At 54.7% G+C, this 56,551-nt stretch carries 57 protein-coding genes and 1 pseudogene (2 of these 58 cut by a window edge); 30 read left to right on the plus strand and 28 right to left on the minus strand.

The features are described from left to right. Together B0E33_RS20300 and B0E33_RS20305 are read left to right on the plus strand one after the other, a co-directional pair. Positions 1–533: the final stretch of a tartrate dehydrogenase gene (locus tag B0E33_RS20300; protein ID WP_077292235.1), read on the plus strand. 538 nt of this gene lie to the left of the window's left edge; the window shows 533 of its 1,071 coding nt (coding positions 539–1,071); the start codon falls outside the window, past its left edge; the stop codon is at positions 531–533. Further along, on the plus strand, positions 520–1,812 hold the full coding sequence (locus B0E33_RS20305) for a glycerate kinase type-2 family protein (RefSeq protein WP_077292236.1): 1,293 nt from the start codon (positions 520–522) through the stop codon (positions 1,810–1,812). Before B0E33_RS20300 ends, B0E33_RS20305 begins: the two co-directional genes overlap by 14 nt. A gap of 177 nt (positions 1,813–1,989) precedes the next feature. On the opposite strand, the gene B0E33_RS20310 is transcribed toward B0E33_RS20305, so the two are convergent. The 4 genes from B0E33_RS20310 to B0E33_RS20325 all read right to left on the minus strand — a co-directional run bounded on the left by B0E33_RS20310 (position 1,990) and on the right by B0E33_RS20325 (position 6,127). Next, the gene (locus tag B0E33_RS20310; protein WP_077292237.1) at positions 1,990–3,294 is read right to left on the minus strand and encodes a TRAP transporter large permease; all 1,305 of its coding nucleotides are present in this window, start codon (positions 3,292–3,294) and stop codon (positions 1,990–1,992) included. Then, positions 3,291–3,797, minus strand: a complete 507-nt coding sequence (locus tag B0E33_RS20315) for a TRAP transporter small permease (RefSeq protein WP_077292238.1) — start codon at positions 3,795–3,797, stop codon at positions 3,291–3,293. The genes B0E33_RS20310 and B0E33_RS20315 overlap by 4 nt, the downstream gene beginning before the upstream one ends. 5 nt (positions 3,798–3,802) lie before the next feature. Continuing rightward, positions 3,803–4,792: a TRAP transporter substrate-binding protein gene (locus tag B0E33_RS20320; RefSeq protein ID WP_077292239.1), complete on the minus strand. Its 990-nt coding sequence runs from the start codon at positions 4,790–4,792 to the stop codon at positions 3,803–3,805. Positions 4,793–4,960: 168 nt separating this feature from the next. Beyond that, positions 4,961–6,127 carry a LysR family transcriptional regulator gene (locus B0E33_RS20325; RefSeq protein WP_206051385.1) on the minus strand — a complete coding sequence of 389 codons (1,167 nt, stop codon included), beginning with the start codon at positions 6,125–6,127 and terminating at the stop codon, positions 4,961–4,963. Between the two features lie 203 nt (positions 6,128–6,330). Between B0E33_RS20325 and B0E33_RS20330 the strand changes: the two genes are divergently transcribed. The 5 genes and pseudogenes from B0E33_RS20330 to B0E33_RS31575 form a co-directional block, all read left to right on the plus strand. Next, complete coding sequence (locus tag B0E33_RS20330) at positions 6,331–7,065, plus strand: PIG-L deacetylase family protein (protein WP_077292241.1); 735 nt, start codon at positions 6,331–6,333, stop codon at positions 7,063–7,065. 8 nt (positions 7,066–7,073) lie between these two features. Continuing rightward, complete coding sequence (locus B0E33_RS20335; RefSeq protein ID WP_077292242.1) at positions 7,074–8,027, plus strand: VOC family protein; 954 nt, start codon at positions 7,074–7,076, stop codon at positions 8,025–8,027. A 9-nt stretch (positions 8,028–8,036) separates the two neighbouring features. Beyond that, the gene (locus B0E33_RS20340; protein WP_077292243.1) at positions 8,037–8,708 is read left to right on the plus strand and encodes a 4-carboxy-4-hydroxy-2-oxoadipate aldolase/oxaloacetate decarboxylase; all 672 of its coding nucleotides are present in this window, start codon (positions 8,037–8,039) and stop codon (positions 8,706–8,708) included. Continuing rightward, positions 8,701–9,789 carry a 4-oxalomesaconate tautomerase gene (locus B0E33_RS20345; RefSeq protein ID WP_156912451.1) on the plus strand — a complete coding sequence of 363 codons (1,089 nt, stop codon included), beginning with the start codon at positions 8,701–8,703 and terminating at the stop codon, positions 9,787–9,789. Before B0E33_RS20340 ends, B0E33_RS20345 begins: the two co-directional genes overlap by 8 nt. A gap of 151 nt (positions 9,790–9,940) precedes the next feature. Next, positions 9,941–10,104 (plus strand): annotated as a pseudogene (locus B0E33_RS31575) (integrase); the annotation flags it as partial. 263 nt (positions 10,105–10,367) lie between these two features. Here B0E33_RS31575 and B0E33_RS20355 read toward each other — a convergent pair. The 3 genes from B0E33_RS20355 to B0E33_RS20365 are packed head-to-tail and all read right to left on the minus strand — an operon-like array spanning position 10,368 to position 14,145. Then, positions 10,368–11,357: a HupE/UreJ family protein gene (locus tag B0E33_RS20355; protein ID WP_197923233.1), complete on the minus strand. Its 990-nt coding sequence runs from the start codon at positions 11,355–11,357 to the stop codon at positions 10,368–10,370. After that, positions 11,354–12,223, minus strand: a complete 870-nt coding sequence (locus B0E33_RS20360; protein ID WP_077292244.1) for a peptidylprolyl isomerase — start codon at positions 12,221–12,223, stop codon at positions 11,354–11,356. The genes B0E33_RS20355 and B0E33_RS20360 overlap by 4 nt, the downstream gene beginning before the upstream one ends. 8 nt (positions 12,224–12,231) lie before the next feature. After that, the gene (locus tag B0E33_RS20365) at positions 12,232–14,145 is read right to left on the minus strand and encodes a DUF3604 domain-containing protein (protein WP_077292245.1); all 1,914 of its coding nucleotides are present in this window, start codon (positions 14,143–14,145) and stop codon (positions 12,232–12,234) included. 1,032 nt (positions 14,146–15,177) lie between these two features. On the opposite strand from B0E33_RS20365, the gene B0E33_RS20375 reads away from it, so the two are divergent. Beyond that, positions 15,178–15,396, plus strand: a complete 219-nt coding sequence (locus tag B0E33_RS20375) for a hypothetical protein (protein ID WP_077292247.1) — start codon at positions 15,178–15,180, stop codon at positions 15,394–15,396. A 965-nt stretch (positions 15,397–16,361) separates the two neighbouring features. On the opposite strand, the gene hflC is transcribed toward B0E33_RS20375, so the two are convergent. The 7 genes from hflC to B0E33_RS20420 all read right to left on the minus strand — a co-directional run bounded on the left by hflC (position 16,362) and on the right by B0E33_RS20420 (position 22,215). Beyond that, on the minus strand, positions 16,362–17,396 hold the full coding sequence (gene hflC / locus B0E33_RS20385) for a protease modulator HflC (protein WP_062487895.1): 1,035 nt from the start codon (positions 17,394–17,396) through the stop codon (positions 16,362–16,364). Next, positions 17,393–18,322: an FtsH protease activity modulator HflK gene (gene hflK, locus B0E33_RS20390; RefSeq protein ID WP_208997671.1), complete on the minus strand. Its 930-nt coding sequence runs from the start codon at positions 18,320–18,322 to the stop codon at positions 17,393–17,395. Before hflK ends, hflC begins: the two co-directional genes overlap by 4 nt. 611 nt (positions 18,323–18,933) lie before the next feature. Beyond that, complete coding sequence (locus B0E33_RS20400; RefSeq protein ID WP_208993486.1) at positions 18,934–19,191, minus strand: hypothetical protein; 258 nt, start codon at positions 19,189–19,191, stop codon at positions 18,934–18,936. Then, a complete protein-coding gene (locus B0E33_RS20405) occupies positions 19,191–19,490 on the minus strand; it encodes a hypothetical protein (RefSeq protein WP_062487898.1) in 300 nt (99 codons plus the stop codon). The genes B0E33_RS20400 and B0E33_RS20405 overlap by 1 nt, the downstream gene beginning before the upstream one ends. 138 nt (positions 19,491–19,628) lie before the next feature. Beyond that, on the minus strand, positions 19,629–20,498 hold the full coding sequence (locus B0E33_RS20410) for a transglutaminase-like domain-containing protein (protein ID WP_077292250.1): 870 nt from the start codon (positions 20,496–20,498) through the stop codon (positions 19,629–19,631). Next, positions 20,495–20,980, minus strand: coding sequence for a hypothetical protein (locus B0E33_RS20415; protein ID WP_077293495.1), 486 nt, complete (start codon positions 20,978–20,980; stop codon positions 20,495–20,497). Before B0E33_RS20415 ends, B0E33_RS20410 begins: the two co-directional genes overlap by 4 nt. A 500-nt stretch (positions 20,981–21,480) precedes the next feature. Further along, positions 21,481–22,215 carry a Crp/Fnr family transcriptional regulator gene (locus B0E33_RS20420; RefSeq protein ID WP_228148031.1) on the minus strand — a complete coding sequence of 245 codons (735 nt, stop codon included), beginning with the start codon at positions 22,213–22,215 and terminating at the stop codon, positions 21,481–21,483. A 152-nt stretch (positions 22,216–22,367) separates the two neighbouring features. On the opposite strand from B0E33_RS20420, the gene B0E33_RS20425 reads away from it, so the two are divergent. The 3 genes from B0E33_RS20425 to B0E33_RS20435 all read left to right on the plus strand — a co-directional run bounded on the left by B0E33_RS20425 (position 22,368) and on the right by B0E33_RS20435 (position 25,251). Then, complete coding sequence (locus B0E33_RS20425) at positions 22,368–22,613, plus strand: hypothetical protein (RefSeq protein ID WP_062487904.1); 246 nt, start codon at positions 22,368–22,370, stop codon at positions 22,611–22,613. 80 nt (positions 22,614–22,693) lie between these two features. After that, positions 22,694–24,037, plus strand: a complete 1,344-nt coding sequence (gene nhaA / locus B0E33_RS20430) for a Na+/H+ antiporter NhaA (protein ID WP_077292251.1) — start codon at positions 22,694–22,696, stop codon at positions 24,035–24,037. Between the two features lie 506 nt (positions 24,038–24,543). Next, positions 24,544–25,251 (plus strand): sensor histidine kinase, encoded by a 708-nt coding sequence (locus B0E33_RS20435; RefSeq protein WP_077292252.1) that lies wholly within the window; start codon positions 24,544–24,546, stop codon positions 25,249–25,251. Between the two features lie 120 nt (positions 25,252–25,371). On the opposite strand, the gene B0E33_RS20440 is transcribed toward B0E33_RS20435, so the two are convergent. From B0E33_RS20440 to B0E33_RS20460, 5 genes are all read right to left on the minus strand, one after another. Next, positions 25,372–26,244: a transglutaminase family protein gene (locus B0E33_RS20440; RefSeq protein ID WP_077292253.1), complete on the minus strand. Its 873-nt coding sequence runs from the start codon at positions 26,242–26,244 to the stop codon at positions 25,372–25,374. 135 nt (positions 26,245–26,379) lie between these two features. After that, positions 26,380–26,505 (minus strand): hypothetical protein, encoded by a 126-nt coding sequence (locus tag B0E33_RS31515; protein ID WP_265733500.1) that lies wholly within the window; start codon positions 26,503–26,505, stop codon positions 26,380–26,382. A gap of 798 nt (positions 26,506–27,303) precedes the next feature. Then, complete coding sequence (locus tag B0E33_RS31520; protein WP_265733501.1) at positions 27,304–27,435, minus strand: hypothetical protein; 132 nt, start codon at positions 27,433–27,435, stop codon at positions 27,304–27,306. 93 nt (positions 27,436–27,528) lie between these two features. Further along, entirely contained in the window at positions 27,529–27,825 is a 297-nt protein-coding gene (locus B0E33_RS20445) for a PRC-barrel domain-containing protein (RefSeq protein ID WP_077292254.1), read from the minus strand. 1,631 nt (positions 27,826–29,456) lie between these two features. After that, entirely contained in the window at positions 29,457–30,368 is a 912-nt protein-coding gene (locus B0E33_RS20460) for a transglutaminase-like domain-containing protein (RefSeq protein ID WP_208997672.1), read from the minus strand. 98 nt (positions 30,369–30,466) lie between these two features. On the opposite strand from B0E33_RS20460, the gene B0E33_RS20465 reads away from it, so the two are divergent. Beyond that, positions 30,467–31,363: a transglutaminase family protein gene (locus B0E33_RS20465; protein ID WP_062487913.1), complete on the plus strand. Its 897-nt coding sequence runs from the start codon at positions 30,467–30,469 to the stop codon at positions 31,361–31,363. Positions 31,364–32,000: 637 nt separating this feature from the next. On the opposite strand, the gene B0E33_RS20470 is transcribed toward B0E33_RS20465, so the two are convergent. Next, positions 32,001–32,237, minus strand: coding sequence for a hypothetical protein (locus B0E33_RS20470; protein WP_062487915.1), 237 nt, complete (start codon positions 32,235–32,237; stop codon positions 32,001–32,003). A gap of 152 nt (positions 32,238–32,389) precedes the next feature. Here B0E33_RS20470 and B0E33_RS20475 point away from each other — a divergent pair, with 152 nt between their 5' ends. From B0E33_RS20475 to B0E33_RS20500, 6 genes are all read left to right on the plus strand, one after another. After that, positions 32,390–33,124, plus strand: a complete 735-nt coding sequence (locus B0E33_RS20475; protein WP_077292257.1) for a Crp/Fnr family transcriptional regulator — start codon at positions 32,390–32,392, stop codon at positions 33,122–33,124. Positions 33,125–33,498: 374 nt separating this feature from the next. Then, entirely contained in the window at positions 33,499–33,759 is a 261-nt protein-coding gene (locus tag B0E33_RS20480) for a hypothetical protein (protein ID WP_077292258.1), read from the plus strand. A gap of 38 nt (positions 33,760–33,797) precedes the next feature. Further along, on the plus strand, positions 33,798–34,151 hold the full coding sequence (locus B0E33_RS20485) for a hypothetical protein (protein ID WP_077292259.1): 354 nt from the start codon (positions 33,798–33,800) through the stop codon (positions 34,149–34,151). Positions 34,152–34,166: 15 nt separating this feature from the next. Beyond that, entirely contained in the window at positions 34,167–34,376 is a 210-nt protein-coding gene (locus B0E33_RS20490; RefSeq protein WP_077292260.1) for a hypothetical protein, read from the plus strand. A gap of 304 nt (positions 34,377–34,680) precedes the next feature. Next, positions 34,681–35,136, plus strand: coding sequence for a type III PLP-dependent enzyme domain-containing protein (locus B0E33_RS20495; RefSeq protein ID WP_062487919.1), 456 nt, complete (start codon positions 34,681–34,683; stop codon positions 35,134–35,136). Beyond that, positions 35,127–35,393 (plus strand): DUF1488 family protein, encoded by a 267-nt coding sequence (locus B0E33_RS20500; protein ID WP_077292262.1) that lies wholly within the window; start codon positions 35,127–35,129, stop codon positions 35,391–35,393. Before B0E33_RS20495 ends, B0E33_RS20500 begins: the two co-directional genes overlap by 10 nt. 453 nt (positions 35,394–35,846) lie before the next feature. Here B0E33_RS20500 and B0E33_RS20505 read toward each other — a convergent pair whose 3' ends face one another. Then, positions 35,847–36,182, minus strand: a complete 336-nt coding sequence (locus tag B0E33_RS20505; RefSeq protein WP_208997673.1) for a hypothetical protein — start codon at positions 36,180–36,182, stop codon at positions 35,847–35,849. A gap of 351 nt (positions 36,183–36,533) precedes the next feature. Here B0E33_RS20505 and B0E33_RS20510 point away from each other — a divergent pair, with 351 nt between their 5' ends. The 3 genes from B0E33_RS20510 to B0E33_RS20520 all read left to right on the plus strand — a co-directional run bounded on the left by B0E33_RS20510 (position 36,534) and on the right by B0E33_RS20520 (position 37,519). Continuing rightward, positions 36,534–36,743, plus strand: coding sequence for a cold-shock protein (locus tag B0E33_RS20510; protein ID WP_062491466.1), 210 nt, complete (start codon positions 36,534–36,536; stop codon positions 36,741–36,743). A 134-nt stretch (positions 36,744–36,877) separates the two neighbouring features. Next, entirely contained in the window at positions 36,878–37,102 is a 225-nt protein-coding gene (locus B0E33_RS20515; RefSeq protein WP_062487923.1) for a hypothetical protein, read from the plus strand. Positions 37,103–37,138: 36 nt separating this feature from the next. Continuing rightward, positions 37,139–37,519 carry a DUF6481 family protein gene (locus B0E33_RS20520; protein ID WP_062487924.1) on the plus strand — a complete coding sequence of 127 codons (381 nt, stop codon included), beginning with the start codon at positions 37,139–37,141 and terminating at the stop codon, positions 37,517–37,519. A gap of 448 nt (positions 37,520–37,967) precedes the next feature. Here B0E33_RS20520 and B0E33_RS20525 read toward each other — a convergent pair whose 3' ends face one another. After that, positions 37,968–38,600 (minus strand): tyrosine-type recombinase/integrase, encoded by a 633-nt coding sequence (locus B0E33_RS20525; protein ID WP_077292263.1) that lies wholly within the window; start codon positions 38,598–38,600, stop codon positions 37,968–37,970. Between the two features lie 165 nt (positions 38,601–38,765). On the opposite strand from B0E33_RS20525, the gene B0E33_RS20530 reads away from it, so the two are divergent. Then, a complete protein-coding gene (locus tag B0E33_RS20530) occupies positions 38,766–39,812 on the plus strand; it encodes a restriction endonuclease (RefSeq protein ID WP_156912452.1) in 1,047 nt (348 codons plus the stop codon). Positions 39,813–40,102: 290 nt separating this feature from the next. Here the strand turns inward: B0E33_RS20530 and B0E33_RS20535 are convergent, their stop codons facing one another. From B0E33_RS20535 to B0E33_RS20550, 4 genes are all read right to left on the minus strand, one after another. Then, positions 40,103–40,741 carry a class I SAM-dependent methyltransferase gene (locus B0E33_RS20535; RefSeq protein WP_077292265.1) on the minus strand — a complete coding sequence of 213 codons (639 nt, stop codon included), beginning with the start codon at positions 40,739–40,741 and terminating at the stop codon, positions 40,103–40,105. Positions 40,742–40,809: 68 nt separating this feature from the next. Further along, positions 40,810–42,165 carry a DUF3560 domain-containing protein gene (locus B0E33_RS31310; protein WP_077292266.1) on the minus strand — a complete coding sequence of 452 codons (1,356 nt, stop codon included), beginning with the start codon at positions 42,163–42,165 and terminating at the stop codon, positions 40,810–40,812. A gap of 479 nt (positions 42,166–42,644) precedes the next feature. Next, entirely contained in the window at positions 42,645–44,534 is a 1,890-nt protein-coding gene (locus B0E33_RS20545; protein ID WP_167579573.1) for a ParB/RepB/Spo0J family partition protein, read from the minus strand. A 245-nt stretch (positions 44,535–44,779) separates the two neighbouring features. Beyond that, positions 44,780–45,778, minus strand: a complete 999-nt coding sequence (locus tag B0E33_RS20550) for a TerC/Alx family metal homeostasis membrane protein (RefSeq protein WP_077292268.1) — start codon at positions 45,776–45,778, stop codon at positions 44,780–44,782. 379 nt (positions 45,779–46,157) lie between these two features. Here B0E33_RS20550 and B0E33_RS20555 point away from each other — a divergent pair, with 379 nt between their 5' ends. Beyond that, positions 46,158–46,430, plus strand: a complete 273-nt coding sequence (locus B0E33_RS20555; RefSeq protein WP_156912453.1) for a hypothetical protein — start codon at positions 46,158–46,160, stop codon at positions 46,428–46,430. A 168-nt stretch (positions 46,431–46,598) separates the two neighbouring features. On the opposite strand, the gene B0E33_RS20560 is transcribed toward B0E33_RS20555, so the two are convergent. Then, positions 46,599–47,621: a nucleotidyltransferase family protein gene (locus B0E33_RS20560; protein ID WP_077292270.1), complete on the minus strand. Its 1,023-nt coding sequence runs from the start codon at positions 47,619–47,621 to the stop codon at positions 46,599–46,601. A gap of 1,814 nt (positions 47,622–49,435) precedes the next feature. Here B0E33_RS20560 and B0E33_RS31645 point away from each other — a divergent pair. The 7 genes from B0E33_RS31645 (at position 49,436) to B0E33_RS20595 (ending at position 54,905) form a co-directional block, all read left to right on the plus strand. Beyond that, positions 49,436–49,963 carry a 7-cyano-7-deazaguanine synthase gene (locus B0E33_RS31645; RefSeq protein ID WP_369126933.1) on the plus strand — a complete coding sequence of 176 codons (528 nt, stop codon included), beginning with the start codon at positions 49,436–49,438 and terminating at the stop codon, positions 49,961–49,963. Then, positions 49,957–50,928 (plus strand): hypothetical protein, encoded by a 972-nt coding sequence (locus tag B0E33_RS20570; protein ID WP_077292272.1) that lies wholly within the window; start codon positions 49,957–49,959, stop codon positions 50,926–50,928. Before B0E33_RS31645 ends, B0E33_RS20570 begins: the two co-directional genes overlap by 7 nt. A gap of 1 nt (position 50,929) precedes the next feature. Then, a complete protein-coding gene (locus B0E33_RS20575; RefSeq protein ID WP_077292273.1) occupies positions 50,930–51,871 on the plus strand; it encodes a CBASS oligonucleotide cyclase in 942 nt (313 codons plus the stop codon). Beyond that, positions 51,868–52,458, plus strand: coding sequence for a hypothetical protein (locus B0E33_RS20580; RefSeq protein WP_156912454.1), 591 nt, complete (start codon positions 51,868–51,870; stop codon positions 52,456–52,458). The genes B0E33_RS20575 and B0E33_RS20580 overlap by 4 nt, the downstream gene beginning before the upstream one ends. Next, positions 52,451–53,092: a hypothetical protein gene (locus tag B0E33_RS20585; RefSeq protein ID WP_077292275.1), complete on the plus strand. Its 642-nt coding sequence runs from the start codon at positions 52,451–52,453 to the stop codon at positions 53,090–53,092. Before B0E33_RS20580 ends, B0E33_RS20585 begins: the two co-directional genes overlap by 8 nt. Before the next feature lie 372 nt (positions 53,093–53,464). Further along, entirely contained in the window at positions 53,465–53,770 is a 306-nt protein-coding gene (locus B0E33_RS20590; protein ID WP_077292276.1) for a hypothetical protein, read from the plus strand. Positions 53,771–53,825: 55 nt separating this feature from the next. Next, positions 53,826–54,905, plus strand: a complete 1,080-nt coding sequence (locus B0E33_RS20595) for a GTP pyrophosphokinase (RefSeq protein WP_077292277.1) — start codon at positions 53,826–53,828, stop codon at positions 54,903–54,905. A gap of 653 nt (positions 54,906–55,558) precedes the next feature. Here the strand turns inward: B0E33_RS20595 and B0E33_RS20600 are convergent. Continuing rightward, positions 55,559–56,551: the 3' portion of an NAD-dependent succinate-semialdehyde dehydrogenase gene (locus B0E33_RS20600; protein ID WP_077292278.1), read on the minus strand. It continues 444 nt past the right edge of the window; the window shows 993 of its 1,437 coding nt (coding positions 445–1,437); its start codon lies beyond the right edge, outside the window — the gene reads right to left on this strand; it ends in the stop codon at positions 55,559–55,561.

Genomic DNA, 56,551 nt, shown 5'->3' on the forward strand with positions numbered 1-56,551 from the left:
AGCGTCCGCGCAAGAGTCTGACCTCGGCCACCAAGTCAAACGGCATCTCGATCACCATGCCCTATTGGGACGAGCGGGTTGTGGAGATGGCCAAGGCCTTTCCGGATGTCGGTGTCGACAAGTATCACATCGATATCCTAACGGCGCATTTCGTGCTGAACCCTGACAGGTTCGACGTGGTGGTTGCCTCCAACCTGTTCGGCGACATCCTCTCCGATCTTGGCCCGGCATGCACCGGAACCATCGGCATCGCTCCGTCCGGGAACATCAATCCGGAGCGGACATTCCCCTCGCTGTTCGAACCTGTCCACGGCTCGGCTCCCGATATCGCGGGCAAGGGAATTGCAAACCCGATCGGGCAGATCTGGGCCGGTGCCATGATGCTGGACCACCTGGGCCATAGCGAAGCCGCGTCTGACATTGTTGCTGCAATCGAACGGGTCTTGGCCGAACAGGTGCTCAGAACCCGCGATCTGGGCGGGACGGCGGATACGATAACCTGCGGCAAGGCGGTCGCCGATGCACTTTCCTGACAAGGGGGTGGCTAAACGTTCCGAAGGCCGCCGGCACCGCGCCGTCCTGAAGGAACTATTCGATGTTGCTGTCGCCGCTGCGGACCCGATGCGCGTCGTACCTTCCGTGTTGCCGCCGCGCCCGAAAGGGCGCGTCGTCGTCATTGGTGCCGGCAAGGCTTCCGCCAGGATGGGCGAGGCTGTCGAGGCGGTCTGGGGGGCTTGTGAAGGCCTGATCCTGACCCGCGACGGATACACCCGGGAGCTGGAGGGGATTGAAGTCGTTTGCGCCTCGCACCCGGTCCCGGACCGTCGCGGGCGAGCCGGAACGCGGCGTCTGCTTCAGCTTCTCGATACTTGCGAAGAGGATGATTTCGTCCTGGCTCTGATCTCGGGCGGAGGCTCCGCCCTTCTGACGTGTCCGGCTGGCGATATTACCCTCGAAGAAGAGCAGGAGCTGACCCGTTCGTTGCTCGCTTCGGGTGCGCCGATCTCGCAGATGAATACCCTGCGCAAGCACCTTTCCCGTGCCAAGGGAGGTCGTCTTGCTGCTGCAGCCTGGCCTGCCCGCATGCTGTCGCTGATCATCTCCGATGTTCCGGGAGACGATCCAGCAATGGTCGCCTCCGGCCCGACGGTTGCCGATGAAACGTCACCGGAAGACGCAAGGAAGATTGCCGCGCACTGGTCGATCGGGCTCACCGCGTCGATGCATGCCGTTCTTGCCAGTCCTGCGGGCACGTGGCCTTGGGCTGTGCCCGAATTGTCGCGGGTGGAAAATGTCATGATCGCCGCACCTGCCATGTCGCTCGACGCCGCAAGGCAACATGCGGCCCGGCTGGGCATTCGGGTCAGGGTGCTCGGAGATGCGATCGAAGGCGAGGCGCGTGATGTCGCAGCCGATCACGCGAAGACGGCACTCGAAGAACTTGCCGTCCTTGCGCCGGGCGAGACGTCCTTGCTGCTTTCGGGAGGCGAATGCACGGTCTCTAGGCGCGGCCGAGGAACCGGAGGACCGAACGCCGAATTCTGCCTCGCACTCGCCTGCGCGTTGGAAGGCGCGAAGGGCATCTCGGCCATTGCCTGCGATACGGACGGTGTCGACGGTGCAGCGGAGGTCGCCGGTGCGATAATCGACGAAACAACGCCAGCCCGTGCCCGGACACTGGGAGTGTCAATGCACGCAGCACTCGACCAGAATGACAGCCATTCCTTCTTTGCGGCGCTAGGCGACCAGGTTATTTCAGGCCCAACCCTGACGAACGTCAACGACTTCCGGGCAATTCTTGTTTCGCGATAACCTGCCGTCGCCAAATGTCGCCTTTGCCTTCTCACTTTGGTCGTTCGCATGCAGCAGAATGCCACCTAGTTGCGGACGCCTTCAACTTGATGCTCGGTTGCTTCTTGCAAGGAGTAGAAGTCTTTTCCCGCTATGTTCCGAGTTAAGTTACTGTTTTTCTGCCGATGTGCGGGTCGGTTATCCGAACATGCTGTTTGGTAAAAGCAATGCAATCTGCGGAAAGCAAATGATCAGCAACAGACAGAGGATCATCGCCAACAGGAAGGGAGCAACACCCTTGAAGATCGTTGCCATCGGCACATCCCGGGCGACGCTGCGAATGACGAAGACGTTGAGGCCCACTGGCGGCGTGATCATGCCCATCTCTATGACGATCACTGCGACAACGCCGAACCAGATCGGATCGAAGCCCTGCTGCAGCACGATGGGAAAGAAGATCGGCAGCGTGATCACCAGCATGGCGAGCCCGTCCAGGAACATGCCGAGCACCACGTAGCACATCAGGATCAGAAACAGCGTTCCATAGGGACCAAAGCCGAGCACGGTCAGGAGATCGGAGAAGGCGACCGGCAATTTGGTGACGGCGAGCAGTGGATTGAGCACATTGGCGCCGATGACGATCATGTAGAGCATCGCCGAGGTCTGTACGGTTTCCAGGACTGCGCCTGTGAATGTCTTGAGCGTGAGCGCCCCTGTGGCAAGGGCGATCAGGATTACGAGCCCGGCGCCGATGGCTGAGGCTTCTACGGGGGTGAAAACCCCGGCATAGATTCCACCAATGGAGAGCACCATGACAGCGATCAGCGGCAGCGCGGCACTGAGAATGCGCAAGCGGTCGGAAAAGGCCATCGGATCGCCTGGGCGGCCTGCCTCCGGCTTTCTCAGCACAGTCAGCCAGACGGCCGCCATGAATAGAGCAGTCATCAGGAGGCCCGGCAGAATGCCAGCCATGAAGAGGCGGCCGATCGATTCCTCCGTCAGGATGGCATAGAGCACGAAGCCTGTAGAGGGCGGGATGAGGAAACCGAGCGTGCCACCGGCAGCAATCGAACCGGTGGAGAGACCGTCTGCATAGCCAAGGCGGCGCATTTCCGGCAGGGCGACTTTACCGATAGTGACAGCGGTCGCAACGGAAGAGCCGCTGACTGCGGAAAAGGCTGCGCAGCCGAGCACGGAGGCCGAAGCGAGCCCTCCACGGAACCGGCCGACCCAGGCATAGGCGGCATCGTAAAGCCCGCGACTGAAGCCCGCCGCGGAAGCCACATTGCCGAGGAGGACGAACATCGGCACAACTATCAGCGAATAGTTGGTGACCGAGGAGTAGGTCTCTGTGACCAGAACGGCACCGGCGGTGCGAAACCCTCCCTGAAGGGCCATCCCGAAATAGCCGACAATCAGCATGGCAAACGCGACCGGCGTGCGGAATATCATCAGGCCGAAAAGGGCGACGAAGGCCAGGACACCAAGCGTCAGATCCGTCATTTCATTTCCTCACCCGTCATCAGAATGACGGCGATCTGGAGAACCAGCACGAAAACACAGAGGCCCATGCCTGCGACCATCATCCCGTAGAAGGGCCAGATCGGCAGGGAGAGCATGTTGGTGACATCCTCGAACTCGCGCGCATCAAGCAGTTTCAGCCAGGAGCGGTAGACCAGTACGGAGAGCACGAAGGTGCTGAAACATCTTGAGAAGAGGTCGCCGGAGAAACGGCCGGCACGTCCGATGGCACGATCGAAGACATCGGCACGCACATGCCCATTGCGATCTGTGCACCAGGGTAGCGCCAGCATGACGATGGCGACTGCAACCAGTTGCACGATCTCGTTGATGCCGAGGATCGGGCTCTGAGCCACGTAGCGCAGCAATACCGCCACGAAGACAAGACCGACCAGGAAGAGCAGGAACAGACCGGCGAGCGCAGCGAGGGCCAGAGTGGCCCGGTCGACAAGTGCCGGCCAGGCCTTTTTGGAAATGGGAGACATTGCCGCTACTGCGCCTGCAGTGCGGAGACGACATCACCGGCGGCAATACCGCTGGCAGTGGCTTCTTCGATAGCCTTGGCACGAGCCTCGTCGGCAAGCGCGTTGAAGGCAGCAGCCTCTTCGTCGGACAGGCGAATGACCTGCTTGCCATCCATCTCGGCAAAGGCGTCGATGCCCTTGTGAGCCGCGGCCAGCTGTACCGCGTTCGCGGTCACGGAAATCTCCTTGCCGATCTCCTCGATAGCCGCCTTCTGTTCATCGTTCAGGGAGGCGAAGCTGTCGCGGTTCATGACGATGAAGAAGGGGGAAATGGTCGTATCGAAGCCGACAGTGAGATACTTGGAGACTTCCCCAAGCTTGAAGGCCTTGGTGCCGGTCCCGTCAATGAGTGCTCCATCGATAACCCCCGTCTGCAGCGCATTGTAGATCTCCGGAACCGGCATCGAGACAGGCGTTGCACCCCAGGCCTCGACCAGCAGACCCGCGTTGCGTGAAGGCACACGGATCTTCAGACCCTTGACATCGTCTGGTGTGCGCACCGGCTTTTCGCGGGTGTAGAGCACGTTGTCGGCATTGGACCAGAGGCTGACGAGAACGGCGCGTTTGAATTCGGGCTTGAAGAGAGCGATGTTCTTCCAGATGACTTCCGTGCCGGTCTCTTCGTCGATGACGCCGGGAAGTTCGGTCAGCAGCGTCACCGGGAACTGGGAGGCGGTATAGCCAGGCAGGCCGACCGCAAAATCCGCTACACCGTCCACGGCGCGGGAGAATTGCTCAACCGGACCCGGACCGAGTTCACCACCAGCATAGATGTGAACGGTGATCTCGTTGTTGGTGGCGGCAGCCAGCTTCTCGGCAAAGGGCTCGAAGGCGCCTGCCTGGTAGGGGTTGGCCGGCGGCATGAAATTGGCGAATTTCAGCTCGCTCGCCTGGGCGGCGTTTGCAAAAAGGCCGAGTGCCAGCGCAGCCCCGGTAAGTGCCTTGGATATTTTCATGGACGGATCCTCCCGTTGAGCGTTGCCGGAACCGCAAGGGGTTCCGGATCGCTCTTTCCTTCTCACCGGAGAGGTTGGTGCACCATTTGAAAGCAATCCCGCCGCCATCAGTTTTTGCTATAGTTGAAAGATAATGCTGCTAGCTTCGATAGAATTTCGCCTTTGTTTTCAGTGGTCGTAGCGATGAAGCAGCGCCAGGAGCGCTTTCTGGCTGGCCGTCGGCTCCCAGCCCGTGCGAGTGGTGATGCCGATGGGACGGGAAGTGTCCGGCAGTCGAAACGGCAAGGCGACGATGCGGCCCGCCGCGATTTCGCGGCCTGCCTGGAGGCTGGAGACACAGGCAAGATGATCGCTCAACGCCAGCAACTCCCTGGCAAAGATCATCGAGCCGCTTTCCACGACACTTTCCGGCAACTGGCCGCCATTCTCCTTGAACAGGCGATCGAAGTGGCCGCGGGTCGGCGTGCCTCGGGCGGCAACGACCCAGGGCCAGGACCTGAGGTCGTCAACGATAAGGCCCCTTCTGCTGGCCAGCGGATGATCCTTGCGAGCCATCACCGTCAGACTGTCATTGAAGAGCGCGCTTTGTTCGACGTCTTCGATCGGCAGCGGATTGCGCAAGGCGCCGACGAGAAAGTCGACAGCACCGCGCCGCAATTCCCGGATCAGCTCATCATAGGGCCCGTCCAGGACTTGCAGCTCGATCCGCGGCCAGTCCTTTCGGAAGGCAGCCACCACCGATGGCAGGATATAAGCACGTGACAAGGGCATGGCGCCGATGACTATACGCCCGCTTTCCCGACCTTTCAGTTCCGACATTTCCATCGCGGCCTGGGCGAGCTCAGCGAACATCAGATCGGCTGCGCGGGCGAGGCTCTGTCCTGAACGGCTCGGCACGATTCCGTTCGATGTGCGCTCCAGAAGCGGTTTCAGAGCCTCCTTCTCAAGCTGACTGACAGCCCGGTGCACAGTCGGCTGGGCAATGCCGAGCCGCCGCGCGGCAAGGGTAAAGTTGGCGCAATCGCAAACGGCGACGAAGGCACGAAGCTGGGCTGCGGTGGCAGTTACCTGCAAACGGGGAGCTGTCGCCAGAAAACTGGCGTCGATGAGGCCAAGCGCCCGTTCAACCCGGCGTCCGAACACCTTGCCGACCTGGGAGACGAACACGCCATGAGCCGACCGCTGGAAGAGTGCCGTTTCCAACAGGTCCTCCAGCTTGTTGATGGCCTGAGTTACCGCCGGTTGCGACAGGCGGCATTCCTCCGCTGCCTTCGTGATGGATGAGTTGCGCGATGCGGACAGAAAAACGCGCAGATGACGGAGATTGAATTCCAACGTTTTCTCCTGTCGGCGTCTCGCGGGCATCTTTGTTACGCACTGTGTAAGCGCAACGATCCTGCCTCATAGACTGCCAGCAGAGAAGCTTTGACGGAAGACCTTATAGCCAAAACTTATGAGGCGTTGCGTCCCTTTGAATTGGCCTTCTGCGGGAAGAGACGGGAATATCCGGCCAAGTAACAATTACAGGGAAACCGGATATGCCAGCTTCCAAGACTGCACTTGTCATCAGCGCCCATGCAGCCGACTTCGTCTGGCGCTGTGGCGGCGCCATCGCGCTGCATGGCGAGCTCGGCTACGACGTCACCGTCCTCTGCCTGTCATTCGGCGAGCGCGGAGAAAGCGCAAAGCTCTGGAAGCAGGAAGGAATGACACTCGATCGCGTCAAGGGCGTGCGCCGCAAGGAGGCGGAAACCGCAGCCGAAAAACTCGGCGTGCATGATCTCGTCTGCCTTGATCTAGGTGATTACCCGCTCGAACTGACACGGGAAGACAAGGCCTGCGTTGTCGATGTCATCCGCAAGGTTCAACCGAGCTTCATGCTGAGCCACTCGCAATATGACCCCTACAACACCGATCACATGTACGCGACCCAGGTCGCACTTGAATGCCGGATGATCGCACAGGCCTGGGGCCACAACCCGGGTGAAAAAGTGCTCGGTGCGCCGCAGCTTTACCTCTTTGAACCGCACCAGACGGAGCAGATGGGCTGGAAGCCGGACACGTTCCTGGACATCACATCCGTCTGGGAAAAGAAGCGCGCGGCCATCGAAAGCATGGCTGGCCAGGAACATCTCTGGGACTATTACACCCGCGTCGCGGTCAACCGAGCCAACCATTTCAAACGCAATTCCGGCGGCCAGTCAGGTGGCCGGGACTGCAAATATGCGGAAGGCTTTCAGTCGATCTTTCCGCGCACCGTAGACGAACTCTGAGGTCTCCAATGCCGGATCATTGCCATGATGTCGCCCATCTGGGCCATGTCGAGATGTACACCGACCGCTACGAGGAAAGCCTAGCCTTCTTCACCGATGTCTACGGCCTGACGCTTTCCGGTGAGGACGAGACATCCGCTTACTTGAGGGCCTGGGACGACTACGAATTCCATTCGCTGAAGCTGACGCGTCACTCGACTACGGGCATCGGTCACGTGGCTTATCGTACTGCCTCACCGGAGGCGCTCAACCGGCGTGTCCGTGCTATCGAGGGCTCCGGTTACAAGGTGCACGGCTGGGTGTCCGGTGATCTTGGCCACGGCCGCGCTTTTCGCTTCGAGGACCCGTTTGGCCACGTATTCGAAATCTACTACGAAACCAAATGGTTCAAGCCACAACAGGATACCGAGAAGGCGGCACTCAAGAACACTGCCTCCGCCTTTACCGGCGCAGCGCCGCGACGGCTTGATCACCTCAACCTGCTGTCCGAAGACGTCAGCGAGTTCCGCCAGTTCATGGAAACCTGCCTTGGCAGCCGGGTGACGGAATATATCCAGCTCGACAATGGCCGGATCGGTGGCTGCTGGTTCACGGTCAACAACAAGACTTACGATCTTGCCTGCACGGAGGAACATGGCGGTGGCGCCGGGCGGCTGCATCACGTTACATATGCGACCGACCAACGCGAAGACATTCTGCGGGCCGCCGATATCTTCCTTCAGAACGGCGTTCATATCGAAACCGGGCCGCACAAACATGCGATCCAGGGCACCTTCTTCCTCTATGTCTGGGAACCGGCCGGCAATCGGGTCGAGCTTGCCAATGCTGGCGCTCGGCTGATCCTCGCACCCGACTGGGAACCGGTCTGCTGGACAGAGGCGGACCGTAAAAAAGGACAGGCTTGGGGTCTGAAGACCATCGAAACCTTTCACACCCACGGCACACCGCCGACCAGGAAATAGGATTTCGTCATGGGTATCGTCCGAACCAATATCCAACGTGCCGATGGCGCGGTGATCAAGGCTCTCGGTGCGGCAGGCGTTGCGACCGTGCACGAGGCCCAGGGACGCATCGGGTGTCTTGCCAGTTACATGCGCCCCATTTACCGGGGTGCCCGAATTGCAGGCTCTGCCGTTACCATTTCCGCGCCTCCGGGCGACAACTGGATGTTGCACGTCGCCATCGAACAGCTCGCCAAGGGTGACATCCTGGTGCTGGCTCCAACCAGTCCCTGCGATAACGGCTATTTCGGTGATCTCCTGGCAACCTCGGCCATGGCACGGGGCTGCCGAGGACTGGTGATCGATGCCGGCGTACGCGATGTTGCCGATCTGGCGGAGATGGGCTTTCCCGTCTGGTCTAAGTCGATCTCGGCGCAAGGAACGGTCAAGGAAACCCTAGGCTCAGTGAACGTGCCCATCGTTTGTGCCGGACAGGCAATCGATGCCGGCGATATCATCGTCGCCGATGAGGACGGCGTCTGTGTTGTGCGCCGAGAGGACTCGGAAATCGTTCTCGCCGCCGCCGAAAAGCGTCTTGCAGCCGAAGAAGCCAAGCGAAAACGGCTTGCGGCGGGGGAACTTGGGCTCGATATCTATGACATGCGACCACGGCTTGCAGAGAAGGGCCTGAAATATGTCTGAAGCTTTCGAAATCGACGGCATCCCCTGTCTCTGGATGCGTGGGGGCACTTCGAAGGGGGCCTTTTTTCTGGCGTCCGACCTGCCCTCCGACCCTCAGGAACGCGATGCACTTCTGCTTCGTATCATGGGTTCGCCCGACCCGGTCCAGATCGACGGCATAGGCGGTGCCGATCCGCTGACCTCGAAGGCGGCCATTGTCAGTGCGCCGACACGCGATGATGCGGATGTTGACTATCTGTTTCTACAGGTTTTCGTGGACCGGGCAGTCGTCACCGATGCGCAAGCTTGCGGAAACATACTGGCAGCCGTTGCCCCCTTCGCGATCGAACGTGGCTTGGTAAAGGCGAAAGACGGTGAGACGCCGGTCCGTATCCATATGGTGAATTCTGGCGAGACGGCGGTTGCCCGAGTGACAACGCCTGGCGGCCGCGTCAGCTATGCGGGGTCAACGTCGATTGCCGGTGTCCCCGGCCATCACGCACCGGTACCACTGTTCTTCCAGAACATTGCCGGCGCCATGTGCGGCGCTCTGCTGCCGACAGGAAACGAGACCGACACTATCGATGGGGTCGAAGTCACGCTGATCGACAACGGCATGCCCTGCGTAATCCTCCGCGCCTCCGATTTCGACCTGACGGGAACTGAAAGCCGTGAGGATATCGACGGCAACGAGGCGCTGAAGGCCCGCATCGAGGCAATCCGCCTGAAGGCCGGACCCTTGATGAACCTCGACGATGTCACTGACAAATCCGTGCCGAAAATGACTTTGGTCTCACCTCCGATGGGGGGAGGGACGATCTCGACCCGCAGCCTCATTCCGCACCGATGCCATGCCTCCATCGGAGTTTTTGGCGCTGTCACTGCTGCCACTGCCTGCATGCTTGCAACCGGCCCGGCCACGGACTGTGCCATGCTACCGAACGACGGCGTTTTCAAGGTTGAGCATCCGAGCGGTGCCGCGGAAGTGCTGATCGAACAGAATGCCTCCGGTGGCGTCACCGGAGCCGGCGTCATGCGAACCGCGAGAAAGCTCTTTGACGGTCGCGTGTTTCCTGCCTGCAAGGCTAAATCACTGGTGTGAAAGAAAAATAATGTTGAGCATCGGTTAAGTTTGAAGATGCAGAAAGACAGGCTTCACTGCACCGGGCGCGATCGCAGGGATTTCGCTATCGGTCCCCACGTTGAACTCAAGTGTTCTCCAGATGACCAACGGTGGTTAAGGGAGAATGGAGATGGGTACTGCACAATTTGATCCGCATGCTATGGGGCGCTCAGCTTGGAATGCCGGTCGAAAGGACGGCGTCACAAGTCGTTGAAACAACGCCAGATCTGGGCAATCCGCTTCTTTCTCGATCGGGAGGGATGCCTGAGAGATCGTGCATTGTTTGATCTTGCGACCGGCAACATGCGCGCAATCGCAAACCTTCGGCATGATCTTTAGATCTGCCGTTCATTGTGTGACTCATAAAAGTCCGTATGGGCGGGAAGCGGTCGTTCGCTGCGGCCGAAACGAACGATCAAAATGGGGCCGGGAACGGACCGGCGGCTTTGGCCACTTGGATTCGCGAAAGCTGTCGTTCGGCGTGACCGATTCCAGCCCGGAGCCGTTATTTGCAATCCGCTGCTCTGCAAACTTTCATCGGACTATGACGTTGCCGCTTAAAAAAAAGAAGCATCCAGCCGCTCAACAATCCAGAAAGCGGCGAGAGTTCCTATTCCATAGGCAGCGCCGATGGATGCGGACTGCGGCACGTTGACCAGTCTCCGTAACGCTCCCACCATCGCCAGGACCGCCGCGATGAAGGCAAGTTGCCCGAGCTCCACACCGACATTGAAGAAAAGCAGAGCGAGTGGTAGGTCGCGGTGGGGCAGTCCGATCTCCTCCAGCGCCCCGGCGAACCCGAAGCCATGCAACAGGCCGAAAGCGAAGGCGACGATCCACGGCCAGCGAACAGTAAGGCTGTCGCAGCCTCGCTGCAGGTGAACTGCCTCGACGGCCACCAGCAGAATGCTGAGTGCGATCAGGATCTCGACCGGAGGCGGAGGCAGCGAAACATAGCCGAATGTGGCCAGCGCCAGGGTGATGGAATGGGCGACCGTAAAGGCGGTGACCGTCTTTACAAGCATAGGCCAGCCGCGCACAACCAACATCAGGGCTGCAACGAAGGCCAGGTGATCCAAGCCTTCGAGAATGTGCTCCACGCCGAGCCATGTGTATGTCTGCATCACGGTCCAGGGCGAGGCTTTCTCGGGTAAGGTGACACTGTTCTCACGCGGTCGCAGCAGAAAACTGTTCTGCGTTCCGTCAATGAGTGTGACGTTGACCAGTGTGTCTATGGTGGTGCGGTCGAGATTTTCGATGCGCAGCGTGGTACCGGGTAGTCCGGTCGCACCGGTCAGGGAGTAGCGGAAAATCACGAAGCCATCGACTATGGTTTCTCCTGGCCTCTGGGTCAGGGTTAAGCGCGGGTCGAAGGCTGGGCGGATGTCCTGCACCATGCCACCGCGGGTCGGTACCTTCCACAGCATCTCGTAGCGCTCCGGTGCAATCTCATCGATCTGCAAGAAGGCCGGGCGAATTTCGTGGGCGGCCACCTGGCACGACGTCAAAAGGCAGAGAGCTAGAGCGGCAAAGAGGCGCAGGATCATGGCCGGACATACTCCTGCCGCACTGTGTCGGGTACACCCTCGGCCTCAATACGCACTTCGTAGCGGTCGAGAAGCTCGCGGAACATGGATTCCTGTGTATCTAGCACGGTGTAGTATTCATACTGCCGTGCGACGAACTCGCGGATCTCCTCGAAGGGGGCGAGCTTTTCAGGCTGGCTGTCCGTGATCATCACCAAGTGCAGGCCCAGCCCCGAGCGTACCGGTCCGGACCAGTTTCCGACTGGCAGTTCGGACAGTGATGCAGCGAACCCTCCGCCGAAGGCGTTTTCCACCACCTGTGCTGGCGTCAGGTCCCAGTCCAGCGGAACAGACAGTTTGTTCCGCCTGTTCTCTGGCACAGCGCCGCCCTTGCGCAGCGAGGCAAGTGTAGCCTCCAGCACCGTCTCCTCCGCCTCGGCTGGCAGATACAGAACCTGGCGGAAAGCAAAGGCCTGCGGCTGGGTGAAGAGGTCGGGTCGTTCGGCGTAGAAGGCACGTAGCTGGTCTTCGGTCGGCGGCCGCGTGAGCCTGCCGAGATCACTGGCCACGGCCTCCATCTTCTGGGCCAGTCGCGTACGTATTATCTGGTCGTCATGGTCGAGCCCCAGGCGCAGCGCCTCTCGGTAGAACACTTCCTGTCTCAGGTGCCGGTCAACAATTGCCGCCACGTCCTGTGGTGAAGGCTCACGCTTCCACTGTGCTTTCCAGAGCGTTTCCAGGTAGTCCATTTGCGTCTGGTCGAGGATAATCACCTCATCACCCGGCTCCGCTTTTTGCTGCGGGACCAACCACGACCATGCTGCAAACAGTAGCCCGCCGAGCACCACGAAATGGACGAGTGGCTCCCTTGCGATCAGTCTCAGCATTCGCCCACTCAGTTCACCTCATACCAGATCGGCGAGGCCCAGGCCCTTTCGACAATTTCACGCTTCACATCCTCGGGGTAGCTGACCCCTTCACGCAATTCGTCATAGAGTGTCCAGCGTGCCGTCGGTAATTGCAGGACGCGGGCGTAGTAAAAAGCCTCGATCTCCGGGTTCCAGTCCGGGTCGGTCCAGACCGCCATCAGTTCCGGATCCCCCTTCGCGGTATCAAACTCCCCGGTTTCCATGTTAATTGGCGCATTGATCGGAACGACGCTTCCATCTGCCCGTAACCGGTCGCCCGAAGCCACGACGTCGTAAACCTTGTCCTTCATCTCACCGTTCTCATACCAGCCCTTGATGATTTGGATGCGGTCGAGGTTTGGCCCGATCGGATCCTTCATCGCCCAGACCAGGAATTGAGGAGCCTCTCTTCCGGTATAGTCGCCCCCCATCGGCACTCCCTTTTCGTAACCGTCAGCGACCATCGCGTCATGGCTGTCGTAGTTCTCGGCAAAGCCTTGGCCGGCAAAGACGCGTACCTTCATGCGCGGCCCGGAGGTGGCGAAGGTCTCCTTGGCCATCATCGAATCCCAGATGGCGCTACGGGTGTTGGATTCCGCCCAGACTGCGGTCAGCGCACCGGGGTTCGAATCCGAAATCAACATCTCGCCTTCCAAAACCGACACTGCTCGCACATCAGCCGTCTTATCGGCGTAGCCGTGGCTTCCCACCGAGTAATTGTCCTCCTCGACATTGCTGGGAGTGCCGTTGTGGCTGTCGGTGCCGCCCACAAAGCCGTATTTAAACGGATTCACACCTATATCGGCGTTGTACTTGATGCCGCGCCCGAGCCCGTAACGGACGAAGTTCTCCTTCAGGAAACCGCGGCCGCTGAAGCGCTGGATCGAGACCGCGTTTTCGAAATCGGCGAACTCGTCACTGGGCCAGAAATTAGGCACCACTTCGGAATTGCCCTTGACCTGCATCATCTCGACCAGCGGCTCCATGCTGGCGCTGGTCGTGGCATAATCCGTGCCAATTGGCACGCCTGAAAGCGTCGCCTCGGCAAAATGAAGTCCCTTGGATTCATTCGAGTTGTGTGGAATGGCGAAGACCCGCTTGCCGTCATCGCGCTGCGTCTGCATCCAGGCCCAGAGTTCCTCGGGATCGTCGCCTTCATTGGCCGAAAATGGAAGGTCCGGCACGTTGGCATCTCGGAAGAAGACGTTGCGGTGCTGGTTCGATCCACCCGGTGCCGAAGTCCATTCATAGGCGTGGATCGTGGTGAAGACACCCGGTTCATAGTGCTTTTCGGTGGCTTCGAAATTCTTCTGCCAGGTTGACTTGATCGCCTCCTCGCCTTGGAAGAATTGCGGGTGAGGATCGCCGCCCCCGGCCAGTGGTACCAGAACATATTGATTATAGAGCTCAAGCGCCGTCTTCAAATCTGGCGCCTCACGGAAAGCCACCGCGACCTCGTTGTCATAACCCGGCGCACCTTCGTTCATCAAGCTGAAGGCTTCGCCCATGAACTCAGAGTGATCGGTGACTGCCACCCAGTCGAGAGGACGCTTGATCTTGTGCAAGCTGCCATTGACCATCATTTCTTCACCCTTGGCGAAACGATAGGCATCGTCTGGTGTCAGGCGATTTCCGGCGATGAAGGCATCCATCGACACGCCGGTATGGACGTGCTGTTCGCCATAATAGGCCTCCTTCAGCGGATTGACCGGTGCGTTCGCTTCCGATGTCTGGGCCATGGCGCTTTGTGCGGTCACCGTCGAGGCAAAGCCGATGCAGAGAATGCGGAAATAAGGCAAGTATTTCATGGCCGGACATCCTGACTTGGAGAGTGAGACGGTCGAACGGATCTGCGAGCGGCGGTCTACGGGAACAACTTCAGCGTCGTAAGAGAAGCCCATACAATCCCTTCCATGAAACACTCATTACGCAGCGGATTCAAGTGTTGGCCTCACTCGCGGCGCAACGAACGGCAGCTTTGCAGATCAGACCTATACCCACGGAACGGCCGGAGTGGGAACGCGAAGCCGCCATTAAACCAATAGGTGTTGATCGGCAACTCCTGGCCGAGAGGAGGCAGTCTGGTTTTGGCTGTCGATTGACGAAACTTGCCATTCGCCTAGCGCCGATCAGGCGGGGGTAGAGCAAGAGCTGTTTCCGTCGATACGCGAAACTCAAACGAAACATGAACATTTGTCGCTGACAGCCCGTACTACGGAGTTTCGGAACTGTTAATCGTCAACGCAGTAGCGAATACACATTTTGATACCCCGACCCAGTCCTTCTCGCCGATGGTCACGCTTACCCTTTCACGCTAGCTCAGGGGACCGTAACAAAGAGATTTCAGCTTTTTCCGCGCTGACCAACATGCATCAGTTTCGATCGACGCGATTCATGCAACAATCTCAAGCTTTCATCGAATGCTTGGCCCAGTGTCTCTCGCTGCTCATGGTTCTGTGGCCCTGACCGCTTAACAACATGGACAAGTGTCGAATGATAGCTTTTCCGAGATGAAGAAGATCGAGCCAGAGAAGGAGAAGGGTCATGATCAACGAATTTCACCTTCAAACTTGGCGCACCCGAAAGCCACCAACTTTTTCAGAACATCGTTTCGCGGTCGGACAATTTGTCAGAATGAGGAACGACCCGCCAATGGTTTCCACGAGTCGAGGCGGATCCTTCCACATTACCGCGTTGATGCCCCGCACCGGTGACATACCGCAATACCGGACCCGCAATGATCTGGAGTTGCACGAATGTATGGTCATCCGGGACGAGCTCGAACCCGTGGGAATTTCCGAAACAACCCAGGACAACGCGCTACTAATCACGAAAACGTCTGACCTTAGATAACGGTTTGCGCACTGCAAGGCAGAAAGCCCAGGACCCAGCCAGTTTTAGCGGTGCGTGAATGTCTACACAGGAGACTGACAATGTCGGAAATCAAGTTGACAAAAGTTGAAGTAAGGCCCGGCGGCCAACTTCTGTATTATGTCCGAGTAAACACGGCGTTGGGAAAGGTTGAATTGCCTATTGTCATCACTGAACAAGGATCTAATGCCTTGAACGAAACGAAAGTTCTTCAGTCTTCGCTCGCGCTTGCGGAAGAATTAGAAGTCACAATCAAGTTTCAACTCGAAACGCAACTATAATCAATTCACGAAATTTGCGGTCTCTGCCATGACGGAGTGGTGAAAAAGGGCTTGATCTCACTTGCAAATAAATACGGCAAATTAGAAGTGTTTGCATAATCTGACCCACCAGGCAGCCAGGAACCGACCTTTCAATGTGCCTGTGGGAACCGCCCGCCGCCTGGAATTGTCTAAGTTCGTTTTTGTCATTTGATCCAGAGCGTCATTCGAATTCATTCCCCGCATCAAGTCTCCACCGATCGTTGCAGGAACGCCACTAAAGACATGATAGATCGTCCAAGAGCCATCTGCTTCGATCCGTTTTCCATACTCACTATGCATTGAGTCTTGTCTGGGGGCACCGCCCTCATCGTCCCAGACTGCATGCGCCCGAACCATGAAATCAAAGGGATCCGGCAAACGGGTTCGCACCAGTTTCGGGCTTGCTGCGGGAGGTGCACCGTCAGGTACCGGCCAGCAACTGCCATATGGTGCGACACCAGGCACTGTGATGAGCGTTTCTTCGTCCTGAGAGGCTTTTTGATATCTCCGCAGAACGAATTTACGGGGAACAGGATGGGAGTCTCGCCTTTGTGAACGGGTGCGCCGGTTTCTGATTTCGTTCCGCATTTAATCGTTCTCTCAAATGGCGCCACCCTCAGGAGGGATCGTATCCGTTCACAAACAAGCACGCGGCAGCCGTGCACACGACTGGTGAAACTGGCACTGTCCGCTTTATAAATTCAAACACGTAGGATTTGGATGGTAGGCTGAAACCGGGTTTATGCCAGCGGCTAAAGTCTTTGGTTTGGGGCAGCCTCTGCAGATGCATATAACACTGTGATTGCGGTTTAACGGTGACTGATAGATGAGCTGGCGTGCGAATGTTCAGTATCTGTTTTCAGCAGCGAATTGCAGTTCCCGTTGGTCAGGATTTTGCGTATCGTTGGGTCTAGTGCAGCAGCTAGTATTCAGTTGCGATCGGTTCATCGAATGCGTGTGGTCGCCTGATTCAAGAATTCGACGTTGAGGTCTGGCGGATGGTCGCCCGAGTTTGATGCGCTGGAGTGCATCCCTTCAAGGAACTTGAAGAGATCGCTGTCTGTCGACAAGACAAGGGTCGTTCCAGTGGAGATCATGTCCTTGTAGGCCTGCATGGTGCGCGTGAACTCGTAGAATTCCACGGCTTGCGCGGTGGTGTTGTAAGCCCGGGCGTAAATTTCGGCAGCGGCGGCATCGGCCACTCCGCGGATTTCCTCCACCTCACGATAGGCCTCGGACTGAATCTTGTTCAGATCTCGCACACGATTGCCACGAATACGTGCGGCCTCGCCATTGCCTTCGGACAGGAAGCGTTCGGCGATTTGCCGCCGCTCCGAGACCATCCGGTCGTAGATCTTAGGGCGGACGCTTTCGTTGTAGTTGATGCGCTTGAACCGGATGTCGAGCAGTGCAATGCCGAAAACGCGGACCTTCTCGGCGGCAGCTTGGAAAATTTCCTGCTCCACAAGTGCCCGGCCCTTTTGAATGGGGACTAGGGATCCGATGTCCTGTGCCAGTTCCTCATCTGTGAGGAGAGAATCCCTTAAGGGGGTGCGCCCTCTTGTCGTCCGGATGATCTCGATCAGCTCGTGCTTGGCAACCGCGTTACGTGTTTCGCTGCCAAGGATGTCGTCGAGCCGCGATTGAGCGCTTCGCTCGTCACGCAGACGAAGAAAGTACTGCAAGGGATCCGTGATCTTCCAACGGGCAAACAGGTCGACGGAAATATACAGCTTGTCTTTTGTCGGCATATCCGAGGGATTGCCGTCCCACTCCAGAACCCGACGGTCGATCCTGTTGACCTCCTGGATGAATGGCAGTTTCAATTTGAGACCCGATGTCGTGACCGGCGCGCCAACGGGCTTGCCGAACTGGGTGATGATCGCCTGTTCGACTTCGCTGATCGTGTAGACGGCGGTGGAAGCGGACACAACCGCAACTGCGGCAATCCCCGAAAGAATGCCCCATACGACTTTCATGGCTTGATTTCCCTTTGGCGATCGAGATTGAGTAGCGGCAGGATGCTGCCGGTTGATCCGTCAACGATGATTTTCGACCCTATACCGGGCATCACATCCTGAAGGGTTTCGATGTAGATCCGCCGCCGGGTCACATCCGGTGCTTTCAGATATTCCGTCAGGAGCGCGGTGAAGCGGGCGGCGTCACCTTCGGCCTCGTTGATCCGTTTCAGCCGATAGCCGTCGGCTTCGCGGATACGCTGGTCCTTTTCGCCTTCGGCTAGCGGGATGATCTTGTTGTATTCCCGGCGGGCTTCGTTGATCAGGCGCTCCTTTTCCTGTTGGGCCTGATTGACCTCGTTGAACGAGGCCTGAACGGGTTCAGGTGGGTTGATATTCTTGAGCTGCACCTGATCGATGCTGATACCCATGGCGTATTTTGTGGCCAGGGCTTGCATCTTTAGCAGCGCTTCACTTTCGATTTCCTGCCGGCCAATCGTGATGACCTCGTCGACAGTGCGGTCACCGACGACCTCACGCATTACGGATTCCGAGACGTAGCGAAGCGTGGCGGCCGGTTCGCGCACCTCGAACAGAAATTTGACCGGATCGGAGATACGGTACTGAACGACCCATTCGACAAGGGCGGCGTTCAGATCACCGGTCACCATTTCGGTTTCACGGCGTCCGTCGGTCGGGCTCTGGTAGGGATCGTTGCCACCTGGTGTGGTGAAACCGAATTCCTGTTTCAGTTGGCGCTTTACCGGTACGATCGTGGCGGTGTCGATGCCCATCGGTAACTTGAAATGCAGTCCAGGTGGCACTTCAGCAACAAACTTGCCGAAACGCTGAATCACCGCGACGGAATCACTGGGCACAGTGTAGTAGGAAGACCAGATCCCTAATGCGGTGACGGCAATCGCGCCAGCGATGAGCAGTCCGCGCAACGATGGTGGGCCTTGCGGTAACATTCCGCCAAATTGCCGCCGCCCCTGTCGCAGAAAGGCATCTATGTCCGCTGACCGGTCTTCTGGACCTGTTCCCCACGGCCCTGAGTTGGGAGGACCAGTGTTATCAGAGTTCATAGCTATTCCTCTCCGGAAGAGCCATGAGCTTGGGCGGAGGCCTTCCCAGCTTGAGTTTGAGGGATATTCCGCATCTGGTTATCAGGCCAGATTGCAAAATGGTCCGGTTGTGAATACAGGCCGTCCGCAGAGATACCTCACGAGGGGCTGCTTTCAACTGGTCTTGTGCGTACCAACCGGCATGCCTTGGTTTTCCGCCGTATGGATAGAGAATGTACTCTCCCATCGATTTCGCATCTTTCGGCGGAAGAAGCCCTGATGTCTCAAGTCTTGTTTCACGTAGTACGCAACAGTGTCCGCTAATTCTGACTCGAGATAAGGAAGTGTCTCATCAGGCATGATTACTACCCCGGTTGCAGGCATTTGAACGAGTTTTCGTCAAGATAAGTCAGGCTCAAGTGCCGCAAGGCAGGCTTGGGCCAAATCCCGATCCGCGGTGTCGGATCCAGGTATCGTCGCCCATCCAGTTCCCATCAGGGCGTTTCTGCGCTGGTATGCTGAAGTTTCGCGAATTTCGCCAGCTTTGCCGCGCGCTCCGTGTCGGTGCGGGACAAGTCGACGCAAACCGGGACAAGCGCCGCAATCACTTTGTCATGTGAAAGCGCATTCGCCATCTTCGCCGCACTTCCGCCAGTCACCCAGCCGCCCCACGAAAACCCGAGCGTGCTAGCGGCAGCCGCGCCGATCACAACGCCGAGCGCGACAGGTTTTAGCCATTCGGGTGTATTCATTACAAGTTCTCCGGCGGACAAAGCGCCGCCTCGTTGTTTAGTCCGTCATCGTTGGCGGCCCGGTCTCGGTTAAGCACCGCTTCCAGGTCCTTTCCGGAGATTTCCCGCATCACAGTCTTGCCCTTGTCGGCAACGATCAGATACGTTGCCGTCTTTCGGTATCCGAGGAAATTCATATCCCGAAGAAGTTCTTCTTCGACAAGAATTTCATAATCTCCGGCAGGCAGTACTTCCGATTGCCCCTTCAAAGTGAACGGATGGAAGAACTTCACTGTCGACCTGGTGGAGCGGGTGTTCATGGTTATGTCCGCCGCGTCTGTTGATTGGCTTTCAAGCAAGTCTCCGAAGTTATCTTGGGCGAATAATTTTCTCTGAAGCTAGAATGTTTAAGCAACTATAGATAAACCCTAACGATCGTGTACTGATCGAAGTTAGTCTCAATCAGAAATCTTGGTCCAAACTTCGAATTTTCTTAAAATATTTTCGCCAAAGGTCTGTGTCAGGGGAACATCGGCTGCATCCCGCCCGCGACCAATCAGAAATCGTGCGATGCGGCGTTGATTGTTGCGCGGATCGAAGACCCACCATCGATTGGCCAGGAAGACTTCCATCCAGGCTGCGAAGTCACCTGGAGGATGCGGTTCCGGCTCGCCGATATCACTCAGATATCCCGTGCAATAGCGGGCCGGGATGTTCATGCAGCGGCAGAAACTGATCGCAAGGTGGGCGAAGTCACGGCAGACACCTCGTCCTTCAGCTAGTGTCTGGGTCGCTGTGCGGGTCGCTCTCGCATGCTCATAGCTGAAGACCACATGTTGGTGCACGTAGTCACAAATGGCCTGTACCCTGGCCCAGCCAGTCTTTGAATTTCCAAACAGCCGCCAAGCTTCTTCCGACAAGAGATCCGTGTCGCAATACCGGCTTCCTAAAAGAAACACAAACGTATCGGACGGGAGGTCTTCCACGGCATGCTGATAGGCATCAGAAAAAACCGGATCCTTATTGCCGCTGTCCAGGAAGATGCCATGCGTCGCCAATGTGAAGGTGCCCGGAGATGTCGTCAGCCTGGAACACCAATTCCCGAAGGAATCCCGATAGCTCTCGATCGGTACGCACGGAGACGTCGTCAAATAATCCAGTCGCTCGAGGTCACGATATCGTGCGCTATCGACATTAAGCATTGCAATTAGCGGAGTGGATTTCGGAAACTCGAACTCAAGACGGCATCCCAGACTGATCCGGAGATCTGCTTTTCTTTTCCGATCTAAATGCCCCAAACGGACAAGCGATGGACGGCCCTGTTTCATTTGAGTGAATACCTGGCCAGCGCCGCGGCTGTCTTGGCGTGTTCAAATTGATGATAGTTGCCTAAGAAGGCGCCATCTACCGTTACCTCCCATATTCCATTTTTTTCTCTGACCTGGACGCGGTCCGGTTTCCCCTCCGGCGGAAGCATGTCCATGGTAGCAAGCACCCGTTTTATCACCGGTCGCTTGGCAACCGTTTTAGATTTTGAAACGTTCGATGTTGTATCTGCGCATGATTCCTCAAGGTTCATTACCGCCCGTATGAATTCTTCAGCATAGTCGTCAACGTCTCTGTAGTCCTGTTCCCGGCGTGCCATCAACATGGTGTCGACAAAGCGTGTCTTGAGATGCTCGACAAACCGCGGCTCCGAATGGGACATGTATGCGATGAGAGATTGCAGAATTCTCTCATGCGCTAGAACCCTCCTCTCCAGATCTGTGGAATCTGGCTTGGGGCAATCTCTCTTTGATTGTGTTTCCATAGCCAAATTACTCCCTCGCAAAATGCGCATGGATCGTTCAAAGCCCGGGATCACACGCTTTGGCATGCAGACGGATACCGGTAGCCGGCATTTTCAAAGCCGGGTTCACTAGAAAGACTGTCCCGAGATGTTTTCTCTTGAAGAGCCGGCCATCGCAGGTCCCCTTGTGCAAGGGAAACGCCGCTTCGCTATTTTCTGTCTTTGTCGAAGCTTTGAAACGACTACCCAGGAATTGATCGAGACTCCGACCGTGTTGCTGATCTTACATGCTGCCCTGGGTGCGCATCCTGATCGAGGTTAGTCCTCGGTGTTATTTCGTTCCGTTGCAGTCAAGATCATGACCTACGAACATACTGTCTCGCGAACAGCTTCTATCTTGCGACCCTCAAGCATAAGTAGAATGTGGACAAGCGCGCCAGCGCTTGTAACTTCTTGTTCTTTCCGGTCGCATTTCGAAGAAACGAAGTTGTCTGAAAATCGCGTAGGCGCGAGCGAGGGGCCTATGTCAGCAATGGCCCGGTCTGGTCGAGATATTCGGGATCGAACTCTGCAATTTTGACCAGGCGGTCACGATCGTCGAATATCACCTTGCCGTTTCGAAACGTGACTAACCCGTTTTCACGCAGTTGCCGCAAAACGCGGTTGACGTGCACGGCGCTCAATCCAAGTGCATCGGCGAGGTGATACTGTGTCAGCGGACAGTCATAGCCGGTTTGGCTACCCATGCCGACCAGCGCCAGCCTGGAACCAAGTTCGAGCAGAAAATGGGCCATACGGACGTCGGCATCGCGGCGGCCCAGGTTTACGAGATGTTCGACGACCATCGCCTCGTCCCGGGACGCTGCCCACAGAATGGCAGTCGCCAGGCGGGTAGTTTGTGCGAAGGCTGCAAGCAGATCATCGGACGGAACTTCAGCTGCTTGAATATCGGTGACAGGTTCGAAGCTGTGGTCCGAGGTGCGCAATAAAACACTTCGCAATCCCAGGAAATCCCCCGGGATTTGGAAATCGATGATCTGCCGTGAACCGTCCGGCTGGAGCTTGTAGGAGCAAACCCAACCTTCGGAAAGAATATAGGCGGCCTGTTCCGACTGTCCCTGTTGAACGAGATCACGCCCTGCAACGAATGAGCGGCGGCGCCGGTGCAGATGATGCAATACTTCAAGTTCGTTCGTGGACAAGGCCACGAAGCTTGAAAGCTTGCGGGCAAGCGGACTTTTCTCGATAGGTTTCAAAGGCGTTTCTCCCAGGCAACAATCCATTATCCGAAATGTCTGGGCCAACACTGCTTTCGATCAGTCCAGCATACTGATTTTCTGTCAGTATGGTGAAGTTTATCGGACTGGCACCCGACTTTGGGCTCTAATTCTTGAAAGGGGTAGCCAAGATGCCTGATCAGAACGAATATTCCGGACTGGCGGCGCTCTCGATCTGCGAAGCGCTTTTGCTCGCATTGAACGACCATAAAATTCTTCCCGAGCACGAGATCGTGGGGGTATTGCGCGACGCCGCCACAACACACGAAAATGCAATCGGTCCCCAAACCGACATGGAAATGCACCGGGGGGTCGCGGACCTGATCAAACGGATCATTGCGGGAGGAAACTCGGTTCGGCGGCCACAGTCCGATTGATCCTTGTGGAAAGCAATTTTGGTTCTATTCCCTCAATCAGGGTTCAATCCACTCCGCAGTAAATCGGTGCCACATTTGCCATGACTGTCCAGAACAACACAAATCTGCCACACGAAATTGCCGACAGGTTCACTAAACCCGTCGCGAGGTTTCTCAAGATCGAATCCGCGGCTGGCGGACTGTTGCTCGTGGCTGTGTTGGTGGCTCTTTTGCTGGCCAATTCAAACTGGGCATCGACCTTCCTTGCATTCTGGGAGACACCGGTTGGTCTGAATTTCGGGCCGTTGGACTTCACCCGCTCGTTGCGGCACTGGATCAACGACGGGTTGATGACATTCTTTTTCTTCGTGATATCTCTCGAACTCAAGCGGGAACTTGTCCTGGGCGAATTGAGGAAACCGAGACAAGCGGCTCTGCCCCTAGCAGCAGCTCTCGGCGGGATGGTCGTTCCAGTCGCAATCTATTTGGTTTTAATCGCAGGACAGTCCGGGACGCATGGTTGGGGAACAGTCATGGCGACAGACACGGCGTTGGCGATCGGGTGTCTTGCGCTCTTCGGACAGCGAATTCCCACCGTACTTCGGTTGTTCTTGTTGTCGCTGGCGATTTTCGACGATGTGGGCGCAATATTGGTGGTGGCTGTCTTTTACGGTGAGCCGTTGAACTGGGCCGCCACCGGGCTTGCAATTCTCGGCCTTGGATTGGTCGCGGGATTTGCACGACTCGGAGTAAGGAGCATTCCAGTATATTTTTTGATTGGCGGCGCCATCTGGTTGTGCATCGACGCATCGGGTATCCATGCGACGATTGCCGGGGTTGTTCTCGGTTTGATGACACCGACACAAGTCTGGGTGAGCGATACACGTCTGCGTGCAATCCTCGGACGGGTGCTTGCTTATCCGGGAGGAGAGCACTGGAGCGGTGACACCCCGGACCGCCGTGATCTTCGCGAGGCCGGGCGGGCGGTTTCAGAGTCTCTTTCCCCGGTCGAGCGGCTCGAATTGACGCTGCATCCTTGGGTGGGGTTTGTCGTGATGCCGCTTTTCGCTTTCGCGAATGCGGGCGTAACGATCGAATTGAGCGACGTCAGTCAGAAGGTTTCCATCGCCATTGTCGCCGGACTTGTGTTTGGCAAGCCACTCGGTGTTCTCGCGTTCAGCTGGGGAGCCGTCCGTCTGGGCCTGGCAACCAGGCCCCCTCATTTGTCATGGCCATTCTTGACAGCCGGAGCCTTTCTTGCGGGCATCGGCTTCACTATGTCGCTGTTTATCGCGAACCTGGCTTTTGATCCTGATCTACTAGGAGCCGCAAAGCTTGGAATTCTTATGGGATCCGCAGTCTCAGCAGTAATTGGTTTGCTTGCGCTCTTGTGGCTGGTGACGCGCCCTGACCTCCGCCGAAGCGGAACAACCGGGGAAGTCTGAATAGTCGGCACGGTCGCGCATACGGTTGACTATGCAGCTCAGGGAATTCGGTTCTTTCTCAAGAAAGCCAACGGTGCGGTATCTGACGGAATAGCGTCGCGTGATAACCACTTGCAGCAGAACTGCTGTCTACGCTGACTGAAGCTACAGTGACAGCACTCTGCATTGCGACGTTGATGGAAACCACATGCCGTCATCCTGACCGTTCAATGAATGACTGGTATCCACGCAGCCGCTGGCGAGTGGCAGACAACAGGATTGGGTTCGGTTCAGTGAAGTCGCGCATCGGAAGCGATTCAACAATAGCTGTGCGGGCTCCCTGCGCGTCTTTGAGCCCACTGGCCTGATCTGTATCAGTGCCGTTTGAATACCTGAGAGCGTAAGGTCGGTGAAAGACGCACATTCACTGGTTGAAGAGCAGTGCGCAGGGTTCGGTGGACGCGTCCCGGCAAGGGTTCTGCAATTGCGCCCGGTCCTGTGAAAGAAAGGAACCAACGAGTCCCAAAATGCGAAAATTCAGAAACAAAGCCCGCTCCACCGGCTCCCTCGAGGCCGACCACCGGATCGCCAATCACCTGGCCTTGCTGTCCAGTTACGTACGCCTCAAGGGGATCGGTCTCACGAGACAGGAAGGCCCATTGGATGCCATGGAAGTTGCGTTGTTGTTGAACGCGATCCGTGCACATATCCAGGCCGTGTCGGACCTGCACCGGATACTTGCCGGCAGCGGTTCCGAAGACGAAGTTCAGTTGGGGGATCTTCTGGGCCTGATTTGCACAACCCTCAGGTCGGGCATTGCGGACGACGTCAATTTTACCGAAACCTACGCGCCTGACTGTGCCTTGAACTTCGACCATGTGCTCCCCGTTGCGCAGATCTTTACCGAGATTGTCACAAACGCTCTCAAGTATGGTCATCGCGCCGGTGCTGTCAGGCGGATCGGGATTGCCTGTCGAAAAGATTTCAGCGGATCGATCCTGATTACGGTTAGCGACAACGGACCAGGTCTTGGGAGTGCCGGCACCGGCAAGACCGACGGAGGATTGGGAACACGACTGGTAAAGGCGCTGTCTGCTCAAATCGGTAGCTCGATCGATTATTCATCAAATGAGAGCGGCGTGACCGCGAGACTGACGTTGGCAAGTGCCAGCGCCGTGTTCGACCGGACGCTGAACCCGGACAAGCCACGTACAAGCATCAACCGGAACAGCTAGGACCGGAGCGGATTTGGCTTGGCATGGGTTGAGCCGGTCCTCGTCGCGATATGTCCCGTGCTCTGTTCGACGTTTCCCGATACCACGGCGTCCAATGAATTCCCGGCCGGCATTCCAACTTCAATCATCGAGCACTGTGTGATGCACTTCGACTGACATTTCTGCCAGAGCGTTCCCGGGTCCCACAAAACTGCCAGCAACCGGGACGACCTGATGAATACCGCGAGCGACGGCAACGGAGATAAGATTTTTGGATCCGACGCTTTGGTTCGTGGGATCGAAAGCAACCCATCCCGCACCTTGTACAAAGACTTCCGCCCAAGCATGGGTGGAGCCTGTACTTTCGTGACCCAAGAGACGCTTATCGGGATCGAAGAGATAACCGGAGACGATACGGGCTCCGAAACCAAGGCTTCGAACGGCCTCCGCGAACAGGACCGCGATGTCACGACACGATCCGGATCCACGCGAAAGCGTGTCCCGCGGCATCTGCGTACCCTCCATTTCACGGCTTAGATAGGCAACGCTGGACGAGACACCGATCGCGATGTCCCTCAGCAAGGACAACGTATCGGTTGGACGCCCAAGGACGAAACCATCGGCCCATCTGGATAGTCGTCCGTCAAGGTCGGGATATTGCGGCGTTGCAAGCGCTCCTAGGTCGGTCACGTCGTCATCGGAATAGAAAAACGGGTAATTGATGGCCTCGGCAGCAATGGTGAATACCGGCCAGGCCGACGCGGTGAGTTCAACAGTTGCGCGACTTTCGACGAGCAATTGATCCGTCGGCGCGCTGAACCCGGCAGTCGCGACAGCATTGCCCGCGACATCATGGGCCCAGGTGATTTCTGCCTCTGGCGACACCATCAATTCATGCGAAATGAGTCGCAGGTCGCGCGCTTCACGCGGCCGCAACATCATCCGGTGAGGTCCAAGTAAGACCGGTTGCAGATAACGGTATACCGTTGCGTGATATGTGCTCAGCGTTGTCATCAGGGGCTCTCTGATATTTTTGAAGCAAGAAGGGCGCACGCTCACAGTGCTCAGCCGGCAAACTGATGTCGACACGACGTGAGCCAGAGAGGAGGGGGCGTTCTCTTTCCGCAGCCGCCTTATAACCCGGCTCTGTCACACGGCAGGCGTCTTTGGCTCGACATGACTGAGGCCAAGCACCAGATCGTGCGGTACACCATCGAGCGGCATGAAGGCCTCCGGCCCGGCGGTGGCGATCGCCTGCCCGTCAAGCCGCGCCATAGCATCTTCAGTATGGGCCACACAAATTCGCACAATGTATCCGCTACTTTCAGACGTGCCGAAAAGCCTGACCAGTCCTCTGGGATATTGGGTGCCACGCGCAGGCGATTGCCCTCACGGGTAATGCCGAGGATCCACTCAATCGCCGCCCGGTGCATCCAGGCGGTTGTCTGTATTGCAATAAAGGCCAAAACCAGACCGAAGCCCCATGGGCGTACCCCGAAACGCGCCATCTGCGAGCTTTGGCAGCGTTCGTTAGTAACTGGCCGGCAGATCGGTTCCGCTTTCGCCAATTTGCGCCACGACCTGATGATAGCTAACGAGAAACCACCGAGCAGCAGGTACGATCGTGTGACCGGCTGGAAATCAAGATTGCAGGCCTCGCGCGTGACCGGGAAGGCAATTGCATTTTCTTCCGGTCGGCGCTGCAATGGCAACACACGCGGTGGCTTACGGGTGACGTATTGTTGTGCTGCCAGACTGGTCGCATGCTGCTCCAGACGTTAGACCCCAAACAACAACTCCGCACGTACAGGATTGATATCGTTCCAAGGTACTTTGTTTGCCCGTCGAAGTGGCAACCAACCGCGACACCCGACGATCATCAGGAACCTCCGATGCCAAATTCGGCCGAATATCAAGCGGCGGTATGCAGGTGCTGAATGTGAGGCGACGCCACAGGATATCTGCGGGCACCATCAGAGCCGGTTCACAACCTATCGCCAATTCACGCGGGCAGTATTGGGAGCAGTGTTTAATTTCCGCTTGGATCGGCAACCGCCCTGCCACAAGTCCGGTTCAGGCTTTTTTGGCCTTCGGCGATGTCTCGATGCTCAAACTCTTGCTGAACGAAGGTAAGGGGACAGGCTTGGTCTTTTTCTGCTTTGGTTTTCTGTCTTCTCTACCGCGGCGGCTTTTGCCCTTTGCCATTTCTTTCTCCTGTTCTCGCGTCGGAAGACGATTTTCCGGCGTGTATCCGCGCTTCGGATAGTGTTCCGATCAGTTGCTTTGGTCTTTGACAGCTCAGCCTCGATGCTGCGGCAAGTTTTTCAATTCGACCTTGGTCATCTTGGTGTAAGCAAGGATCTTTCCGTTTTCATCGCGCATGAAGGCGATGCGTGACACATCAAGGGTAACTTGCTTGACCCCGATTCCGAAAAAACCGCCAACTTCAATGACTGCCTTTGCGTACTGTCCATTGCCGAGCACTTCGGAGACATTGCCGATCACCTTATTATCGGGTCCGTAGATATCGGCCCCCTTGACGTTAGCGGCAATGATCTCGCCGGCCTGAAGGGGCTTATGTGATGAATGGTCCATGGGACCTCCTGGGTATGGCTGGAGTGCGCGACAGGCGGCAGGCCCGATCAGAATTGCCAGACAGGCAAAAGTGACTTGTCAGCAGCTGTTTGGTGCCGGGTTTAACGGCGTCGCCCATCATTCAAGCTGTGTGACAACATAGTAGCAGTGGTGGCGATGCATGCTGATGTGGGTTAGCGTATCGTCACATTTTCGGCTAATCGGCAGCCAGATATTCGGTTGCGGGTCTCTGAACCGTATCGGCGGTGGTGATGCAAACTTTTGACCGCGCGTTTAAGTAGAGATCGACGAAAACCACCCCGGTTTACGGCTGGCCAACTGCAGCGGCTCGATTGTTGCCCTGAATACTTCCGGCAGGATATTCTAGCACGGTCGGGCGTCCTGAGTAGTTAACCAATGCATCGCTGAGTTCGGCCAATGTCGACAGCTCACAAGGCGCATGACCTAACGGCGACTTTAAGAATATCGCGAAATTGATCTAAGGGTCGTTTTTGGGGCGCACCCACGTCGATCCAAAGTTTGCGGATTTTGTCGGCTTCCAGGCCGCGACATTTCAGTCCGAACGACTGGAATGGGACGCCAAGCAGCCATTGAACCAACAGGTGTTGAACGGTAGTTCCGGGCCGACAGGAGACTGTCGGTTAAGAGGCCAAAATAGTGGGATAGCTGCGGTTCGCACGGTATCTGATTAACTGCGGCTTCCAGATTCATAGCGCCTGTCCTCGAAAGATTGGGATGGAGGCGCATTTCTGGGTGGCGGCAGTGCTGCCTTTGTCCTGCTCAGCGAATGGGTGCCATAGTCCTCCCGCCGCAGACTGATCGAGCCATGCTAACAGGCTTGCTCTGACGTCAGCAGATATCTCGAACTGGGGCGGCCCGTCTTCTTTCGAACCACCACTGTGCTTATACGGATCGCAGCTCCACCGACCGCCGTTCCGATCTTCAACGTTACTAGATCGAAACCTCGCAGTTTGCTGTCGATTGTAAGATCGAACAGCACCCGGTTGCGCGTCCGTCCTTCCCGATCGAGGAAAAAGCGGATCGCCCAGATCTGGCGTTGCCTGAGAGGCTTCTTAACTCCAACGATTCGACCAGCATTCCATACTCCTTAGGCCAATATTGGCCGTCCGGAAGATATGCGAGCATGGTGAGCCAATGGGATCGTCTGCAGGCTCTAGGGTTTTATTTTCAAAACCAGCGATGGTTTGAGCTTGAAATGTCTTAGCCACTTCAGAAAGAGCCCAGACATTTATTTATTACCGTCAGGCGAAATGTACCCGTCTTTGGGTGGCGCCAATATGGTTGATCGGATTCTCGATATTCGTATACCCAACAAAAATTTGCACTGCTCGAATGCTGCGTCTGCAATGAAAATGACCGACGATTTATCCGATGCAACGACCACTTGCCATATTCTTCTTGTGTCGACCTTATTGAGGAACCACGCCCACCAGCCAGTCTTGAAAACTGTCCTGTACGCATCGGCGTGGAGCAACATGGTCCTTGATCGAGCCTCCAGAAGGTTCCATCCAGGGGAGACGTCTATCGAGTGCGTCCGCTACAGATTCCGTTTTGACAGGAACGCCCACCTGTTTTGGTCGTCAATGTTGAAACGCTGATTACCGAAGAAGTCAGGTGTCGATCTGCCATGCGGTCAATCCCGGCTGACTTCCCAATCCACGTTGCAGGGGATGAGGCCTGGTTTCAAGGGATTGCAGCAAAGCGGCCTCGTCCTCATTGTCGGCCAGCTCCAGGCTCCAGACACGAAAGCCGGTAAGCTCATAGGCACCGAAAGACGTTATCATTGCGACGTCTGCCGCATCGTGCCCCCTGACCATCAGAACTCGTCCGGCTCTTGGCACATTGTAGCGAGCATCGAATGTGTACCATTTGCCGTCCAGATAAACTTCGAACCACGCGCAGAAATCATCGAAGCCCGTGTCGGCGACGCCTATGTCCCCCAGATAACCACTGACATAGCGAGCCGGAATTCCCATTGCCCGGCACAGGCTTATCGCCAGTTGGGCAAAATCCCGGCAAACGCCGGTTTTTTCCTTCAATACGTTCGCGGCTGTTTTATCCGGCCGGCCATATTCGTAGCCAAAGGAAACATGGCTGTGAACGAAATCACAGATCGCCTGAACCCTCGACCATCCCTCCTTCGTCTGCCCGAATTTCTTCCAGGCAAAATCCCCCATCAGGTCTGAGTCGCAGTAACGGCTTGCGAAAAGGTAGGTCAATGTTTCGTTGGGCAGGTCCTGCAGGGCGATTTGCGATGCGGCAAGTTGAACTTCATCCGGCTGACCGTCCACTTCGACGATGCAGTCGGACCAGAATGTGGAGATACCTGCAGGCGCGGTCAGGCGGGTAATGCGATTGCCATAGCCGTCGGTGTATTCCCGGATATCGGGAATGTCGATGTTCCGTACGCGATCGGAGCCGATCATTCTGCTGGCAAAATCGCTATGAACACTCAAGGCCAAAAGCATTGGTACAGGCGCCGGGCACGTGACGGTAATCTCAAACCCTATTCGGATGAGCATGTCGTTCTTCCTTGTGCGCGAGTGAAATAAGGTCCAGGCTGCAGCGCTTTCCGAGCCAGGAACAACCAACAACGGCATGCGGTGGCGACAAGGTTTAGATGACAACCGCTATTCGCATCCTTCACACTACACGATATCGCTATAGCCGGCCGGTAAAGTTTGGTGTTCACAGGCTTTTGCTGCGCCCCAGAGACGGCCATGATTTGCGACTGCTCTCGTCTGCAATTGCAATTTCTCCCGCACCCAAGCTGAGTTGGCACTTCGACACGTTTGGCAATTCGGTCGCTACCGCGGAGTTTTCCGAGGCCTCTAGCAGACTTGAATTCCGCAGTGAATTGCTGATCCGGCGGTTTTCCCACGATGATTTCGTTGCCTCTCCGGGGCGAAGTAGAAGCGCCTATCCATTCACGTACCCAACGGAAGATCTTATAGACCTCGCGCCGTTCATATCGCTTGAGAACCCGGAAGAGTGTCCGGTACTAGATGCGTGGCTGGCGGCTGAAATCGGTTCCGGTCCGGATGAGGTCCTCGACTTTTTGCGTTTGTTGTCAGAAACGGTCAACCACAATGTGACTTATGTTCGACGGGAACGTAGCGGCACGCAGAGTGCAGGAACAACTCTGAAGAAAGGAACCGGCAGTTGCCGCGATTTTGCTTTCCTATTTATGGAAGCGGCGCGCCGTTCTGGCTTCGCAGCCCGCTTTGTCACGGGTTATCTAAACGATGTCCTGGATGACGGACACGTGCACTCTGGCGGCGGGGCAACCCATGCATGGGCGGAGGTATATCTGCCTAGCGAAGGCTGGGTCGAGTTCGATCCCACCAATCGCATCATCGGTAGCCCAAACCTCATCCGGGTTGCCGTTACCCGGACACCTCGACAGGCAATCCCTATCAGCGGAACATACGACCCGCGTCCCGGAGCGGTCTTTTATGGAATGGATGTTGAGGTCAAGACGAGTATCGAGCCCTATGATCCAAGGAATTCCGACTAGTACACAGCTGATCAAGAAAAGCAGATCTTACGCTTAGTGAGACAGCCTGTTCCTCTCCTCGGCATCGACTAATCTACATCACAAGACCTGCAAATACATAGGAAGCACAAGCTGAAAGTTGCCGACGAATAGTCTTCTGACCGCAAAGCCAGCACCCAGGGCAATCATGGTTCATTAAAAATAACCCTCCACCGACACGTAAATGATCATCGCAAAGCTCAAAAATGCCAAACACGTCGTGGCGACGTCGGGTCCCAAGCGTTTTTGGAAAGTAGATCTGTTGAACGTCATTCTGCCCTCGATGTTGGGGCGAAGTATGATGGCTTCGGTCGGCAATGCCCTAAAAATTGCTGCCGCTGCTGTATTATATAGGAATATTTTTTGTATTTGCTAATTTTATTTTGAATGAAATTGAATTACATTATGGTTTTTCAATATTAAGTATTGCATTTTTTAATAAAAATACTGGCATAACATAACGATGTTGATTTTTATTTCATATAAAACCTTCTAAATTTTGGTAATTCAAGCTCAATGCATAACAATGCAATTGCATTCTCTAAATTCAAAAAGTGCTACATAGAGGGTGACATTCGTTGACGATAAGCATGGAAGGTCCCACAAAGTTTGCCCTCTGCTAGACGCTCCGAACCGAGTTTCCTCCGGCGATGATACGCCTTATCAAGCTCACAACCGCCTGGTGCGCTTTTCTTTCGGCTTCTGTACCCAGGGCATTCTCGTGAGCGGCTGCGGCATCATGCAGGACGCCTACAATCTCGTGTTCGGGGAGAAGTTTATGATCGCTCAAGGCAAGCAGAAGTGCTTCGCAGATCGAAAGAGCGGCCATTCCCGAATAGTCTGCGTGGTCAGACATTGCAGTTTTCCTTTGTCGGAATTGAATTCCAAAATAGGCTTGAGGCCTCATGAAATTACCATTGTCGCAGGAAGTGCCCTAAGCTGGACTGATCGAAAGCAGTCTCAGCACAGACCATTGCAAGAAATCACTACCGGTCCGGTAGGTGCCACTTGAACGACATCCAAGATAGTCCCTTTACCCGCAAGTTGGCCGGATACGTCACGTTGTCACCGGTTGAGCTCGAGGTTTTGGAACAATTGCATAAACGTCGCCGGTCTTTTGCAGCGGGGCGAGACCTCGTGCAGCAAGGTCAATCGGAGCAGGCAGCCTACATTCTTTCAGAGGGTTGGGTCTGCTCCTATAAGATTCAGCAGGATGGGACGCGCCAGATCATAGACTTCCAGATCCCAGGTGATTTTCTAGGCTTGCGCAGTGTGCTCTTGCGCACTTCCGACCATAGCTTTGAACCGGTAACCAACATCCAGGCTGTCGAGGTTCTGGCAGGCGATTTGTTTCAAGCATTCTCGCAAACGCCTCGCCTGGCAAACGCCATCCTGTGGGCTGCGTCGCGAGATGAGGCAATGGTGGTTGAGCATCTGGTGAATATCGGTCGTCGCGACGCAGGTGCACGCCTTGCGCATTTTCTGCTTGAACTCGGCGCCAGATTGGCTCTGGTCGGCATGGGGAGCAGGGCAGGTTTCGACTGTCCTTTGACGCAGTATCATCTTGCTGACGCACTGGGACTAAGCGCAATCCATGTCAATCGTGTCCTACGACAATTGCGCGAAGATAGATTGCTCACATTTAGAAACGGTCACGTGACGTTCGATAATCGGCTTCGTCTCGTCGAAATAGCAGAGTTCGACGAGGCATATCTCGACCACGAAGGTCCATTGTTAAAATAGCTACGAGATAAAACAAAACCGGCAGCTACTTGATCTCTTCCAATCTGTCGCGCGTTGCTTGTGATTTTGCTAAATCTCTCCTTTAGCCCAGCTTTCGGCTGACAATCGAGATCTGCCAAGCCGACGGGAACCTGACTGCAAACAGTTGGTTCACGCGCATAACAGACCGGCATGCAAAAATTGCCGAAAAAAGCAGCGCTAACAGCTAGCGGACACGAAGGCATAAAAGGTTTCAGGCTAACTTGGATCAGCGCGCGTCATCGAAGCGCCGTGTAAAGTTATCAGCAAGATCGGGTCTAAGGGTACATCCCCCCTGAAAAGACTACGATTTCGATTTTGCAACGCAGTTATCAAACAGATCGGCAGCAACCAAGATGAACATGCGATCGACAAGGTCGACGGTGACTTTCTGCCATCCTTTCACACTAAAGGGCCGTTCAGAAATTCTACCAGCCGGCGCCTACGAGGTGCTGGTCGAGGAGGAGGAACTGCAAGGAGTGAGCTTTCTGGCCTACAGAAAGACGGCAACTTATTTGATCGTCATGAGACGGGGCAAGACCGAGATGCGTGAAATCTCCGGCGAAGATTTGGCAGCCGTACTCAGTCTGGATCAACTTGCATTTCAAGACAATTAACGAAGCGAAGCGGACGTTTCTCCGCAGGAGGACCTGAAATGAATACTCCCGAATGGCTGAAACCTGTAACGCTTGGCGTATTGATCGGAGCCGTTGCAGTGAGCGCGGTAGGATTTTCCTGGGGTGGTTGGGTAACGGGTGGAAATGCAACAAAAATGGCGAACACGCAGTCACGAGACGAAGTGATTGCAGCGCTGGTACCGGTTTGCATCGACCTATCCCACACCGACACAGAACGTGTAGCAAAGCTGGAAAAGATCCGTGAAACCGCTGCGTACCAGCGCTGGAATGCACTCATGGAAACTGGGTGGGCGATAGTTCCTGGTTCGGACAGCTCAGACCGAGATTTGGCGAAAGCCTGCCTGGATGCACTCGAACTCGACAAGTCATGATCGGGAGAGCACATCATGTCAGAAAACAAACCTGGTTCGGCGTCCGCAGAGGATCTCCAACTTCACAATCATGCCGCAGTGGATACTGTTGCTTTCTATGTGAAGGAAGGCCCGACACTCAGGGACTTTTTTCGTCACAAACCGCGAAATAGCCGAAGGGAGACTTTTGCGATCCAGGCAGCGGAAAATGAAGGCATGCAGATCATGTTGGACGAACCGGAATAACAACGAAGCCCTGCGGCTTATCTTGGCTGAAATTGATCAAATAACTAGGGAGAAAGCGTTTCTCGGGGTCAGGCGGGCGATACGAACTTCTGATAATCCACCTTACAGAACGAGAGCATTTCGTCCCGGTCAGCTGGCGCGTATGCAATTCTCAGGAAAGAATTGCCATGGCACTGGAAAACAACGGCACTCCCGGTTCGGGCCTATGGGTGGGTTGAGATTTTCGTGCCAGGAGCAGGCTGGATTTCATTCAATCCCACCAACAGGGCTTTCGGGTCGCCTCGGAGAATCTATCCTGCTTGGCTTGGCCCCTCTCAATCGAAAGCCGATCGAAGGCCTCTATACAAATGCCATTTCTCTGGTTGCGGAAGTCATCGAGGCTAAGACAAAGCAATTCACGCTCTGTGGAGAGATCGTTCAGTCGGCATTCGGCACACCGCCGGCCGATGAACGTGACGGAAAAGCGTTGCGGACTATACTGGCCTTGGGTCGTCAGGACATCGACTCTTGTGGTTTGACTGCTGCGCCGGAAATTAAGGTTCTTGGGGCAAGCGGCGACCATCTGATACTGGACACCGGAAAGCATGGGGCGACCGTGGGTTCCGAGATAACCTTCAGGCTCAACTACAGTGCATTGCTGCGCGCCATGACGTCTCCATTCATCGTGAAGACCCACACCTTGCCCACAAAACACGGAGCATTTGCGACCTGGATAGTTCACACGCCACAGTCATCGGAGGAGCTGCACCAATGGCATTGACATTTCCCAATCATAGCCGAAGTTACGATCCAGGGAAGCAATCCATACGCTTCACAGGATACGATGGTGTATTCGAAATCTCGGTTTTCGTTGAGGTCGCTATTCTCCAGGCGATGACAAAAGAGCGGCTTTCCGAAGAGATACACTATCTGGCAGCATTCGATGGCCTGCGAGCTGCAATCGAGCGGCATACCAGCAAGACTTATTCGCGCAGACGCAGGGCCACGGTCGTGCTCACGAAAGCCGATATCAAGTAGGCGTCCCTTTGCCCGGGATCCGGCACAGGTCGTCAGACGCAACCGGAAATCTCGCACTACAACATTCCGCCAATTTCAGTGGGAAAGAGCCATACCCATCGAATGGTTCGAACAAACTCGGCTCACTCAACAGGAGAAGATTATATGGCCAAAGGGCAAAAACGCGGAAATCGCGAAATAAGGAAACCTAAGAAGGTGCAAACGAAAACAGAAACGCCACAACCAGCGACACCAGCCCTGACCAGGGGTGTTTCGGCAACTGTCGCAGGTAACAAGAAAAAGTGACTTTGGCGTGATCGAGGAAAGATGCTGGCCTGCAAAATACCGCTAAATTTTTCGTGCTTGAGCAAGCTGAAGCTCTTTGCTTACAGAGACGGGATGGCGAACAGAGTTAGAATTCCCGCGTCCGCTTCGCCTGCACACCGACGCATGTCAGTTCGGATGTGCGTCTTCTCAGGGGTAAAATGGGACCATGAACCGGAAAGACTCGGCCAGCTCCACTTTGCGCGTGGTAGTGATGTCTGGTTCGCCCTCGTCCATTTCCTCGAAAGCTGCGCCAATCGCCACACTAGTGTGGTCGCACGGGTACAGGTTGAAGAGCGTGCGCGGGCGCCAGCCTTTCATCGGATCGCGCGACTGGAGCGAGTTCAATCGCAGGCAGCCGATCCACTCCGCGTTGTTAGCAGACAGCTCTGAGGAGGGCAGCGGTCGCTCGTGAATTTTCGCGAGTACAACTGGACATTGCTTGATGCTGATATTGTTGAATCCGTGCAACACGGTGCCACTCAAGGGCAAAGTGTCCGCAAGCATAAATTCAATAAATCTCTTTCCCTCTTTATTTTCAAAAAAACATGATAAAATAACGCGACAATTATCATGTGGTTTTATTGCGCCGTATGGCTCACTTTTGCTTTTCGTAGTGAAACAGTCCATATTTTCAGCGTTAGAAGACCAAAACCAGTAGTTGACATTCTCATTTAAAACCCATAGAAATGCGGCATCGATATTTTCTTGCCGAGCTTTGGTTACAACGCGATTGGCACCGCGTTCTTAACGAACCCTCCCTTTAAAGCATCGTTATCACCACCTGCGAGCCCTTTGCTTGCCGGTTCCTCTCTCTATGCTATGAAAGGGTTCATCATGACCACTGGCACAGTAAAATGGTTCAATTCTACCAAAGGCTTCGGCTTTATCCAGCCTGACAACGGCGGCCCGGACGCATTCGTCCATATCACCGCTGTCGAGCGTGCTGGCATGCACGAAATCGTTGAAGGCCAGAAAATCGGCTACGACATGGAGCGCGACACCAAGTCGGGCAAGATGTCTGCCTGCAATCTGCAGGCCGCCTGATAGATCCGGAATCTGCTTTCCCTTGACCACGGATGTACTGGCACTGTCGAAAGCATGAGACCAAGCAAGGCCAGGCAAGTTGCCTGGCCTTTTTCGTAACTGCTCACTGGTGAGCGGCCTCTACGAGGAAAGCCATGTCCGAGAACTACAGCAAACTTCGCCAGCACGCCGAATCCGCTTTTGGTAAAGCCCAGTCGCAACTCTTCGAACGCCAACGTGCGATTGAAGACCTGAACTCGATCGTAATTGCCCGCAACGAAAAGACTCAGAGATTGCGGGAGGCCCGGCTCGCCAAGGAATTGCGAGACAGTCTGGCCTCAGGAACCAAGCCGGCTTCGAAACGGGCACGAAAGTCCTGAAGCCGCTATACGTATCCCGTCAAATGGAATTGAGATTTGAAAAGAATTACAAATAGCGAACACACCGACCGCCGCGGCGCTGCGAAGGACGCCAAGGCAGCCCTTGTTGAGGCCTTTCGTGCCGCCAAGGAGGCTGCCGAACCGACCCGCGAAGCCAAACAGGCGGAGCGGCGTATGATCGCCGAAGCTCGTGAACAGCGCCGAGCCGAGCGCGAGCAGGCGAAACTTGAAGAACAAAATCGCGTTGCCGCTGAAGCAGCAGCAAGAGATGCCGCCGTTGCTGCCGCAGCCAGAGCTGAAATCGATGCGCGCGAGCTGGCTGACAAAACCCGTATCGAGCGGGTCCTGCAGGACGACGCAGCTCGTAAAGCTGAACGTGACCGGCGCTACGCAAATCGAAAGGCACGTCAGGCCTGAAGTTGTCATGACGCATGGTCGTGCTGCTGCCTATTGAGAATGACCGCAACCTAGTCCTCAGCTAGTCCGGTCTCGACACAGGCCAGGGCGTCCGCCGTGTGCGCAAACGGAAGCACCTTGTCCACGACGGCCGGCTGACGCCTGCGTAAAGTTCAGTCGCCTGGGTGATTATCCGACCTATGTCAGACCATCTGGGCGGTCGCAGACCTCAGCCGAGAGAAAATATGGATCTGGATCCATTCAACAGTCGGCCGCTTCGACGTAGCGGGCGAACGCGTGCGATGGCTGAATTGGCGGCGCATTTCGCTCTTTTGTTCTCCACGCAACAAAAATCCGGTTTTCGAATCTGAGCGCGAGTCATTGTAAACCCGAATGGGGGCCGAAGCTGCCCTTGGACCAATTGGTGTTGAATGACCGCAACGGGCCGGTGCTACCACCGGCCCTTTCGTCAGATCTCTACGCCTTCAGAGATCGTTAGCGAGTCTTCGAGTTCTACGCCGAGGTATCGGACGGTGCTGTCCATCTTCGTGTGGCCGAGAAGAAGCTGAACCGCTCGCAGGTTGCCGGTCTTTTTATAGATTTGGGCGACCTTCGTCCGTCTCAGGGAATGCGTGCCATACGCGCTCGGTTCCAAGCCGATCGAGCGCACCCAGTCCTTCAAGAGACGAGCGTATTGCCGCGTCGATATATGCGGGCGGTCATGGAAACGGCCAGGCCAGAGGTACTCGTGACCGGTCATCACCGGATTGCTGATCCACTCCATGAGGGCCTTTCGGGTGCCATCGGTGATTTCGAACCGCACCGGCGATTTTGTCTTGCTCTGCAAAATCGAGGTTCGTTCCTTGACTGCGCCAGCCGAGAAGACGTCCGCGACTTTCAGTCGGACCAGATCGCAGCCGCGCAGTTTGCTATCGACTGCCATATTGAAAAGCGCCAGATCACGGACGGCGCCGGCCAGTTCGAGGCGAACGCGGATCGCCCAGACATGTTTTGGGAGCAGTGGCCTTTTCTGACCGATAATGCGACCGTGGTTCCATGCCTTCTTGGCGGGCACCACCATCGGCAGGTTGAAAGTAGACATAGCGGTTCCTCCGAACCACTCCTACCCACCGCAACACTCGCGACATTCGAGCAAGCTATGATATGTCCATTCCTGGTGAAGCGGACAACGGCTGCATGGAGCCCATTTTGCTAGTTAGATCAAGTGCGGCTAAAGTCCGGTTAAGGTAGCGAGTGGGTGGTGGGCATGACCCGTAGATTTCAGGGTAATCATCTGGAGAAACTCGGAGAGAAAAATACCCTTCCGGTTCCCGACGCTTTTCGACGAGTGATTGATAATAAACCTTTGGTGGTTCATCCGAGCTTTCGCAATTTGTCCGTGAGATTCTTACGCAAGGACGTAGTTAATCACGACCTCTTGGCGAAACTCATGGAAGAAACCGGGCTGAATAATTCGCGGCTTCAGCGTTTGCTATCTCGCCTGCCTGCGGAGGTTCTTCTCAACGAGAATTCGTTTACTTTTCCGCAGGCGTTTATGAAATTCTTGGCTGCATTTTTCAACATAGAGAACGAGGTGCATTTGACGGCACGTGGAGATTTTTTTGAAGCGACCGATAAGACCACGTCTCAATTGAGACACGAAGCCCTAAGCGAAATTTGCGCACAGAACTTACCCGACGATTTTGACCCCAGTGAGCTTGTCGGTAACTTCGGTGAAGTTAATAATGAGACTTTGGAAAGCCTATCAAATACTGATGTTTCTGACGCATACGAGACGCTGGATGCTTGTGTTGACCAGTACTCGATTGCAGCACTTGTAAATGACGAGAAGTCAGCAGAATTATGCAGGTCGGCTCAGAAAAAAATATTGGAAAGCGCTGCTTTAGATCCGACGTCTCTGTTCAAAATGTCTTCAAGAAACTTCGAGAAACTTGTCTATTCTGTCTTCTCAGAACTTGGCTGTGACTGCGAACTTACGGCGTCTTCATCAGATGGTGGCTTTGATGTATTTGTACGAGCGAAGGGAGTGTTAGGGACACAGGCTCAGATTTTCGAGTGCAAAAGGTTTGGTCCTGATAGACCAGTTGGAGTGGAAATTGTGAGAAGTTTGCTTGGAACCGTGACCAAGGATTTGTGCAATGGCGCTACCTTGGTGACTACATCTACCTTCACTTCTGGAGCAAATGCATTGCAATCATCTAATTCATATATTTTGAACTTGATGGACTATGGACAGTTGATGAAGTGTGTGTTTAAGGCTGTAGGCCCGTTGGATAAAGCAGTTCATAGCTGACCTTCGGCCAATGGCAACTTTGTCCGCTTAGTGGGCCTTGGCAGCGAGGCAGACAACGCAGCCGCAGCGAATGGCTGCTATGCGAAGCCGCAGTGCAACTTCTGCTTAACTGACGAACGGCAGCAGTGGGCCGAAATTGCCAACGAAGGCTGGATCAACGAATGTCAGTTAGACCCCGTACGCGCCACGTAAGCCGACAATCCGTTCCTGGCCCCGTTTCAACTTTTTAAGCATCGCGTTACAGTTGAAAGTTCAGTGCTGCAGATTGGCTCTATGGCTGCCAAAATACATCACCTGTTGCGTTCACGTCTGTTGCCTTCGTCAACATCTTGAATGAAACGGATAACTTTGGTCCGCACCCGACACGTCGAGAACGTATCTTCCGGTAAAGTTTCAAGCGTTTCAGCTTCATCATGATCGAATGTGACCGGAACCAAGGCGACAAGCGTAGCTGGCAAGCTGTCGCCGTTCTGCCCGAGGAGCGACATGGCGGCCTCGATATGTCTAAGAACCTTCGAAAATGGAGGGTTCATGACAATTCTCTGAAACTCAGCCCTGCCTTTGACCTCCTCGGCATAGGTCAGAAAACAGGTTTGAATGACCGGGACACCAAGCGTTTCCACGTGGGCGGCGAGCTTGTGGTGGCGCTCAATAGCGCAAATTTTCTCTGAAGGGTATCCGTTCGCCAGCAGTGTCGATACCAGTGCGCCAGTGCCTGCACTCGGTTCCAGGGTACAGAAATCTCCTGGCGGTCCCAGGTATTCGACCATGCGGTGGGCCACGCTGCAGGGTGTCACGTGGCACTCGCTTGCTTTGTCGATGACAAGAGGTTTTTTGATGTCCAGAGCCTTGGGAATGTCGCGGCTGGCCCGGTGCTGAACGGAGACAAAGAAGGGTTTGTTCGGGCGCGAATAGACGGATTTTTTCATTGCAAGCCTGTTGGAGAATTGGCGTCTAGTCAAAGCCGAGGGGGTAGGCCCCCTCGGCAGTCCTTTTGTCAAACGCTGTCGGCCCGTTCCTTGAAGCCATCCGGTGCCGGATGTTCCTTTGAGTCTGTCAGGAACACTGCCACCCATGGGCGCATGTAATAGGCTTCTGTGCTGGTCGGATCCTTACAGATCTTGAACCGGAACAAACCGCACGCGCTGGTTCGGGTGCCTCGCAGGTCCTGCCAGACCTTGGAATATTGGTCTTTGGTGAGTTCGATCTGGCGGAAGGCGTCCTTCCGACCGTAGATATTGCCTGTCGCCGCGACGATTTTCCGGTTCCCGGCCCTGAAATTGAGGATAGGCGGAAGTGTCGGTTTCTTATTCGGAACGACATAACCGACTGCTTGCATCAGGTCGCGCCAATCGTCCGCGCTAAGGTCGAGCGATTCCGCATTGGCAATATGCAGCGGCAAGGGTGCCGAGCTCGTTAGTTTGAAGCCGGTCTCGTTGACCTCGGCATTAGGCTTGTGCGCGCCGTGCTCGCGGGCAAAACCTTGCAGAATGACGGACGTTATCTCTCCTTCGTATCGCTCAACCGGTCCCAGCAAATCACGTTCGTATGCCAGCCGGTTCAAGATGTGATCGATCCAGCGGCGACGAGTCTCGCTGTCCAGGATCTTTTGAGCATTGCGCATTGAGGTTTCCCGCAGGTCCTGAGCAGTCATGGAGCCATCACGGAAGGCGCGTTGATGGTCCCAGTAACAGAGATCACCAGTTTTGAGACGCATGCCGGAGAGTTTGGCGATTGTTTCGTCGCTTGTGGCTTTCTCCCAAACCTTCACGCAAAGGGCGGCGTGATTAAGCGCGCGCTGATGGTCGCGCAATTCGGCCAGCAGGGTTTTGATGCGGTTGGCACGGACGCGAGGATTGTTTTTCATGTTGGCGAAACGTTCAACGCCCGCAGCCTTCCATTGCCAGTACTGAACCGATTTTGCGGCCCTGACCGACTTGTCCATGGCATTGTGCATGCGTTCCTGGGTTTTCCGTGCCTTGCGTTCGGAGTGATGCCCGACAAGAATTGGTTGGCCCATGTAGAATGCCTGGGAAAGATCGTCGGCGGCCCGCATGAAGGCGTTTGATTCACGGTCCCGTTTATCAGCAAGGGCATCGAGGCGTTCGGCCTTTGCCTCAGCCCGCTCCGCCAGCGTGGTCATCTCCGGTTCGATGTCATCAGCCAGTTCTATAAGGAAGTCTTCGCGTGCCGGGGTCCATTTGGGAGCAACAAACAACTCCTGTTTCGGTGCCCACTTGAACCCCATCTCTTTGACGTGTGCGTATGTTTCGGCGTCTAGCCTGCGATCTGCGTAAAGACGTAGCTTGTTGTCTTCCGGGCTATAGGTTGCGGTGTAGTTGTCTTGGCTCATGAGGTTGCTCCGTTTCCTTGAACTTGGCCGTTTGGCTCGTTTCATTTTCCGCGTCGCCGGAAACGGGGGCGGCAGGTCAAGGACCGGAAGCGGGGAGGGGTATCACCCGCGCGCACAAGGCGAAGCCGCGGAGCGTGGGGAAACCCGGCTAAAGGCCGCCTAGCGGTTCATCCTTGATCGGCCGGGGGCGGAGCCCCTTACAAGAGAAGTGACCGGTGTACAGCCGGACATTATGCGATAGGGGAGCGGGTCAGGTTCGGGAGAGGAACGCGATCGGGACGGTTTACCGGCGCGATCCTGTTTTTTGGAGGACCTGGACCGCTCCCCACCGGGGCAACGCCCCTCAGCTGACAATCTGCCCGGCCCGTCAGGGCCGGTTCATTCTCCCAGAAAACAAGAATGAAATTTGCGGGACTGTTTCCTTATGGAAGCGGCCAGCCACGCGGGGATTATCACAGGGCTGGCCGCACCGGGCAGCGTTACGCTGCCGCTTCGATAATTTCCTCAGGCACAGGAGTGCCGTCAAAGAATGTCATCAGACTTGGCACCCAGCCGGTCCCTGCTACCTTGTCGTAGGCATAGGCTGCGGCTTCCTTCTTCTTCATCTTGCGAACAGGAGCCGCTGTTTCCTCTCCGCAAGCCTCAACAAGGCTTTGGTGAATGATTTCGAGCTTCACTCGGGAGAAGTAGTTTTCGGCAGTCGGATGGAAGTGCTCGGTGACATCTGTGCCAAGGGCCAATCCGATCCGGTTGCCGTGATCGACGCCAGTTTTGTTGTAACCCTCGCCATACTCGATTGCATTGATGGTCTGGGCGACACAGAAGGCCTGCAACTCCAGCAGGGTCATTTGCGAGACGTTCAGACACCAGTTCCAGAGTTCAGCCGGATCAAGAGGCAGAACCGATTTCCAGCTTTCACGCTGGCGCTCAATCGCATCCAGAACCTTGCACCGTCCGGCGTCCTTGATCTGGCTTTCCAGGCACGCGCTGTCGAGGCTGATTTCAATCGTGCCGTTGTCCCGGGCCGCGCTGTGGTTATAGAGCGTCTTGATCGCCATGGAATGAACTGCAACGGCGAGTGCAACATCAGGGTTCTTTGCCAACTCCATGCGCAGCACGGAGGTCTTGCAGGCTGTCAATTCGGCAATCAATGCCTTGGAATGGGACGCGGTATCCAATTCCTTCTCTTCAGCCTTGTCGCTGGTGGCCGGCTTAGCCTTTGCATCTGCCGGGTCGATCAGCCCGCGCTCTACGCGCAGCTCACCATGATAGCCAATTGAAATGATGGTGCCGCAAGCCGCTTTCTGATCACCGGAAAACTCAGCGACGTATTTTGCCTGCAGGTTCTCAATTGCCTCGTCAGCAACCTCGAAGGCCTCCCGGTCTTCCTCGTTGCCTGTTTCGTTGTAGCGAGTGGCCGCATCGTCGCTTTCTGCCTGCAGTCGCCCAAGCTCTGTCTGATCTTCATTGGAAAACTGCTGCTGTTTCGGATACTCCCGGCCAAATGCTTGCATAGCCGTGTAATCAAGTTCTGCCTGATACCGAACCCATTTCCAGCCTTCTGCTGCGATTTCCTGAGTTGTTGCTTCGATCTTTTCCGCGACCAGCTTTTCAACCAAAGCAACGTCTTCGACATAACCGCCGTCACGCTCCGAAAAGAGATCGCAGATCACGATGCCGCCTGCGTTGCGCACGGCGTCCAGACCGCCGATGAATTGGATCCTCTTATCGGATGCGGGGATCTTGCCATCGGTCAAAGCCCGGCGAATGTCATAACCGTTGCGGTAATGCCGTGGCAGGGAGTTCCAAACCCTTTCCTGTGCCTCGTGATCGTCACTGACGGTGAACGCCTGAAGCTGGGACAGTTCCATTTCACCTTTCTCGAAAAGCTCAAACAGGACCTGAGAGACACGGGCGAGTTTCAGGCGCTTGGTGACGATCAACGCGGTAGTGCCAAAGCGCTTTGCGATTTCTTCCACCGTCGTTCCCTCATCGGCAAAAACTTTGAAGGCGCGGAACTGGTCTGCCGGGTCCATGGCTTCGCGCATGACATTCTCGGCAAGGCTGAGTTCGGTTGCTTCCTCCTCGGTTCTGACCTGGCAGGAGAGTTCATAGTCAATCGTCAGCACACCTTCCTTGATCAGATATTCCACGGCTCGATAGCGGCGGCCCCCGCCGGTCACCAGATAGTGGCCCCGTTTCACATCCGGGCGGACAATCAGGTTCTGCAACACGCCATTGACCGCAATGTTGGCTGCAAGTGATTGAATGCCGTTCTGATCTGCTTTCTTACGGACGTTCTTCGGGTCGAGCGCGAGCTTTTTGAAAGCGACTTTGATTTCGTTGGTGGTGGCTTTGGTCTTGGTCATTGGGTCTGCTCCTGTTTCCCGAAACTTCGCCGATATGGCTCGTTTCATTTTCCGCGTCGCCGGAAACGGGGGAGGACGGTCAGGGACCGGAAAGAGGAGGGGTATCCCCGTGCGCACAAGGCGCAGCCGCGGAGCATGGGGAAGCCGCTTTTCCGGCCGCGTTGCGGTTCATCCTTGACTGGTCGGGGGCGGAGCCCCTTCAAATAAGTCAATGACTGGCGCAGCCAGGCGGATGCCTTTGGGGCTTATTTAATCAATCTCGTGGGTCGCGGATTTGTAGCGCTCATTGGAGAACATTCCGGTGGTCGCTGTGAAAACAACGAGAGCAAAATCCCACCGGTGATTAGCAGCACCGTGATCACCAGCGATAAAGCTGGTGGAAATTTCTCCAGAGGGAATAATTCAGCGAGGAAAACCTTGCTGCCGATGAACACCAGAACCAGCGACAGCGCATATTTCAGATAGGTGAACCGAGCGATGAGAACCACAAGTACGAAATACAGCGCTCGAAGCCCAAGAACTGCAAAAATGTTGGGTGTGTAGACAATGTAAGGATCAGCCGTAATCGAGAAAATCGCCGGAATAGAGTCAATTGCAAAAATGAGGTCGGCGGTTTCGACCATGAAGAGCGTCAACAGCAATGGTGTTGCAAGAAGTCTCGATCCGGAGCGGATGAAAAACCGGTATCCGTGGAGACAGGACGAAAGTGGCAACCATCTACGTAACAGCCGCAGAACTGGGTTGTCGGCGACTTCAAATTGATGATCACCGTTCAAGAGCATCTTGACGCCAGTGAATATGAGAAACACTGCGAAGATGTACAAAACCCAATCGAAGTGGGAGATGATTACCGTACCTGCGCCAATCATCACACCGCGCAAGACAATTACCCCCACAATCCCCCAGATCAGGACCTTGTGCTGATAAGCTCTTGGTATCGCGAAGTAGCTGAAGATAAGGGCAATGACGAACACATTGTCCAATGACAGGGTCTTTTCGACGACATAGCCTGTCAGGTAGAGCATCGCGGCGTGAGCGCCGAGTATCTGCCAGATCCAAAGGCTGAACAGCAGTCCCAGGCTGATGTACAACGCGGAAAGAAGCAGGCTTTCTCTAAAACCAATCTCATGTGGACGGCGGTGTAGAACGCCCAAATCGAAAACGAGCAGACCTAGCATGAGTGCAAGGAATGTTCCCCACATCCATATCGGTTCCCCCATCACTTCCGTCAGCAACAGGTTCATGATTTTAGTTCCACCAGCGCCAATAACTGACACCGAGCACGGAAAAGGGCTGGATAGTCGTGCAGGGTGCGCTCAAATCGCGCTGAAAGGACGTGGGACGGATAATACGGCTTTGCAAGTGGCTAATTGAGAAAAACCTCTGCACTGGGCGCTAACCTACTTCCGTAAAAAACAAATAAACAGAGAAAAACTTGCTCTCCCAAATAAAGTCAAATGTTTGACCGCAGATGATGCTGAAACTATTTTTTTAGTCTAATGGAAGCGTGGCCTGGAGCGAATTATCTGAAAGCTCAGACGGTCAGTGACTGTTCGAATGCTGAACTTTAGCGAAGTAGGAAATCCTTCTCGCTAGATTTCAGATATCTCCTGGATGGTAATCATGTCCTCTCAAATTGAAGACAATGAAGGTGAGCAACCGAAACGGTTGATCACCTTTGGCACTATGTTTGGCTTTGTGTCTGCAGTCGTTCTGGTAGACACGCTACTCCTCACCTTCGCGTTCCTAATTCTATGGGCGTTGGCTGGGTATTTCAGGCTTTCGTTGGTCCCTTTTACCATTCTCAATGCGTTGATCTTGATACCGACAGCCTGGGCCTGTGCACGGGTTGGTATTCTGGCGTTCGAGGCCGAAACGGATCCGGCAAACAACTGAAGCTCCACCATACGCCATCGATCTGATGCTCGGGTCTTCTGATCCTACCTGCACAAGGAGGTGCCGTGCCAAATCCGTCAAAGAAACGTCGGCAATTCGTTCGTTGGCACAACTGCCTTCGGCCACGTGATTACCGGCGTTCCGGGATCGAACCTGCAAGTGTACGACTCATTGAATTGACTGAAGCAATTTGGCTGTGGTTGGCATTCGCTGCAGACTCGCGAAGATCCTCGTTCTCCACGCTGAACCGGATTCAATCGCCAGCTGGTACGCTTCGACCAGATCGTCGGGTCTGGTTTCGCTCAAGGCTTCGATCAGGAATGCCGCCTGCGCGCGGTCCTTGTGTGCTTTGAGCGCGTCAGGTCCGCCTTGTCTTCGGTCAGCGACAATCAGCTTGTGAACTGCAAAGCGTTCCGGCTTCGGGATTTGCACCAACACTCCAGATCTATACAGAAAGGGTACTCGAATTGGGTCGGCAATCAGGTAATTGAGAAAATGCAGACTTTGAGCGTTGACCCCTAGGGCTGGAAGATCGCGGATGCCTTCGTCTTCTTCAAATGAAGGCGTCAGGAATTCCACCAACGTCTGGCGATTTGACTGCCGCCAACGCCAGGTCTTGCCGCTCTCAAGCGTTGGCAATGGATCGAAGTGGAGTTCGGAAAACACCTCTTGCAACGGCGGTTCGACTGTATCAGCGAGAGCCAGGGACAAGCGCTCAAAACTCGCGATGTCGATATCGTCTGTTGTTGCCGATTGATCGAAACCAATCCGGACGCCAAGCTCTCCTTCATAACAGCGAAAGGCATGCGTGCCGACGATCGTACCTCCCAGCCGAAAGACACCGGCTTTCGCCATTGCCGAGACAACCTGACCGGATCCTACATCCGCGAACAGATACCCTTCGGCCCGCAGCACACGCATCAACCTGGCTCGCTCGAGATCTGCCTGCTTGGCGGCATCTGCGATTTCAGTTTGCCGATTCAATCGGTTGCGCAGCTCGGAGGTGTCTTCTCCGATGTAACGATCGACCGTTTTGTTCCCAAGTCGGTAGTGATCATACCAATAGGTTTTTGCGCCGACAGTTTTGGATCGAGGCACTCCTCGGAGGTCCGAAACAGCACGGTCAATCAAAGATCGTCGCAGGTCAGTCCAAGCTGCAATACCGATTGCGCTATGATAGCTCACGGACATATTTACCCCACATAATTTTTTCTGTGGGGTAAGTGTACCATCTTTGGTACCCCACAAAATATTTTTTGTGGGGTATTGTTCAGAAACTGTTTCAGAATGAAAAAGCAGCGTGCTCGATTGTCAGGCGAATATCTTAAGAGCACGCTGCAGTTCTAGTGCACATTATCAAAGGTGCTCAGAAATATTACCGTAACTTTTCGAAAGTATAAATTTGTCAAAATTACAAATTTTATTTCTAAATGTGAAAGATGGTCGTATTGGCCGCACTGTTGACGCGATTCAGCTAATAACGCATCAGCCTGCCGAAAGCTGATACGGCCAATACAGACACAAAGCGGAGTTTGTAGAGGTCTCCTTATGCGGACATCAAAGGACAAGTTTGGTGTTCGCTAGGCTCGGGCGGTCCTGACTACCACATAAGGACCGCCTGAGCTGCTAACAGGATCTGTTTTACGATCCGTCGACTTGGTTGTACATCTTTTATTCTGTCAATCTAGGCGAGTTTTCCACAGCGCTAAATTGTTGCTTAAAGCCTAGTTAAACCTCCCGCTGCGGCGGGTCTTGCGTTGAGCCGAAGGCGAATAAGTTAGCAAAATGAACGAGTTCGTGAATTTCTGCGTCCAGAAAGTGCCTCACTTTCTCTATCTTGCCCTCTTACTCATTTCCCAGAAAGTACGCAAAACTCCGCAGTTGTCCTAAAGAATATCCGAAGTTGTCGCCACATATCAAAATACGTTGGATATTGTACGAAGTTGTAGTCACTCATCCAAACAAGTCATTGAATTAAATGGGTTTTGACAACAGGCGTCGAGAATTCTCTAATTTTCTAGTGGTGCAGAGAGTTTTCGGGAGAAGCGTTTAATTCTGCGGCAATCAGTAAAAATGAAACATTAAGGACAATATTATTCCAGATTTATCAAAAAATATAAGAGTACACCATTTTGAAGACGTCGGAGAAATGAGGATTTTTAAGGGGCGCTCGCTGATTTTCCCGCGCTTTGCTGTACCATTTTTCGTATGGCGACAAGACTGGTTTGGAGCCGAGAGCCGACGGTCGGGTTTTGGAATTTTGCGTCCTTAGTCCGACATTCGTTAGGACAATTTCTGTAGTAACTTTCGGCCCAAAGCTGCCATTGGACCTGTGCTCAGTCAATAGCGGCAACGCGCCCCAATTCGGCCGTCCAGATCGTACGGGCCAATTATCAAAAGCTGCCATTCCCTGGACTCCGATCGAAACGCTGGAATTTGATCGAACGGTCCTTTTCCAAATAACGCTTCGAATGATGAGCGCGCAGCTAGCGGCAGAGGCTTCGAATTCTTCATAGGAAGCCCCGATAATGGCAGGATCTGGAAGATCATCTCAGTGAAGTCTGAGTTAGTATTTCAAAACCTGTTAAATATGTGATCCTAAAGTACAAGTAGTGAACGTAATTTCTGATTGACTGTCGCTACGAAAATTCGTTGGCTGCGCGATCTTAAGCAATTTCTACCTCTCAAAGCCAGTATGTCCTCAAGGGCAACGTCCGTACCCACAGGCGTACACAATCACAAAGGATGCTATCGCACTTCTGTCCATGGGCCGTCACAATTGACGACGAGCTACAGGCGTGCGGACACCGAAATGTCATCCTGTTTTTGCCGATGACTGGCTTCAGCTTAACCTTCAGTTCGGCATTCCAATAGATGCCTATCGCGGCAACTTCTGGCTACTTTATTGCCTTAATTCAAGATTTACGCGAAATTGTTATTCGAAGGTTAGATGCAATTGGGGAGGCGACATGGAATCAGGCAGGCAAGGCCAAGCCACAGTCCTGATGAGCGGAGGACTGGACTCATCGGCCTGTGCGCATTTCCTTTCTAAACAGGGTGTGCAAGTCCGAGGATTGTTTATCAATTATGGCCAGGCAGCGCTGCAAGCAGAAACAGCGGCTAGTAGGGCTATGGCAGACTTCTTATCCATTCCTATAGATGTATGCGAGGTGTCGAACGGTCAGTTATTTGGCGCAGGCGAACTGATTGGACGAAATGCTATGCTGATCTTTTCGGCTCTATTTCTTTCCCGCGGCTGCTCCGACTTACTCGCTCTAGGCCTACATGCCGGAACCCCGTATTACGACTGTTCGGACAGATTCATCAACTCAGCATCGCATCTGGTGAGCGAGATAACCGACAATAGAACGGTATTGGCGACCCCATTTCTCACCTGGACGAAGCAAGAGGTTGTTTCGTACTTTTGCGAAGCAGGACTTCCAACAGAGCTGTCCTACAGCTGTGAATTAGGCCTTAGTCCCGTTTGCGGTCGGTGCGCATCCTGTTTGGATAGGGAGGCGCTATTATGTTAGCGCGCAGACGTTCTCTTCGACTTAACGGGCAAGAGGTTGAACGCACCCCTTTGCTGGTGCCTTCGTTCTCCAGCAAAGGCTTTCCGGACGTATCCAAGATCATTGAATACAGCACCGAGATGATCGAAGGTTCTATGCTTGTCAGCGCCTACGATCTCCACTACGAAAAGATAAAGCCTCCTTTCGACTTCGCATCCTTATTGTTTCTCGACAGTGGCGGATATGAAGCGTCCAAGGATGCTGAGTTGTCGGACTATGGCGACAAAGAACACATCCCCCAAGAATGGTCGCAAGAAATGCACGAGGCTGTGCTTGCGGGTTGGGCGCCAAGTATTCCAAGCATAATTATCAGCTACGACCACCCAAAAGAAAAACTGCCGATCAGAGAGCAAATCCGGCGGGCAGAGAACATGGCACCGGGCCGAACAGACGTGATGCGGGAGATATTGCTGAAGCCTGAGACTGAAACCCAAACATTAATTAGGCTCGAATCCATAATAGAAAACATTCATGGTTTTGCCAATTTTTCGGCCATAGGGGTTACGGAGAAAGAGATTGGCAATTCGGTATTAACGCGAATGCAGAACATTGCCAGATTTCGCTTGGCGCTCGACAAGGCTGGCATCGAAGTCCCCCTGCACATATTTGGGAGCCTTGATACTGTAACGACACCACTTTATTTTCTCGCCGGCGCTGACATATTCGACGGGCTTACCTGGCTTAGATTTGCGTTTCATCAGGGGCAGACGCTCTACAAGCAAAACTATGGCGCATTGCATCTCGGTGTCAAAACACCAGCCCACGTCATCGACGGCCGCTGTTGGAATAGCAACTACTATTACATTACGGATCTCGAGTTGGAGATGCGGCGTTTTCTGAATGAAGGCGATTTCGCGTCCTTTAGGTACCATGGCGAACAATTCCGCGCGGCACTGGAAAGTGTGCGAGAAGCGGTAGGAGGGTAAAATGGCTGGCAGCGGCGGCGGCGGAGCGTTCGTACATCGAACTCCAGAAGAACTCCGCGACCTAGTGCGCAAGTCGGAAGAAAAAACAACCGTTGCGGCCTTTGAGGCTGAACTCTCACGAATGCTTGGTGAGTTACTTGGCGAATTCAACTCGCGCGACGCACCAACCGTCAGTGCTCGTCTACTGCAGATCAAGTCCGCAATGAAAGGAGCAATTTATGGGTCATTTGACCAATTATTCGGCGGTTCAGTGGCCAAGCACACCTACGTGGATGGTCTAAGCGATATCGACTCGCTACTCTTAATCAACGAATCCGATCTGGAAGGAAAAAGCCCTCAGTTGGCATTGGATCGAATGGCGAAAATCATTCAGGCGGATCTAAACGGAGAAGCCACCGTTGGGTACGGCCGCATGGCGGTAACCGTGACGTATCACGATGGCATGGTTATCCAGTTGCTACCTGCACTCAAGTCGCCAGATGGACAACTGCTTGTGCCTTCATCACGTCGCGAAGCATGGTCCAAGATCAACCCGACTGCTTTTCAAGAGGCTTTAACTCGACGCAATCAGGAATGTAGTGGCAAACTCGTGCCTGTTATCAAGCTTGCTAAAGCAATCAATGGGCAGTTACCTGAGGCGCAGCAACTTAGTGGATATCATATGGAGAGTCTCGGGATTGCAGCCTTCAAGAATTACAAGGAAGCAATGACGACATCTGCCATGTTACCCCATTTTTTTGAGAGAGCTCGTGAGCTCGTCATGTCACCCATTACCGATAGCACAGGTCAATCCGTCCACGTCGACGAGTATTTAGGCCCCACCAACAGCCAGCTTCGTGTAGCGGCGAGCCATGTTTTGAGCAGAATTGCTCGCCGTATGCGCAACGCGACAGCTGCGGGTTCAACATCTCAATGGCGCGCCATTTTCGGCATTGACTCATGAGTGCAGAAAACGGTTCTGTGCAGGAACTCAAGCGAATTAGGCGTGTCTCAGACATGCTTTGCACAGGCCATGCAGGATTAAGGGACAAATATGCTCGCTGGGCACTCGCACTGGATTTGGCAATCCTTGGCTCCTCCACGTGGCTGACAGGGCTTGCGTTCGTTGCACCTTCGATCAACCTTTCATTGACGCCATTCAATCTTGCACCAGAGCTCTGGACTGGACTGCTGTCTGTAACGACGCTGTTCTTGGCAATTGTTCAGCTGAAGAGCGACTGGAAAGCACGTTCGGACGCTCACCGACACACGTTTGATATCTATGCAGAAGTCAAACGAGAGGCAGGATATCTCCTTGCATCAGACGAATTCGATGAGCAGGGGTACCGACGGATTTTGGCACGATATGACATGGCTTCCGCCGTTGGCCTGGCTTTGCCAGAGAAGCTCTTTCTGCATCAGAAGCGCCAGCATCTGCTAAAAATCGCGATCAGTAAGCATCTCGATCACCGTCCCGGCGCTTCGATACTTTTAACACGCGTTCGATTTTGGATACAAGATAGCTTTGGAAAGAACGATCCGAATGTCTGATGTTACGGGTGCGCTGCAGATTTACGGCAATGCGATCAAATACATGCGTGAATCAGGTCTAGAATCTGAAATCGATTGGCAAAGAACTGCGTGTCCCGAAGTTCTGACTGAATCTGCCTTTCTTCGCGAAACCGCCTGGGTGATCCTATGCTCAGGGTTTCGTGAAGCAGTCGTTCGTCAAATCTTCGACTATGTCTCATTGTGCTTTTGCGACTGGGAATCAGCCGAGGCCATTGTTGAATCATCTACGGCGTGCGTGCTTTCAGCAAAATCCGCGTTCCGAAACGAGTCGAAACTCAATGCAGTTGTAAATGTTGCGAGAATTGTTGAACGCTTAGGTTTCGAACAGTTGAAATCCGATATCTTACATGAGCCAATCAGAACCCTTCGTCAATTTCCATTCATCGGACCCGTGACAGTTTGGCATCTAGCAAAGAATTTCGGCTTCAACTTGGCTAAACCTGACCGACACTTGATCCGCATAGCTCAACACTTCGGCTTTGAAAATCCACATGCTTTTTGTTCAGCCATCGCAGAAGTGCGGGGTGATCCTGTCAAAGTGGTAGATCTCGTCATTTGGCGTTTCTTAGCAGACCATCCTCGCGAGAAGGCGGTGGCTTTAGTGGCTCGGTAACGACGCCGTTTCTCTCGAAAATTCTATCTAATAGCAAGTGTCAAACTCTTTGGTTGCGCAATCCGATCAACGGTGTCGTGTATATGCATCTGGGATAGTGGATATGATTTTACGTTAAGCCGGACCGGGAGTGGGATTGCGAACGGGAGACGCTCATCGCCTATCTTGGGGTCAATGAATGGTTTGCGCCAAGTTGGACATTTGCGGGTTTGAGCAAGCTTCCAAAATGCAGACATTCTCAAGGTCGACCAACCTCAAAATCACGAAAGCTTTGTGGCAACTTGCCGCGCCCTTGTCTATTTAGAGAATTGACAATTTATGCGGCTCAACCTTTATTTGCTGATACTAAATACACTACCAAAGGAGGAGCGGATGGAAAACGCGATGGCGGATCCGCTTGAGGCGCAGACTCGCGGCGACGGCGTGCGCACTTGGCAAATATTCATGACAACTGGCGAAAAGATCGAATTCTCTGGGGGATGGAATATGTCTGCGGGAAGCTACATTCCGGCTACTTTCCTTAGCGACGTCGAAACATTTCATCGAACGGGACAGAAACCGAATTACCCAACAAATGTTCACTATCTATTTCCCAAATCCAATAAAGATTCGACGATTGCAGCGAGTTTGAGCGTCGATATCGGACAGATATTGGCAGTAGTTATGCTGCCTCATTAAAGGATTTGGCGAAAAAATTTGGCCAGATATTGTGCGATAATGTTTGTAGGCAGATATGTCCGAATACTCCGATAAACTGAGAGCCAGCTATGAAGCCGCTCGAGGCATTTATGAGCAGTTCACTCGGCGAAACGAGGCATTGCTGCGTGAAGTACTAGCTGAGGGCGAAGATTTCTACGCAATAGAGGCGCGGACAAAAGATTTGGCTAGCTTTGAGACCAAGGTCGATCAGCCGGAGAAGGAGCAGAAATACAAGGACTTCACCGAGATCACTGACCTCAGTGGCCTTCGGATAATTTGCTATTTAGAAGAAGATGTCGACCGCGTCTGCGCTCGGCTTGCCGAACTTTATGAGATTGATATCCAGCACTCAGTTAACAAGAATGATCAACTAGATCCAAACCAATTCGGCTACCGATCTCGGCACTTTGTGGTCCGTTTCACTGAGGAGCGCGGATCTTTGATGGAAAATGCCAAGTTTAATGGACTCAAGGCCGAGATCCAAGTGCGGACTATCCTTCAACACGCTTGGGCCGCTATTGATTGGAAACTGCGATACAAGAATCCCGCTGATGTTCCGCAGCAACTCAGACGGAGAGTGTTTAGAGTAAGCGCCCTTCTGGAGCTGGTTGACGATGAGTTCTCTTCTCTTTCCACATCGGTAGCGGAAGTTCGCAAGGAGTACGGACGTAAGGTCGATGCAGGTGACCTCACCATTGCCGTTGATCGGGAGTCTGTCGATATCTTCATCGAAAAGGATGCCGACCTAGAAGCTCTAGTCAAGCAGGCCGAGAACGTCGGTTTCGCGATTGCGCCCAACCACCCTAACGCCCGCGACCCCTATGGCGGACTCACTTCGACCGCGTCACGCGCAGGGATCGCGACTATCGACGAAATCAAAGCGAAGATCGCAGATGTAGTCGAACGGCGGGATGAGACACTAAGTAAGGTCGTTGCTGCGTGGAAGGCGCCTGACCATCCTCCACGCCTCGTCATGTCCAAAGCCGGGCTAGCACGACTAGCAATTGTACTTTCGGTGGGCACGGAACAGGCGATACGTCTGATCGAGGAGATGCCGTTCGGCGAGAAACTCCAGGGAGCCTTGATGAAACTGCTCAAGGATAACCTTTCCTAATCTTCCTCAACTGTCAGAAATTGCGCACCACATCTATCTTGATACTCACAGGTCAGCAATCGACTTTTGTTGCACATCCAAGATCAATGCCGAGAACCGTTGTGTCCATCGGGCCGCTCCTTCTGTTTCACCAACTCGGTGCAACAACCCGGTACGGAGCCGGACGAACTTGCGGCCCAGAAGGCGAAGGAGAAGTCTCCGCCGCGACGCTCAACGTTCGTGGAAATCCGCTGCAAGGGCGGACGTTTGATTGTCGGCTTTCTACACAATTTCGATTATAATCTGCCAGTCCGCAAACGGCCCCGTTTCAGACATTTGTTCCGTCCGCAGCAAAAGTCCGCTTCCCGCCCTCAATAGACCTACGCTCGTCCCCTATCTAACGGCACTTTGCAAACCAGTCCGAAATCCTGCGAATGTCTAAAAAAGGGGCTGCAAAGATGACGACTGCTCTTCCCGACTGGCTCACCCATCACAGTGAAGTCGTCGAGACCGGAGACGAGAACTGGCGATTCAAAGGACCTGAAAGCTAAATCACTGCTGGCCCGATGCTGCGTTAGATCGAGTCTACGCAGCATCGGGCCAGTTCTTCAAAGACATGGCATCAATATTCGAAGCCAAAAAGAGGTAACATTCGGTCCCGGAAGACCTTACCGTCAAACGATCGACATGCTGTGCGACACGGTTTTGACGATCATGTAGTTCTCCAGTCCCTCGGTGCCGCCTTCGCGGCCGGTTCCGCTGGACTTCACGCCGCCGAACGGGGTTTCCGGAAGGGAGGCCTCCAGTGTGTTGATCGACAGGTTGCCAGCTTCCACCTCATCCGTCATCCGATCGATATAGTCGGCCCGGTTGGTGAAGCCGTAAGCGGCAAGACCGTAAGGTACCGAGTTTGCCCGGGCGATCGCTTCGTCGAGAGAGCCGACAGGGTTGATCACCGCCAGGGGACCAAAGGGCTCTTCCTGCATGACCCGAGCATCGTCGGGCACATTGGCAAGCACTGTCGGCTTCAGGAAGTAGCCGGGACCTTCAATGGGCGAACCGCCCACGCAAAGTTCAGCGCCCTTGGCGCAGGCGTCTTCGATCAGGTCCATGAGTGCGGGTACCCGGCGTTCGTTGGCCAGAGGTCCCATTTCAGTGTCTTGAGCCATGCCATTGCCGACCTTGGTCGCCGCAGCGCGCCCACTGAAGGTTTCCAGGAAGGGCGCGAAAATGCTTTCATGCACAAAGAACCGCGTTGGGGAGGTGCAGACTTGCCCGGCGTTGCGGTACTTGCGCACCGCGCCACTGATTGCGGCTCTTTCAACATCCGTATCCTCGCAGACGATGACCGGTGCATGACCACCCAATTCCATTAACGCGCGCGTGTCGTTTTGTGCGGCCAACCCGGACAGATGCCGCCCAACGGTTGTGGAACCGGTAAAGGCAACAAGCCGCACCGCTTCCTGCCGGATGAGGTGACCGGAAATCTCGGCAGGTGTCCCGAAGACCAGGTTCAGCACGCCCTTGGGTAGTCCCGCGTCGTGAAAGGCGCGGGCAATATGGAGGGCGCCGGCCGGGGTTTCCTCGGCTGCCTTGAGGATGATCGAACAGCCGGCAGCAAGTGCGCCGGCCACCTTGCGCGCTGGCTGGCTCATGGGAAAGTTCCA

The sequence above is a fragment of the Roseibium algicola genome (genome assembly GCF_001999245.1).
Lineage (GTDB): Bacteria > Pseudomonadota > Alphaproteobacteria > Rhizobiales > Stappiaceae > Roseibium > Roseibium algicola.

Coding starts and splice junctions, on each gene's coding strand:
- B0E33_RS20545 (WP_167579573.1), bottom strand. CDS start 44,534: ATGACCAAGACCAAAGCCACCACCAACGAAATCAAAGTCGCTTTCAAA.
- B0E33_RS20590 (WP_077292276.1), top strand. CDS start 53,465: ATGGAAAACGCGATGGCGGATCCGCTTGAGGCGCAGACTCGCGGCGAC.
- nhaA (WP_077292251.1), top strand. CDS start 22,694: ATGACTGTCCAGAACAACACAAATCTGCCACACGAAATTGCCGACAGG.
- B0E33_RS20570 (WP_077292272.1), top strand. CDS start 49,957: ATGTTAGCGCGCAGACGTTCTCTTCGACTTAACGGGCAAGAGGTTGAA.
- B0E33_RS20530 (WP_156912452.1), top strand. CDS start 38,766: ATGACCCGTAGATTTCAGGGTAATCATCTGGAGAAACTCGGAGAGAAA.
- B0E33_RS20510 (WP_062491466.1), top strand. CDS start 36,534: ATGACCACTGGCACAGTAAAATGGTTCAATTCTACCAAAGGCTTCGGC.
- B0E33_RS20435 (WP_077292252.1), top strand. CDS start 24,544: ATGCGAAAATTCAGAAACAAAGCCCGCTCCACCGGCTCCCTCGAGGCC.
- B0E33_RS20355 (WP_197923233.1), bottom strand. CDS start 11,357: ATGATCCTGCGCCTCTTTGCCGCTCTAGCTCTCTGCCTTTTGACGTCG.
- B0E33_RS20580 (WP_156912454.1), top strand. CDS start 51,868: ATGAGTGCAGAAAACGGTTCTGTGCAGGAACTCAAGCGAATTAGGCGT.
- B0E33_RS20585 (WP_077292275.1), top strand. CDS start 52,451: ATGTCTGATGTTACGGGTGCGCTGCAGATTTACGGCAATGCGATCAAA.
- B0E33_RS20375 (WP_077292247.1), top strand. CDS start 15,178: ATGTCGGAAATCAAGTTGACAAAAGTTGAAGTAAGGCCCGGCGGCCAA.
- B0E33_RS20525 (WP_077292263.1), bottom strand. CDS start 38,600: ATGTCTACTTTCAACCTGCCGATGGTGGTGCCCGCCAAGAAGGCATGG.
- B0E33_RS20465 (WP_062487913.1), top strand. CDS start 30,467: ATGACAACCGCTATTCGCATCCTTCACACTACACGATATCGCTATAGC.
- B0E33_RS20445 (WP_077292254.1), bottom strand. CDS start 27,825: ATGGACCATTCATCACATAAGCCCCTTCAGGCCGGCGAGATCATTGCC.
- B0E33_RS31645 (WP_369126933.1), top strand. CDS start 49,436: ATGAGCGGAGGACTGGACTCATCGGCCTGTGCGCATTTCCTTTCTAAA.
- B0E33_RS20335 (WP_077292242.1), top strand. CDS start 7,074: ATGCCGGATCATTGCCATGATGTCGCCCATCTGGGCCATGTCGAGATG.
- B0E33_RS20410 (WP_077292250.1), bottom strand. CDS start 20,498: ATGAAACAGGGCCGTCCATCGCTTGTCCGTTTGGGGCATTTAGATCGG.
- B0E33_RS20305 (WP_077292236.1), top strand. CDS start 520: ATGCACTTTCCTGACAAGGGGGTGGCTAAACGTTCCGAAGGCCGCCGG.
- B0E33_RS20470 (WP_062487915.1), bottom strand. CDS start 32,237: ATGTCTGACCACGCAGACTATTCGGGAATGGCCGCTCTTTCGATCTGC.
- B0E33_RS31310 (WP_077292266.1), bottom strand. CDS start 42,165: ATGAGCCAAGACAACTACACCGCAACCTATAGCCCGGAAGACAACAAG.
- B0E33_RS20400 (WP_208993486.1), bottom strand. CDS start 19,191: ATGAATACACCCGAATGGCTAAAACCTGTCGCGCTCGGCGTTGTGATC.
- B0E33_RS20575 (WP_077292273.1), top strand. CDS start 50,930: ATGGCTGGCAGCGGCGGCGGCGGAGCGTTCGTACATCGAACTCCAGAA.
- B0E33_RS20365 (WP_077292245.1), bottom strand. CDS start 14,145: ATGGGCTTCTCTTACGACGCTGAAGTTGTTCCCGTAGACCGCCGCTCG.
- B0E33_RS20595 (WP_077292277.1), top strand. CDS start 53,826: ATGTCCGAATACTCCGATAAACTGAGAGCCAGCTATGAAGCCGCTCGA.
- B0E33_RS20320 (WP_077292239.1), bottom strand. CDS start 4,792: ATGAAAATATCCAAGGCACTTACCGGGGCTGCGCTGGCACTCGGCCTT.
- B0E33_RS20415 (WP_077293495.1), bottom strand. CDS start 20,980: ATGGAAACACAATCAAAGAGAGATTGCCCCAAGCCAGATTCCACAGAT.
- B0E33_RS20405 (WP_062487898.1), bottom strand. CDS start 19,490: ATGAACACCCGCTCCACCAGGTCGACAGTGAAGTTCTTCCATCCGTTC.
- B0E33_RS20485 (WP_077292259.1), top strand. CDS start 33,798: ATGAATACTCCCGAATGGCTGAAACCTGTAACGCTTGGCGTATTGATC.
- B0E33_RS20340 (WP_077292243.1), top strand. CDS start 8,037: ATGGGTATCGTCCGAACCAATATCCAACGTGCCGATGGCGCGGTGATC.
- B0E33_RS20560 (WP_077292270.1), bottom strand. CDS start 47,621: ATGTCCGTGAGCTATCATAGCGCAATCGGTATTGCAGCTTGGACTGAC.
- B0E33_RS20500 (WP_077292262.1), top strand. CDS start 35,127: ATGGCATTGACATTTCCCAATCATAGCCGAAGTTACGATCCAGGGAAG.
- B0E33_RS31520 (WP_265733501.1), bottom strand. CDS start 27,435: ATGGCAAAGGGCAAAAGCCGCCGCGGTAGAGAAGACAGAAAACCAAAG.
- B0E33_RS20460 (WP_208997672.1), bottom strand. CDS start 30,368: ATGCTCATCCGAATAGGGTTTGAGATTACCGTCACGTGCCCGGCGCCT.
- B0E33_RS20490 (WP_077292260.1), top strand. CDS start 34,167: ATGTCAGAAAACAAACCTGGTTCGGCGTCCGCAGAGGATCTCCAACTT.
- B0E33_RS20360 (WP_077292244.1), bottom strand. CDS start 12,223: ATGCTGAGACTGATCGCAAGGGAGCCACTCGTCCATTTCGTGGTGCTC.
- B0E33_RS20550 (WP_077292268.1), bottom strand. CDS start 45,778: ATGAACCTGTTGCTGACGGAAGTGATGGGGGAACCGATATGGATGTGG.
- B0E33_RS20535 (WP_077292265.1), bottom strand. CDS start 40,741: ATGAAAAAATCCGTCTATTCGCGCCCGAACAAACCCTTCTTTGTCTCC.
- B0E33_RS20425 (WP_062487904.1), top strand. CDS start 22,368: ATGCCTGATCAGAACGAATATTCCGGACTGGCGGCGCTCTCGATCTGC.
- B0E33_RS20345 (WP_156912451.1), top strand. CDS start 8,701: ATGTCTGAAGCTTTCGAAATCGACGGCATCCCCTGTCTCTGGATGCGT.
- B0E33_RS20515 (WP_062487923.1), top strand. CDS start 36,878: ATGTCCGAGAACTACAGCAAACTTCGCCAGCACGCCGAATCCGCTTTT.
- B0E33_RS20315 (WP_077292238.1), bottom strand. CDS start 3,797: ATGTCTCCCATTTCCAAAAAGGCCTGGCCGGCACTTGTCGACCGGGCC.
- B0E33_RS31515 (WP_265733500.1), bottom strand. CDS start 26,505: ATGGCGCGGCTTGACGGGCAGGCGATCGCCACCGCCGGGCCGGAGGCC.
- hflC (WP_062487895.1), bottom strand. CDS start 17,396: ATGAAAGTCGTATGGGGCATTCTTTCGGGGATTGCCGCAGTTGCGGTT.
- B0E33_RS20440 (WP_077292253.1), bottom strand. CDS start 26,244: ATGACAACGCTGAGCACATATCACGCAACGGTATACCGTTATCTGCAA.
- B0E33_RS20555 (WP_156912453.1), top strand. CDS start 46,158: ATGTCCTCTCAAATTGAAGACAATGAAGGTGAGCAACCGAAACGGTTG.
- B0E33_RS20310 (WP_077292237.1), bottom strand. CDS start 3,294: ATGACGGATCTGACGCTTGGTGTCCTGGCCTTCGTCGCCCTTTTCGGC.
- B0E33_RS20480 (WP_077292258.1), top strand. CDS start 33,499: ATGAACATGCGATCGACAAGGTCGACGGTGACTTTCTGCCATCCTTTC.
- B0E33_RS20330 (WP_077292241.1), top strand. CDS start 6,331: ATGCCAGCTTCCAAGACTGCACTTGTCATCAGCGCCCATGCAGCCGAC.